The following is a 55,038-nucleotide window of genomic DNA, read 5'->3' as shown; positions in this document are numbered from 1 at the left end:
TCGTTTCTTCCACAGGAGTCCTTTGATGCGTCGACGCGTCGCCCCGATCCGGTTTCAACCGCGCAGCCTGCAACGGGCCGCGCTTGCCATGTGCGCGACTGCGCTGCTCACGGCGTCGCTGTGCATGGCGTCCGCGCAGCCGGCCCGCGCCGCGGACCTGCGCTGGCGCAACAAGCCGTTCACGATCGTCGCGAACGGCAAGAAGATCGGCGACTTCATTCGCGAACTAGCATCGTCGCAGGGCGTGACGGCGGTGGTCGACCCGAAGGTCGACGGCGTGATCAGCGGCCGTTTCTCGGGCACGCCGCAGCAGACCCTCGACACGATCTGCTCGACCTACGGGCTCACGTGGTACTACGACGGCTCGTTCCTGTACGTCGATCCGGCCGACCAGTCGCAGACGCAGATGATCCCGATCCCGCCGAACGCATCCGGCGAAATCGGCCGCGCGCTGCAGGCGATGCAGATTCCCGACAAGCGCTACACGCTCGTGATCAACGACCGCGCGAACAGCGTGTACGTGGCCGGCCCGCGCCGCTACGTCGAGCTCGTGCGGCAGGCGGTCGGCTCGGTCGGCGATCCGGCGGCGAACGGCGCGCATGCGGACATCCGCGCATTCCGGCTGAAGTACGGCTGGGCGTCGGATTTCACGATCAACCGCTCGGGCAAGGAAGTGACCGTGCCGGGCGTCGCGACGATTCTGAGCCGGCTGTTCGGCAAGGGCGGCGGCACGAACGCTCTGCCGTCGAGCACGTCGCTCGGGCAGGCCGCGCGCCAGGTCAAGCTCGGCTCGGGGCTGACGATCGCGGTGCCGCGCCTCGATTTCCCCGATATCTCCGGCGGCCCGCGTTCGGGCGGCTATTCCGGCGACGGCAGCGCGACCGGCGGGTTCTCGCCGTTCTCGAACGGCGGCGGCGGCGACACGCTGCCGCAGATCGTCGCCGATCCGGCGATCAACGCGGTGATCGTGCGCGACCTGCCGGAGAACATGTATCGCTACCAGTCGCTGATCAACCAGCTCGACGAGCGGCCGCGCATCGTCGAGATCAACGTGACGATCATCGACATCAACGAGGATTCGCTCGACAGCCTCGGGATCGACTGGCGCCTGCACACGACGCACGGCGACGTGCAGATCGGCAACGGCGCGAATCCGCTGAACGGCAACACGCAGTACAACGGCTCCGGCAATCCGCCGCTGACGTTCGGCGTCGGCACGTCGGAAACCGGGCAGACGGGCGCCTTCCTGCCGACGGGTATCGCGCTGACCGCATCGATCGGCGGCTCGCTGCGCAACTACCTGCTCACGCGCGTGAACGCGCTCGCGCAGAAGGGGCAGGCGCAGTTGCGTTCGAAACCGAAGGTGCTCGCGCTCGACAACACCGAGGCGATCCTCGAGAACCTCACGCAGTTCTACGTGCAGGTGCAGGGCTACCAGGATTCGTCGCTGTACAGCGTGACGACCGGCACGAGCATCAAGGTGACGCCGATGATCGTCGACGAGGCGATCCGCAACGCGGCCGCCGTATCCGGCAATCCGCAGAGCGTGATGATGTCGATCGACATCCAGGACGGCAACGTCGTGCAGGGGCAGGCCGTGTCGAACATTCCGGTGATCCAGCAGCGCAATATCGTCACCAAGTCGATGATCGACGAAGGCAAGAGCCTGCTGATCGCCGGTTTCAACGACGACGAGGTGAAGCTGAACAAGAGCGGCGTGCCCTGGCTGTCCGACATCCCGCTGATCGGCAACCTGTTCAAGTACACCGACAAGTCGGGCAACCACATGGAGCGGTTCTACCTGCTGACGCCGCGCGTGGTGACGACCGCGTCGATGTACGCGCCGGACGGCTCGCCCGTGAACCCGGGCGCCGACCGGCCGGCGAACCAGGAAGGCATGTCGATGTATCGGCCGCCGGATAACGACGTCGCGGTGCCGCTGACGCCGAAGCCGCTGCCCGGCACGAAGTTCGGCCCGCCCGCGCTGCCGCCGCCGTCGAAGGATGCGGCGTCGCAGCCGGCGGCGACGACCGCAGGAGCCACCCCCCATGTCGACGACCATCATTGACCCGCACGGCGACGGCGCATTGGCCGGCGGCGCGGGCGGCGCGGGGGCCGGCGCTGCCGCGCTCGCGTCGCCGTGGAACCTGTGCTTCCTGAGCGGGCCGATGTACGGCCGCACGATGTCGCTTGCGCGCGGCGCGAACTGGGTCGGCACGGCGGCCGATTGCGAAGTGATCCTGCCCGATCGCGAGATCGGCGCGAAACAGGTGTGCCTGCAGGTCGGCGCGCTCGCGGTGACCGTGCAGAACCACGGCGGCGACGCCGGTGCACCGGTGCTGTTCAACGACGAACCGCTCGGCAGCGGCCGCCGCTCGATGACGCCGTACGACGTCGTGACGGTCGGCTCGATCCGGCTCGGCATCGCACGGCACGCGCAGGCGAGCGTCGCGGTGCCCGACGAAACCGACGCGCCGGACGCCGCGCGCGAGGCCGCGTGGCTCGGCTGGCTTACCGGCGGGCTGCGCCGCCTCGGCAGCCGTCGGCTCGTGATCGCGCTGGTCGCGCTGTGGATCGGCGTGCTGCTCGGCGCGCTCGGCTATGGCTTCGTCGCGTGGTCGGGGCGCCTGCCGTGGCAGCACGAATCGGTGCTCGCACGCACGCATCGGCTGCAGCAACTGCTGCACGCGTATCCGGAGCTGGCCGTCGCGCCGCGCGACGACGGCGTGATCGTGTCCGGCTACGTGAGCGACCCGGCCGCGCGCGAACGCGTCGCGCAGATCGTCGCGGGCGTCGACAACGCGGCGCTGGGCAACATCTACGTGGTCAGCGATCTGGTGGCGACCGCGCAGACCTATTTCAGCGATACGGCGCTGACGGTCGCGTATCTCGGCCGTGGCCGGATCGAGCTGACGGGCGCGGCCGCGCGCGCGCAGATCGAGCCGCGCATCCGCAACTACATGAAGGACGCGCGCCCGGCGCTCGAGGTGGTCGATCACGTGCGCGATGCCGATCCGGCCGCGCCGCGCACGACGACGACGCTCGGCGGGATGGCCGGCATTCCGGAGATCACGACCGTGTTCGCCGGCGACGGCGACCAGCGCTACATCGAGACGGTCGACGGCAGCCGCTATTTCGAGGGCGCGCGGCTGAAGGACGGGCCGACCGTCGTGTCGATCGGCCCGGACGAAGTGGTGTTCGAACGCAACGGCCAGCGCATCACGATGCCGCTCGGCGGCGCGTCGGCGAACGCGCCCGAGCAGGCACCTGCGCCGCCCGTGGCGCCGCTCGCGAGCGGTGCGGCGGCTGGAGTCGCGCAGCCGGTGCCGGGGCCGACGCTGTTGCCGGACGCACCGCAAGCGGGTGCCAAGGCGGCCGGTGCTTCGACGAAGGAGGCGGCGCACTAGCGCCGCGACAGGTCTTGCGCATCGCGTAACAGGCGGTGCGCGCATTACGCGGGGCGTCGCATCGGTGCGGCGGCTCACGTCGCCGGCGGGGCATGGGGCCATCGCCGGAAGGTGGATGAAGTTCACGTTAAGGAGCGAAACATGGGTACCCAGGCCGCAGGTGGTGCAACCAACACGAACCAGGTCCAGCAGCAGGCCGACGACCTGACCAAGACGCAGCTCGAACTGACGAAGATCAACTTCCAGGTCCAGCAGTCGACTGCGACGTTCGAAACCAGCAACGCAGTGACCGCGCAGGAGGGGACGGCGAACGCCCAGGTTGCGCAACACCTGAGCTCGGCCGGCCGCGCATGACGCCGGTTGCCGGCCGCGCCGCGTGCCGACGCGCGCCGGGCCTGCCCGCGAAGGGCGCCCGGCCGCTGATGCGCGCGTGCCGGCCGGCCTGTTCCGGGCGGGCCCGACCGATCCGGTCCGGCGCCTGCCAACCAAGGAGGGCATGGATATGTCAGTGACAGGCGTAGGCGCGGCGCCGCCGGGCGCGGCCGCGCTCGCGGGTGCCGTGCAGCAGACGGGCTCGGCGTCCGATCCGGTGCAGGTGCGCCAGTTCGATGCGCTGATGCAGCCGGGCGCATCGCCGGCGGCGTCGTCTTCGTCGGGCGTCGCGATGTCGCACGCGCCGGCGGATGCGGCGCCGGCCGTGCAGATGACGCCCGCGCAGGCGAACCAGTCGTCGCTCGTCGAGCGGTTGCGCACCTACGGCAACGATCTCGACACGCGGTACGCGAACATCGACAAGCATCGCAGCGAAATGCTGACGTCGATGGCGGACAGCCGCAGCGATCCGATGATGACGATGGTGAAGGCGATGGACTTCCAGTGGACGGCGACCACCACGATTTCGGAATACCAGTTGAGCCTGTCGGTCGCGCAGGCGGCGAACGGCTTCACGCACACCGTGCTGAAGACGCAGGAGTGAAAGCGTGCGTGCAGGCCGGATTCGGCCTCACGCACCCTGAAGCGGACAAACGATGACGACGATCGATTCGACGCCGCGCGCGCATGCGTGGCGCAGCCGGGCGGCGCGCGCGCTGCTCGCGGGGCTGCTCGTGCTGTTGGCCGGGTGCCAGAAGGAGTTGTACTCGGGCCTGTCGGAGCGCGATGCGAACCAGATGGTCGCGGTGCTCGGCGACGCGGGCATCAGCGCGTCGAAGGACAACGACGCGCGCGACACGTCGGACCGCAACGCCTGGCTGGTCAGCGTCGCGGACGGCGACATGCAGTCGGCGCTCACGGTATTGCAGGCGAACGGGCTGCCGAAGCCGAGCTATGCGAGCCTCGGCGAGCTGTTCCAGAAGCAGGGCCTCGTGTCGACGCCGGCCGAGGAACGCGTGCGCTATCTGTACGGCGTGTCGCAGGACCTGTCGCGCACGCTGCAGGACATCGAGGGCGTGGTCGTCGCGCGCGTGCAGGTCGTGATTCCGGAGAACGATCCGCTCGCGGACAAGATCAAGCCGTCGTCGGCGGCCGTGTATATCCGCTATCGGTCGGGCGTCGACCTGCGCGCGATGGCGCCGATGGTCAAGGATCTCGTCGCGCACAGCATCGAAGGGCTGCAGTACGACAACGTGTCGCTGTTCCTGCAGCCGGCCGCCGCGCAAGCAACGCGCGTGGACGGGATCGGCAGCGCGGTGACCGATATCGTGCGGCTGCGCTCGCCGCTCGGCTGGCTCGTGTTCGCGCTGATCCTGCTGACCTGCGCGGTGATCGCGCTGTCGGCGGCGCGGCGCGGAATGTTCGGCGCACGGCTTGCCGGCCTGCTCGGCGCGCCGCGCGGGGCGAATGGCGGAGCGTCCGCGCAGCCGGCGTCCGGGCATCCGCCGTCCGCGCAGCCGGCCGGCGGCGGTCTGCGCACGCCGGACGGCGCGCGCGACGGCGCATGAGCGATTCGCATGCACCACCGGGTGACGCGGCCGCCCCGTCGTCCGATACGGCGCCGCTGCCGTGGCTGCAGCCGCTCGCGCCGCCGCCCGCCGCGCGCCGTGCCGCATTTCATGCGCTCGTCTGCGACTTCAACCTGCGGCCCGACCGTTATCTGCACGTGACGCGCGTGCCGGCCGACTGGCCCGCGCGCTACCGCTCGCCGGACGCGTTCGGCGCGGCCGGCCGCAAGCTGCTCGCGCGGCACCTGCTCGACGCGCACGGCGTGGCCGACCGGCACGACTTCGACGTCGCGAACCCGTGCGCGCGGCTCGCGCTGCTGCCGGGCGCGGCGCTCGAGCAACTGGCGTCGTATGCCGGGCTGCTGCTGCATCGCAACTGGCTGCGCGATGCGCTGACCGTGCGGCGCATCCGCGCGGAAGTCGCGGCCCGGCTCGGCGGCGACGCGCTGGAACTCGCGCTCGAACGCGCGCCGGAATTCGGCGCGCTCGCGGACACGCTCGAACCGTGGCGCGCGGATCCCGCCGCGCTGCCCGTCGTGATCCGCGCACGCGGCGGACGGCTGCTCGCGGATTTCATCGGCGTGGCGGGCGACGCGATCGCGCGGCGCGCGCGCCTGAAGTTCAACCGCGCGATCGACGACGAAGCGCCGTACTGGCTGAACCGCGCGCAGCGCGACCAGTTCGGCGAATTGCTGTTCCTGTTTCTGATTCCCGAGAGGCTTGCGTCATGGGACTGGCTTTTCTGATCACGAGCGACAACCTGCAACTGCTGTCGGAGCGCAAGGTGCTCAAGGAGCGCGAATACGCGGCGCTGCTCGACGCGTCCGCGGTGATCGCGACCGCGCACGACGAGGCCGCGCGCATCGTCGCCGACGCGCAGCGCGAATTCGACAAGCGGCAGGCGGCCGGCTACGACGAAGGGATGCGCCGCGCGCAGCGCGAGCAGGCCGCGCAGGCCTACACGCAGGCGCTCGCGGCCGCGCGCACGATGGAGACGATGAAGGACGCGATGGCCGACATCGTCGTGAAGGCCGTGCGCGCGATCGTCGGCGAGATGAGCACGCAGAAGCTGTACGAGGCCGCGCTGGCGCGGATCGCGCCGCTCGTGCGCGACGAGGCGTTCCTGGTCGTGCATGTCGCGCCTGGCCGCAAGGACGAAATGCGCGACGCGCTCGACGGTGCATTCGCGGGGCAATCGAACCGGCAGAAGATTCGCATCGTCGAGGATGCGCAACTCGAACGCCATGCGTGCACGGTCGAGACGCCGTCCGGGCGCATCGACGCGAGCCTCGACCTGCAGATCGACGCGCTGCGCCAGGCGATCCGCCGCGATGCGCTGAAGGGCGCCGCGCGATGAACGCGCCGCTCGACGATGCTCAGCCGTTCGGCAGCGGCGACGACGACGGCGCGCCGTTCGATCGCGGCCGCCTCGTCGGCGAACTCGACGCGGGGCTCGCGTTTTTCTCGCCGGTGTCGGTGCAGGGCCGCGTCAATCACGCGGTCGGGCAAATCCTGAACGCGACGGGCATCCGCGCGCGGCTCGGCGAGATCTGCGAACTTCGCACGCCGAACCAGCCGACGCTGCTCGCCGAAGTGGTCGGGTTTTCGCGGCAGACGACGCTGCTCACGCCGCTCGGCGACGTGGCCGGGCTGTCGCCGGAGACGACCGTCGTGCCGTCCGGGCGCGAACATGTGTTTCCGGTGGGCGAAGGGCTGTTCGGCCGCGTGCTCGACGGGCTCGGCCGGCCGCTCGACGATCGCGGGCCGGTGACGGGCGCCGCGTGGGTGTCGACGCAGCAGGACCCGCCGAACCCGCTCGCGCGCCAGATGATCGACACGCCGTTTCCGACCGGCGTGCGCGTGATCGATGGGCTGATGACGCTCGGCGTCGGGCAGCGCGTCGGCATCTTCGCGCCGTCGGGCGTCGGCAAGAGCACGCTGCTCGGGATGATCGCGCGCGGTGCGCAGGCCGACGTGAACGTGATCGCGCTGGTCGGCGAACGCGGCCGCGAGGTGCGCGAATTCATCGAACACAGCCTGTCGCCCGAGGTGCGCGCGCGTTCGATCGTCGTCGTGTCGACGTCCGATCGTCCCGCGATGGAGCGCGTGAAATCCGCACTCGTCGCGACCGCGATTGCCGAGCACTTCCGCGATGCGGGCAAGCGCGTGCTGCTGCTGGTCGATTCGCTGACGCGCTTCGCGCGCGCGCAGCGCGAGGTCGGCCTCGCGAGCGGCGAGCCGCCGACGCGGCGCAGCTTCCCGCCGTCGACGTTCGCGGTGCTGCCGCGCCTGCTCGAACGCGCGGGGCAGGGCGCGAACGGGTCGATCACCGCGCTCTACACGGTGCTCGTCGAAGGCGACGAGGAATCGGACCCGATCGCCGAGGAAGTGCGCTCGATCCTCGACGGCCATATCGTGCTGTCGCGCAAGATCGCGCTCGCGAACCGCTATCCGGCGATCGACGTGCTCGCGAGCCTGTCGCGCGTGATGCCGCTCGTCGCGAGCCGCGCGCACCAGCAGGCGGCCTCGCGCGTGCGCGAGCTGATCGCGAAGTACCAGGAGATCGAACTGCTGGTGCAGATCGGCGAATATCGCGAAGGCAGCGACCGGCTCGGCGATCTCGCGCTGCGCGCGCGCGACGCGATCGGCGCGTTCTGCGCGCAGGCGTCGCACGAGGACGTGCATTTCGACGCGCTGCTCGCGAAGCTGACGAAGCTGGCGAACGATCATGTCTGAAGCCGACGACCGCCTCGTGCTCGCCACGCTTGCGCGCCTGAAGCGCGTGCGCGAGATGCGCAGCCAGATCGCGCGCGTCGCGGCCGCGCGCCAGCAGGGCATCGCCGCGCAGAGCCGCCGCGCGCTCGACGCCGCGCACGCGCAGCTCGCGCAGCAGGTGGCCGCGAAGGCCGCGATCCAGACGCGTCTTGCCGACGACGTGCGCGAGGCGCGCGCGCTGCAGAACGCGGCGGCCGATACGCGCACGTTCGACCGGCACATCGGCACCGCGAACGCGTCGGTGAGCGAGGCCGCGCACGTGCATCGCGGCCACGAGGCGACGCTGGCCGACCTGCAGCGCGCCGCGCGCAAGGCGAAGGCCGCCGAGGACAAGCTCGACAAGGCCGGCGAGAAGGCGCTGCACGCGCGCGCCGCGCGGGTCGAGCGCGATGCCGACGAAGTCGCGGACGGCTACGCGGTGCGGCGCTTCGCGACGGCCGGAGTATGGTCAGGCGCGGCGGGCGACGTGGCCGGCCACGCGGCTGCGCAGCCGGAAGCGGCCGCCGCGTTCGACGCGGAGATGGCCGCCCGGCCGGCCGATGCGGAAGCCGGCTCGGTCGACGTGACCGACATGAGCGACGCAGCCGCTTCAACCGCCTTAACCACCCCGGCCGCCCCGGCCGACGACCCCGAGCCGCCCTCCGCCGCGGAGCGCCGATGCTAGACCAGGCCGCGGGTTTCAACGACGTCGCGGGCACGCTGCGGCCGCTGCTCTACGTGATGCCGCGCCTGTTGCCGATCATGTTCGTCGTGCCGGTGTTCAACGAGCAGATCATCACGGGGCTCGTGCGCAACGGGATCGCCGTCGTGATCGCCGCGTTCGTCGCGCCGGCGATCGACTCCGCGCAGGTGGCTGCGCTGCCGTTCCTGATGTGGTGCCTGCTCGTCGCGAAGGAGGCGGTGGTCGGCATGCTGCTCGCGGGCGCGTTCAGCGCGGTGCTGTTCGCGATCCAGGGCGTCGGCTACCTGATCGACTTCCAGACGGGCAGCGGCAGCGCCGCGTTCTTCGATCCGATGGGCGGCCACGAAGGCGGCCCGACCTCGGGCTTCCTCAATTTCGTCGCGATCGCGCTGTTCGTCACGGCCGGCGGCCTGCAGGTGCTCGTGCAACTGTTCGCGCAGTCGTATGCGTGGTGGCCGATCGGCTCGCTCGGCCCCGATTTCTCGTCGATGCTGCAGACCTTCGTCGTGCGGCAGACCGACACGATCTTCGAATGGATGGTGAAGCTCGCCGCGCCGGTGACGATCGTGCTGGTGCTCGTCGAGCTCGGCATCGGCCTCGTCGGGCGCGCGGTGCCGCAGCTCAACATCTTCGTGTTCTCGCAGCCGCTGAAGAGCGCGCTCGCGCTGCTGATGATGGTGCTGTTCCTGCCGGTGGTGTACGCGGCGCTGCATTCGCTGCTGAGCCCCGACAGCGGGCTGATGGCGCTGCTGCGCGCGCTGTTCGCCGCGCACGGCGGCGCCTGAGCGCGCGACGGAGCCGACATGGCCGAAAAGGACCAGAAGCCGACCGCGAAGCGCCTGCGCGAGGCGCGCGAGAAAGGCGATGTGCCGAAGAGCGCGGAAACGATTTCGTCGGCGTTCTTCGTCGGCGTATGCGTCGCGCTCGCGGTCGGAATCGGCGCGCTGTTCGCGCGGTTGCAGTCGCTGTTCCGGCTCGTGTTCGACGCGGTCGGCGCGGCCGACCCGTCCGCACGGATCGCGGTGCTGATCGACGGCGCCGCGCGCGACTGGGCGACGCTGTCCGCGCAGATCGTCGCGGCCGGGCTGCTGGCCGGGCTGCTCGCGGGCTTCGTGCAGGTTGGCGGCGTGATGGCGTGGAGCCGCCTCATGCCGCAGCTGTCGCGGCTCAATCCGGCCGAGGGGCTGAAGAACCTGTGGTCGATGCGCAACCTCGTCAATCTCGCGAAGATGCTGCTGAAGACGGTGCTGCTCGCCGCGACGCTCGGCTGGCTGATCGTCGAGTCGCTCGACCCGTCGGTGCAGTCGGGTTTCACGCGGCCGATATCGATCCTCGCGCTGATCGTGAAGCTGCTGATGCTGCTGTTCGGCTGGGCCGCGCTGATCTACATCGTGATGGCGCTGATCGACATCGTGCATCAGCGGCACGAGTTCAACCAGAAGATGAAGATGTCGATCGACGAAGTGCGACGCGAGCACAAGGAGGACGAGGGCGACCCGCACATCGAGGCGAAGCGCCGGCAGCTCGCGCGCGAAGCGCAGTTCGCGTCGCTGCCGGACCGGATCGGTTTCGCGTCGGTGGTCGTCTATTCGCCGCGCGTCGCGGTCGCGCTCTATTACGGCGGGATCGGCACGCTGCCGTGGGTGCTCGCGCGCGGCGAAGGCGAGGCGGCCGAGCGGATCGTGCGGCTCGCGCGCGACGCGCTGCGCCCGACGCTTGCGAACGTCGGGCTCGCGCAGGCGCTGTACGAGACGACACCCGAGAACGGCACGATCCAGCAGCAGCATTTCCGCGAGGTCGCGCAGTTGCTGAAATGGGCGACCGGCGCTGTCTGACGCACGCGGCGGCGGGCATATCCCCCTTTTTCCGGTCAGCGAACCGGCGTGGCCAATCGCTCCATTTCGATATGGCCCTTTGCGTGGTCATGCGCGCGCGGCGCTTGACTCCGTTTTTTTTCCGGCCGCAGCCCGAATTCACCAGTGAATTATTGCTGAATTATTTCTTCGTAATATGGCTCGACCGTCACGCCTGATGGCGGGCCGCGAGGTTGCGCCGCGCGTGACGGAACAAGTCAACAGGGGCAGACAAATCACATGTGTGGAATCGACGGCTTTCTGAATACCGTCGCCATCGATGAGGAGACAGCGCGCGGCACGCTCGCGCGGATGACGGCGAGCCTCGCGCATCGCGGGCCGGACGGGCAGGGGATCTGGGTCGATCCGGAAGCCGGCATCGCGCTCGGCCACCGGCGGCTGGCGATCGTCGACCTGTCGGTGCATGGCCGGCAGCCGATGGCGTCCGCGTGCGGCCGCTACGTCATGGTCTTCAACGGCGAAATCTACAACCATCGCGAACTGCGTGCCGAGCTCGAGCGCGCGGGTCGCGCGCCGGCGTGGCGCGGCCACTCCGACAGCGAGGTGCTGATCGCGGCGATCGTCGCGTGGGGTGTCGAGGCGACGCTGCGGCGCGCGACCGGCATGTTCGCGTTCGCGCTGTGGAATCGCGCATCGCGGGTGCTGACGCTCGCGCGCGACCGGATCGGCGAGAAGCCGCTCTACTACGGCCGGATCGGCGACGCGCTCGTGTTCGCGTCGGAGCTGAAGGCGCTGCGCGGCTATCCGGGCTTCGACGGCACGGTCGACCGCGACGCGCTGTGCCTGTATCTGCGCCAGTCGAGCGTGCCCGCGCCGTACACGATCTATCGCGGCATCCGCAAGCTGCCGCCCGGCACGTACATCCAGTTCGAGCATGCGCGCGACACGCCGCGCGTGCGCGCGTACTGGACGCTCGAACAGGCGATCGAGAGCGGCCGCGAGCAGCCGTTCGAGGGCAGTGCCGACGAGGCCGTCGGCCAGCTCGACGCGATCCTGCGCCAGGCCGTCGCGCGGCAGATGGAAGCCGACGTGCCGCTCGGCGCGTTCCTGTCGGGCGGCGTCGATTCGTCGGCGATCGTCGCGCTGATGCAGGCGCAATCGGCGACGCCGGTCGACACGTTTACGATCGGCTTTCATGAAGCCGGCTACGACGAAGCCGGTTACGCGAAGGCCGTCGCGCGCCATCTCGGCACGCGGCATACCGAGCTTTACGTGACGGCCGACCATGCGCTCGGCGTCGTGCCGAAGCTGCCGTCGATCTACGACGAGCCGTTCGCCGATGCATCGCAGATCCCGACCTTTCTCGTGTCGGAGCTGACGCGCCGGCATGTGAAGGTGAGCCTGTCCGGCGACGGCGGCGACGAGCTGTTCGGCGGCTATACGCGCTACTTCCTGACGCCGCGCCTGTGGCGCAAGCTGCATCGCGTGCCGGCCGCCGTGCGCGCGCGGATCGCCGCCGCGCTGCATGCGCTGCGGCCCGATCATGCGGACCAGCTCGCGGCCGTCGCGCAGGGCGCATGGGGCGGCGTGGAGGCGCGCGAATCGGCGGCGCGCATCGGCGACCGCCTGCACAAGCTCGGCCATGTGATGACGGCCGAGAGCCGCATCGGCCTGTACCGGCTGCTGATGTCGTCGGTGCATCATCCCGAGCGCATTGCGCTGTCGGGACAGGAGCCGCCGACGCCGCTCGACACGGTGTCCGCGTGGCCCGCGCACCTGAGCTTCGCCGAGCAGGCGATGGCGATCGATACGCTCACGTATTTGCCGACCGACATTCTCGCGAAGGTCGACCGCGCGGCGATGGCCGTGAGCCTCGAGACGCGCATGCCGTTCCTCGACCATCACGTCGTCGAATTCGCGTGGCGCGTGCCGGCGTCGGTGCGTTTGCCGGAAGGGCAGTCGAAGGCGCTGCTGCGCCGGCTGCTCGACCAGTACGTGCCGTCGGCGCTGATCGACCGGCCGAAGCAGGGCTTCTGTGCGCCCGTCGATCACTGGCTGCGCGGCTCGCTGCGCGACTGGGCCGAGGCGCTGCTGCGGCCGTCGCGGTTGCGCGAAGAGGGTTTCTTCGATGCGGCCGCGGTCGAGCGTTTGTGGCGGCAGCATCAGACGGGCCGGATGAACTGGCAGCATCAGTTGTGGACGGTGCTGATGTTCCAGGCGTGGCTGGAGGCGCAGCGGGCGGGGTGACGCGGCGTTCGACTTGCCGGCGACGGTCGGCGGGTTCGCCCGCGCCTCACCCGTTCACTGGTCGAGACACCGCACGCACAGCCGCTTCGCCTGGTTCGCCGGCAGCCCGCGGCACATCATCACCACCGGGCGCGCGTGACACGAAGGCGCATCGGCGGACGCGGCGGGCGACGCCAGCCGCCGCGCGCGTTCGGGCGGCGTGGTGGCGGCCGCGTCCATACGCCGGCGGCGCTCGGGCGGCGGCGTGTCGCTCACGACCGGAATCGGTTCGACGCCGCCTTCGCGCGCGTTGCGCTGCGCGCTCGCGACGACGCGGCTCACGTAGCCGCTCGAGAAACCGGTCGTGAAGTTGCCGCTGTAGTAGCACGACAGCGCCGCGCGCAATGCGGCCTGCGCGGCGCGGCCGGTGCCCGACGAGCGCGCGAAGCATTCGGTCAGGATCGCGCCGCCGGCCCGCAGGTTGCGGCACGGCTCGAACATCGTCGCTTCGTCGAGCCCGTATTTCGTGAAATTTCGTTCGTTCACCTGAGCGAGGCCGACGCTGTAGCTGAAGCCGCGCGACGCAAGCTCGCGCGCGGTCGCGCGCGCCTCGTCGAGCGACGCGGGCTGGCGCGCCAGGTGGCCGCCGACCACGCCGATCGCATACGGATTGAAGCCAGACTCGGTGCGCACGAGCGCGGCGAGCGTGTCGGGATCGACGTTCGGCGCACACGCGCGAGCGAGTTGCGCGAAGCCCGCGCCGCTGGCCGCATGCGCGATGTGCGGCTGCATTCCGGCGAATGCGGGCACGAGCAGCCCGACCAGCGCGCACAGGTGCGCGGCGGCGGTTCGCAGGCCGCGCGCATTCATCCCGCGCCCGCCACGCGGTACGACAGCACGAGCCCGTGCACGAGCAGCGACCAGCCGTCGAGTGCGACGAACAGCAGCAGCTTGAACGGCACCGAGATCGTCGTCGGCGAGATCATCTGCATCCCGAGCGCGAGCAGGATGTTCGCGACCAGCAGGTCGACGACGATGAACACGATATAGATCACGAAACCGATCTGGAATGCCTTCGTCAGTTCGGCGAGCGTGAAGCTCGGCACCAGCACGAGCAGGTCGTCGTCCTTGATGCCGTCCGCGCGGTTCTTCGGCCAGACCGACGTCGCGGTGCGCACGAAGAATTCGCGGTCGCGCTGCCGCGTATGCGACACGAGGAAATCCTTGATCGGCGGCAGCGCGGCATCGGCGAGCGCGCCGACGTCGGCGGTCGACAGCTGCCCCGATGCGTCGAAGTGGCGCGCCTGCAGCGCGTCGCGGATCGACATCCCGACGGGCGCCATGATGAACAGCGACAGGATCAGCGCGATGCCGTTCAGCACGAGGTTCGGCGGCACCTGCTGGATCCCGAGCGCGGAGCGCAAGAGGCCGAGCACGACCACGAGCTTCGTATAGCTCGTCACCATCAGCGCCGCGAACGGCGCGATGCCGAGCGCGGCGATCACCGCGATCAGCGCGACCGGATTCGGCAGGTTGCCCATCGCTCAGCGCTCGCGCGGCGCGGGTTGCGTCAGCGTGACGACACGCACGCCGAGTTTCTGGCCGACTGCAATCAGGTGGCCGGTGCCGATCAGCATCCCGTTCGCGACCAGATGGATCACGCTCTGGTTGATTCCTTGCTGCAGTTCGATCACGGCGCCCGGCTGCAGCGCGCTCAACTCGCCGAGCGGCATCGACGTGGGCGGCAGCTCGAAGCGCAGGTCGACCGCGAGGCCGTCGAGCGTGCGCGGCGCATCGGCGGGCGGCGCGTCGTGCGCCGTCGCGGGCGCGGTGTCGGTGCGGGTCGGTTCCAAAGGCATCTCCCTGATTCGTTCGACGGTCAGCCGGTTGCCCGACGGCCGTCCGGTGATCTCCCACGCTGGCGCGGCGGGCAACCGCGCGACGCACAGCAGGTTCTGCTCGTGCGCCTGCCAGCGCTCGATCGCGATGATGTCGCCGCCGACGACATCGGCCAGTTCGGCCGTCGTCAGCTCGGTGCGGCCGATCTCGAACACGAGCGGCACGGGCAGGTTCGCGTAGGCCGCGCGCGTGTCGGCGAGCGCGGCCGGCGCGGCCGCGAAGAACACGGCCAGCGCATCGGGCGCGTCGAACAGCAGTGCGCCGTGGCAGCGCCATGCGCCGTCGGCGCGCCGCAGCTCGAAGCGCAGCGCGGCCGGTGCTGCGCGCCAGGCGGGCGCGCTCGCGGGCGGCGGCAGCAGTTCCACGCGCTGCCGCGTCGCGGCCTGCAGCACGGCCGTGAGCGGCGCGCACAGGTCGGCGAGCAGCGCCGCGCGGATCACGGCCGGCACGGCCGGGTCGGCCGCGTCGCCGAGCCATTCCGTTTCCGCGACCGGATCGATCCATAGCGTGCCGGTGGCCGGGCCGACGACGAAGCGATAGGCGTGCGCATCCGCGGCCGGCTCGGCATCGATGCGCCAGCGCACCTCGTACGCATGCTCGCCGAGCGTGACCGGAACGGCGCCGGTCGCGCAGTATGCGTGCGACAGCCCGCGCGCGGCGGCGGCGGACAGGCGCGGCAGGTAGGGCGACGCGTCGAGCGCGACCGCGGCCGGCGCAGCGGCGGGCGGCACGGAAGCGGCGGGCATGGCCCGGTTCGCGGCGTCGCCGGCGTCGGCATTCGTCAGGAACTGCGCAGGCACGGCGGGATCGGGGCGGATTCGGCGTCGGTTCGACGGGTTGTTATGGGGCCGGTGGCGCGGACGGGCACGCGGCTGCTGCGTCGATTGTAGGGACGGCCATGGCTGCGTGCCGCGCCGGAATCCGTAGTCGCGTGCGTCGCGCGGCGGCGGGGAGCGCGGGGCGCTACGAAGCGTGACGCCGCGCGGTGGAATGCCGCGCAGCGCGATGCGCGGCGGCGGGCGGCCAAAAGCAACCGCCGCCCGGAGGCGGCGGTCGGGTCGCGACTGGCTGGCGGGCCGGGCGGCGTGCAGGCCGCATCCGGCTGGCGGGACGCGAAGCGCTGCAAACCAGCACAGCGCGGTGGGGGGAGTGTTGCTGGCGCGCCGCGAGCGGGCGGCGAGCGGGTGAATCGTCAGGCGTAGTCGGCGGCCATCACGGCCGGCGGCGCGGCACGCAGGATCGGCGCCGCATCGTGGCGCTCGACGTGCGTCATTGCCGCACCGAACAGCACGAGGCGATAGCCGACCGCATAGATCGGGATGATCCGCAGGTTCTTGTCGTGCTCGAGCTGCAGTTTCGAGCGGATCCGCGAGATATGGGTATCGAGCGTGCGCGACGACACGGCGAGCTCCCGGCCCCATACGGCTTCCTGGATTGCCTGCCGCGGCACGACCTTGTTCATGTTGTCGAGCAGGAATTCGACGACGTCGAATTCGCGCGGCGTAACGTCAATGACCTTGTTGTCGATTTCGATCGTGCGGCGCACGAAGTTGATTTTTATGTTGTCGATGTACAGGTATTTGCAATCCATGGTGGCCCTCGCATGTCCATAAAGGAGTGTTTTGCGGGTCATGTACTGCAACTTCCGGGCCAAGGGACGGAAGGTCAGGTGTCGACGGGGGCGTGCCGGGCGCAGGCGGTGTGGAGCCTTGAATTCAAAAGAATTTTTAACGCGGGGCGCGGGGCGGGTGCGGAAGCGGGCGGAGCAATTTTGAAGAATTGTTACGTAGCATCGAGGGGGCGACGTTACGGGCGTTACGTCTGACGTAACGTGTGGGGGAGGCGGTATTCGTGGCGGGCAGCACATGGTTTTTGCCGGACCGCGAACCCTACATCGAACCCTACCTGGTTTGATGAATAGGCTATTTAAATCAATTGGTTGTGAGTGTTTTTTGCCGACATCGAACCCTACATCGGCCACGCTTCGACAAAAGACGCCGGCCGAGAGACGTTTCCATCCCTCAGCCGGCGTTCCGGCCCATCAAGCCTTCGCGCTATCCGCCGAATCGAACGGCAGCACGTAATGCCGCTTGCCCGTCGCCGCGAAGATCGCGTTCGCGACTGCCGGCCCGATCGGCGCGACGCCCGGCTCGCCGACCCCGGTCGGCGCTTCGGCCGACGGCACGATATACACCTCGACCTTCGGCATCTCGGCCATCCGCAGCACGTTGTAGCCGTCGAAGTTGCGCTGTTCGACCTGGCCGTCCTTCAGCGTGATCGCGCTGTGCAGCGCCGCACCGAGCCCGAAGCCGATGCCGCCTTCCATCTGCGCGGCGACGATGTCGGGATTGATCGCGATCCCGCAATCCACCACGCACACCACACGCTCGACCTTCACCTTGCCGTCCGCGTCGACCGACACCTCGGCCACCTGCGCGACATAGCTCTTGAACGCCTCGGCGACCGCGATCCCGCGCCCGCGGCCCTTCGGCAGCGGCTTGGCCGGATCCCAGCCGGCCTTCTGCGCGGCCAGTTCCAGCACCGCGCGCATGCGCGGCTCCTTCGCGAGCAGGTCGCGGCGGAACGCGTACGGATCCTTGCCGGCGGTGTGCGCGGCTTCGTCGATGAACGCCTCGACCGCGTAGGCCGTGTGCGAGCTGCCAACCACGCGCCACCACAGCACGGGCACGCCCGTCTTCGCGGTGGTGAGCTCGACCGACACGTTCGGCACCGCGTACGGCAGGTTCGCCGCGCCCTCGACCGACGTCGCATCGATGCCGTTCTTGACCATGAACGCCTCGAACGGCGTGCCGGCGAGGATCGACTGGCCGACGATCCGGTGGCGCCAGCCGACCAGCTTGCCGTCCGCGGTCAGGCCCGCGTCGAGCTTGTGGAAGTACATCGGCCGATAGAGGCCGCCCTGGATGTCGTCCTCGCGCGTCCACTGCAGCTTGACGGGCTTGCCGTCCGCGCCGAGCGCCTTCGCGATCGACACGGCCTCGACCACATAGTCCGACCACGCGTTCGCGCGCCGGCCGAAGCTGCCGCCCGCGTACAGCGTATGGATCTTCACCTGCTCGGGCTTCAGGCCCGCGACCTTGGCGGCGTTCGCCTGGTCGATCGTCTGGAACTGGTCGCCGGCCCAGATCTCGCAGCCGTCGCGCGTCAGCTTGACGACCGCGTCGAGCGGCTCCATCGGCGCGTGCGCGAGATACGGGAATTCGTATGTCGCGCTGAGCTTGCGCGCGGCGCCGGCGATCGCCGCGTCGGCGTCGCCGTCCTTGCGCGCCGACGTGCCCGGTTTCTCCGCGAGCTGCCGGTATTCGCGCATGATCTCGGCCGAGCCGCGCTTTTCGGCGTTGCTTTCGTCCCATTCGACCTTCAGCGCGTCGCGGCCCTGCTTCGCGGCCCAGAAGCCCGTCGCGACGACCGCGACGCCGCGCGGCACCTGCACGACCGACACGACGCCCGGCACCGCCTTCGCGGCCGTCGCGTCGAACGACTTGACCGTCGCGCCGAAGCGCGGCGGGCGCTGCAGCAGCGCGACGCGCATGCCGGGGAAGGTCGTGTCGAGCGTGAAAGGCGCGGTGCCGTTCGATTTCGCCGATGCATCGACGCGCGGAATCCGCTGGCCGATCAGCTTGAAATCGGCCGGCTGCTTCAGCACGACCTTGTCCGGCACGGGCAGCTTCGATGCGTCGGCGACGAGCGTGCCGTAGGCGGCCGTCTTGCCGCTCTTCGCATGCGTGACGACGCCATTGGCCGTCGTCAGCTCGCCGGCCGGCACCTTCCAGCGGGCCGCGGCGGCCGACACGAGCATCGCGCGGGCCTTGCCGCCCGCTTCGCGCAGCTGCTGCCACGAGTTCGCCATCGCCGAGCTGCCGCCCGTGCCCTGCATCGTGCCGAACGCGAGGTTCGCATAGCGCTTCGCGTCGGCCGGTGCGCTTTCGACGCGCACGCTCGACCAGTCGGCGTCGAGTTCCTCGGCGACGATCGTCGCGATGCCCGTATACGCGCCCTGGCCCATTTCGACGTGCTTCGCGATGACCGTGACGGCGCCGTCGGGCGTGATGCGCAGGAACGCGTTCGGCGCGAAATCGGCGGCCGGCGCGGTCGCGGCGAGCGCGCGGCGGCCGAGGCCGGCCCATTCGAAGCCGATGGTCAGGCTGACGGCGGCCGCGGCGCCCGCGGCCTTCAGGAACGTGCGGCGCGACGGACGCACCGAATCGCGGTTGTCGAGTTCGATCGTCATGGTCAGGCTCCCAGCGTCGCGGCCGCGTCGTGGATCGCGGCCCGGATGCGGGCGTAGGTCGCACAGCGGCACAGGTTGCCGTTCATCGCGGCGTCGATGTCCGCGTCGGTCGGCTTCGGGTTCTGTTCGAGCAGTGCGGTGGCCGACATGATCTGGCCGGACTGGCAGTAGCCGCATTGCGGAACCTGCTGCTTGACCCACGCGGCCTGCACGGCCTGCGCGGGCTTGCTCCGCAGGCCTTCGATCGTCGTGACATGCTTGCCGGCGATACCGGCGAGCGGCAGCACGCACGAGCGGACGGCCTGGCCTTCGAGATGCACCGTGCACGCGCCGCACTGCGCCATGCCGCAGCCGAACTTCGTGCCGGTCAGTCCCGCGTGTTCGCGAATCGCCCAGAGGACGGGCATCGACGGATCGGCGTCGAGCGTGACGTTCTTGCCGTTGAGGACAAACGAGGTAGGCATTTTGGTTGTCTCCGTGGGGAAAACCCGGCATGCGCCCGGTTAGCCGGCAGTGTGCGCGAGCAGCCGGGTTTTGCGTCTACCCAATCCTGCAAATTTATTGAACAATCCTGCAAACCCCGGGCGCGGCGCGGGCGGTTTCGCTATGCTCCCGCGACATGGGGAAATCAATCGAGGATGCGTCATGGACATGACCGATATCGTCGCGTCGCGCGAATCCGGACGGCGCGAACTGGCGTCGCTGATCGGCCGTTTTGCACCGGCGGACGGCTCGCATTCGACGGCTGTGCCAGGCCTGATGCTGCATCGGCATACGCGTCCGGTCGATCTCGGCTGCGCCGTGTCGTGTGCCGCGCTGGTGATCGCGGGGCAGGGCGCGAAGCGCGTGATCGTGGCCGGCCACGCTTACGAATACGACACGCAGAATTGCCTGATTACGTCGATCGACTTGCCGATCCTGTCGCGCGTGACGCGCGCGTCGCCGGAGGAACCCTACCTGTGCCTGTCGCTGAGGCTCGATCCGCAGCGGATCGTGGAGCTCGCGGCCGAGATGCGGCTGCCCGAGCCCGACGCGGGCCCCGAAGGCGAAGGAATCGCGCTCGCCGAGCTGACGCCGCCGCTGCTCGACGCCGCGCTGCGGCTGTTGCGATTGCTCGATACGCCGGCCGACATTCCGGTCGTCGCGCCGCTGATCGAAAAGGAACTGCTGTACCGGCTGATGACGAGCGGGCAGGGCACGCGGCTGCGGCATATGGCGATCGCGGGCAGCCAGACGCACCGGATCGCGCGCGCGATCGAATGGATCCGCGATCACTACGCGGAGCCGATGCGCGTCGAGACGCTCGCGCAGGCGGTCAACATGAGCGTGTCGTCGCTGCACCACCATTTCAAGCACGTGACGACGCTAAGCCCGCTGCAGTACCAGAAGCAGTTGCGGCTGCACGAGGCGCGGCGGCTGTTGTTGCGGCAGGGCGGCGACGTCGGGTCGGTGGCTGCCGTGGTCGGCTACGAGAGCGCGTCGCAGTTCAGTCGCGAATACAGCCGGCTGTTCGGCGCGCCGCCGATGCGCGACGTCGTGCACCTGCGGAAGAAGGAACTGCTCGGCTGACGCGGCGGCGGCCAGCCCGAACGCGCGGCCGGTGCGCCGCCGGGCCATGGCCGCGGGTCGTCGCTCGGCGGCCATCGGCAATTTCGCGACGACCGGCGCTTGCAGGAACGTCGCTGCCGACGCGCGGTGTGCCGCGGTCGACGTTGCGCGTGACGCGAACGCCGATCGATCGGTGGTGATCTTCATCGCCTTTTCCCCGACACGTCGTTTGACGAGCGACCGCCATCCGTAATCCGTGTGCCGTGGCGTGCCGCTCGGTGAGAACCGGAAATCAGGTAGCCGGCATGCCGTGAACGACGCAATCCCGCTGTGCGCGGGCGAGGGCGCGAAATTGCCGCGCGATATGCGCGCTTTTGTTTCACGCGTGAATGATGGGGACAGGAAAATACCTCGGGCGATGGCCGGATCGATGTGGTTCGATACGAATAAAATTGCGATAAATCAGGCGTTTGTGGGATTTTTTGACATGAAATAAGGCGTTGAATCGGTGTGTTTCAACGATGAGAAAAGCGTAGGTGGCTGCTTGAAAAACGTTTCTTCGATGTATTGCCCGTCGGGTGGCCCAAGGTGTGAAGGGGGCGAATGAAAATGAAAAACTGCTGAGCCGGCTTCGGTCTGGATTGCGCGTTTTAATTTGTTTTGGTTGTTACGCCGGTAATGGTCTGGATGACAAAATTATGTCGCATGATCGCGTCGGTATTTTCAAAGTTGAATCGAAATCATTTCGCCGGTCGAGACGAATGCGTGTCGCAGGCACATCGGAGGCGGCCGCGCGGGCTTGCAGAACGGGGCGCCGCACGCTTCGATTCCCGTTCGTCCGGGCATTGGAGGCCGGCCGAACGTGTCGCGACGCACGGTTCGCAAGCGAAAAAACGGATGCAGCGGGCGATGCGTGACAGCGCGCTTCTCAAGTTTGAAACACTCGTTCACCTGGCCGTCCGGCGAGGGCCGGCGTGCCGGATTCGTCCGTCAAATCGTGATATTGCTTCGCGATGCGCAATGATCGGCGCGTGTGCCCGACCGTTGTCGCGATACATTCCTGAAACAAAAAGTTACGTTCCCGGCGATTCGAGCCGGCGCGCTGGCCGTTCGACGCGCGCAATGAGCGGTGGAATAACGCGTGGCACGCTGCTTGCGCTACTGGACGCACCGGCGAGCGGTCGACACGATGCAACAACGATGTGGGGGCGGCCAACTCGTCAATAAGCCAGTCGGGGAAACGGCAATGAAGACCATAAGCAGTGGCTTGATCGGCGCGTTCTTTGCGCACCATAGGGGGAGTCGGAAAGTTCGGGGTATCGCTTGCGACGCAGTGCCAGCGTCGCGGGTCGCGCCTTGCCGATTTCCCGCCCTCCGCACGCTCCGCGTGCTGGAGCGGTTGTCGCTCCGTGCGGCAGCCAGGCGACAGCGGTGCTCGCCTTCATTCAGTTCAACCGGATGGGTCAGCCTGTTCGTGCCGGACAGCGTGACGCCGATTCGTCTTCAACCGTGCAACGCAGTTTCGATCGCACCGGGTCAATACCGGTGCCGGCCGGATTAGATCGAACGCCTGTCGGCCGGATTATCCGGAAACCTTTCGTCGCTCCCTCAGGGAGCAGACATGCCGTCTGGCTGCAATGCAGGCCATTTTTCGCTCGGCTAAAGGGCGCATTTTTAGCGGCGCTGCATTTTGCGGTGGTAAATGTACTCGCGCATTTTCGATTTCGGAAGCGGGTGCCGGTGCCGGCATTGGTTTCCGACGGGGTGTCGAAAATCGCGGGCCGGAAATGCATGTTCATCATTCCGGTTCGTCGAATTAGAGTGTTTTCGTGAAATATTAAATATTCGTAAAAATAATTGAAAACACGCGATCATAAATTTCGGACAGCTTAAAACGCAAAATTAAACTTCGGCTGGCCAAAGAATCCAAAATACCTGGATTTAAAAGAAAGCAGGAATCTCGTAATTTGATAGTGATCCTTATTTTTTAGGATTGCTCAAGTCAGGAAGGTTGATGGCGTGCAATCTTCCCGGCTCATTTCGTCCACGCCGTTATGGAGTCGACCATGAAGAAGCTTCTCATTGCAGCAGCAGTTCTGGCCGTTTCGGGTGCAGCGTTCGCAGCCAGCGGCACGGTGTCGAGCAGCAACTCGACGAGCGGCGGTTCGACGATGGCCGGTGTTGCCGGGTTCGGTCATTTCACCGCGACCGATTCCGGCGCGGCACTCGGCGCAGCCGGTGCAGTTGCCGGCGGCCCGGGCAGCGGTTCGATCTCGTACACCAACCACACGCAATCGTCGTCGGTCAGCGGCTTCGGCTTCGGCGGCGCACAGGCTGGCGGCACGAGCGGCGCGAATGCCGGCTCGATCGGCTGGACGATTCACCACTAAGCCGCGGCGCGTAGCGTTCGTCATTGGCTGGCGGTACGGATGCCGGGTTTCGCTGTATGCGGGCAGGCCCGGCTCCGCCACCGCCGAACTTCCTCACAGCAAGGGATTGCTATGAAAGCCAACGTCATATTAGCGACAGCGCTCACCGTCATATCGTCGGTTGCATTGGCAGCCGGTTCGTCCACCACCAACCAGACGCAATCCGTTGCAGCGGGTGTTTCCGGTTCGGTGCTGGTCGGGTCCGGCAGCTATACCAGCAATTCGACTTCGACGGCGGGCGCGAATGCAGGCAGTACCGTCACACCCGCTGGTTCCGCCGGCACGGCATCCGCGTTTCACAACTCGACCTCGACGGCCAGCGGTTCGGGCACGAACGGGGGCGCGTTCGCGGCAGGCGGCGGTATCGGTGCCGCAGGCTCGTTCGGTGGAAACGGCAGCACGAACGAGAACGCGAATGCGCTGTCGGGAGGGGTGACCGCCACGATCGTACTCGGCGCGAACCACTACACGGCTACGGGTGCGAACGACCAGGGCATTGCCAACGCGGGTGCTGCCGGGCTGACGGGCAGTGGCGGGTCAGGCGCGATCGCGGGTTCGAATCACTACAACTCGTCGACCGTGTGGAGTACCGGTCCGGCCGGCTCGCCGTCCGCATCGGGCGGAAGCCTGGGCAGTTCCAGCGCGATCGGAAGCAGTCATTAGTCAGGTGTGGGGGGGACCAGTTTCCCAGCGACGCTGGTCTCTTTTTCCGCACTGTTGCCACGTAAGGAGTTGGCATGAAGCAGAAACTGATTGCCGCCGCTCTGATGCTCGCGTTTCTGACGGCGTATGGTGCTGACCGTGCTGCCGATGGTGTGCAATCGAATATGCAGACGTCAAACAACCCTGACCAGACAATCAAACCGTCAGAACGACAAACGCTTTCGTCGGGCAGTGCCATCGGCGGACCGGGCGCCCAGCAGTGGCAGGGTATGTCGGCCGGCTCGTGGTCCCAGCTGGGCAGCGGCTGGAAGCAGTTTGGGGAAGCAGCAAAGACTGAAGTCATTCAGGGGAATTAGTACGGTTGCCTGGGTGGGAGGTCAAACCTCGTCCGGAGAGTGAAATGAACAGCAACAGGATCAAGGTGGCATGTGCGGCGATGTTCGCGATGACCACGATCGGGGCCCAGGCGCAAACCGCCGATTCGACTTCGAGCGCGCAGTCCTCGACGTCGTCGACGGCGATCAGCCAGGGCGGCGGCTCGAGCATGAACACGAACACCACGAGCTCGCGCGGCGGCAATGCCGCCAGCAGCAGCGGGGTTCGCGGCAGCGGCAATTCGAGCGTGAATGTGAACGTGACGATGCCGTCCAGCACGAGCGGCGGCTCGAACGTGACGCCGCAGAGCGTGAGCTCGCTCCAGGCACCCGGCTCGCCCGGCACCAATCCGTACAACACCCAGATATCGGAAAACGTCAACTACTCGGGTACGCAGACGATCAAGACGAACCCGTCCATCCAGGCGCCCGGCCTCACGACCACGTTGTCCGACACCTGCATGGGGTCGGTGAGCGTCGGCGTGTCGTTCCCGGGGTTCGGTGCGACGGGCGGCACGACGCTGGTCGACCAGGCCTGCGTCCGTCGTCTCGATGCGCGCGAATTCCGCGCGATGGGCCTGACCGACGTGGCGCTCGCGCTGCTCTGCCAGAGCGACGCGAACCGGCGCGCGGTGGAAGCGACCGGGCACCTGTGCCCGGGCACGACCGCGCCGCTCGCACGTTCGAATGTCGCGCCCAGCGTCGAAGCGACCGTCGCCGACGACGTGAAGTATCACGATCCGATCGTGCGCAATCGCATGGGCCTGCCGCCGCTCGACGCAGCCGCGCCGGCGCAGGCGCGCCCGGTGGCGACGACCGCGGGGCAGGCGGCGCCGATTCCGGTCCCGGTGCCCCTGCCGGCGATCGCCGCGCCGACCGTCGCCAGCAAGGTGCCGGATGCCGCGCAGGCGGCTGCCGCGAAGGCGTCGCAAGCGGCGGCCGTCGTGCCCGCTGCTGCCGCACCGGTTGCCGCGACAGTGCCGGCGGTTGCCGCCGCGTCGGCTGTCGCCCCAGCTGTCGCACCGGCCGCTGCTGCGCCGGCCGCGATGAGTGCGGTGCCCGCCGCGGCCATCGTCGCTATGAAGGCCCCCGAGCCTGCGCCGGCTGTCGCCGACAAGGCCCCCGAGCCTGCACCGGCCGTCGCTGACAAGGCCCCCGAGCCCGCGCCGGCTGTCGCCGACAAGGCCCCCGAGCCTGCACCGGTCGTCGCCGACAAGGCCCCCGAGCCTGCGCCGGCTGTCGCCGACAAGGCCCCCGAGCCTGCACCGGCCGTCGCTGACAAGATCCCCGAGCCCGTGCAGCCCGTCGCCGACAAGGCGCCGGAGCCGATGCCGGCCGCGACCGACAACGCAGCGCAAGCCGCTGCCGCGCCGGCTGCTGCCGTCGTCGCGGCGCACGCAGTCGATGCGAAGGTGGCGGACAGCGCGCAAGCCGCACCGGCCGCGGTCGCCGCCGCGCCGCAGGCGGCGGATGCTGCGATGGCCGCACCGGCAGCCGACATGCCGGCCGCCGACGCGAAGGTGCCGGGCGCGGTCGAATCCGCGGCCGCACCGGCGCAGCCTGCCGACATGTCGGCGTTGACCGATCCGGCGAAGGCGTTGCCGCCGGCCCCGGTCGACCAGCAGGCTGCACCGGCTGCACCGGCCGCGCCGGCGGTCATCTCGACGAGCACGTCGTCGTAAGCACGCGGAACGGGCAGCCGTGCGACCGGAACGCCGGACGCACGGCTGCCGTTCCGACCCGATGCGCGACGGTCGTTCCCGGTTTGACGGGTGTTGGTCCGATCCCCGACGTCAACACCTCTTTTTGCGTGACGAGGATGCAAGGAGGCCTCAATCATGAGGATCTTTTTGGTCGCGTTGCTGCTGGTCAGCGTGCAAGCCGCTGCGCAGTCGGTTTTCCAGAATCCGGCGGTCTTCGTCATCCTGAACGAGCAGACTGCCGCGAACGCCGCGAGCGTCCAGCAGGCGCTGACGACGCTCGGCCGACCCGACAACACGGCATGCGTGCCGATGATGATGGTCGGCGACCCGCAGATGATTTACATGATGCCCGAGCAAGGCCACGCGCCATCGTGGCGATCGCCGGTGTACGGCCGCGGCGCGCCGTTCGAAGCGCAAAACGGGCCGACGCCGACGGGCAAGACGGTCGGCGCGATGCAGCACGCCGAGGACATGCAGACGCAGCCGTGGAGCGACGGCAGCGCGATCACGCAGAAGATCGCCGGCGAGTCGAGCATGTCGGCGGCAGGCAGGGTGAGCGAGTGGCAGCGCAACGGGCTCGACCGGATCGAGACGGCCCGCGCGACGGACGTGACGGTAAACGGCAAGACCTACCGCGCCTATCGCGACGATCTGAACCGGGCGGCGAAGCCGGTCGTCGAGCCGCAGATCTACATGCAGCGTGTCGTTTTCTGCCGGTAACGAAACACGAAACATCAATCCGAGGACAGGCCGGCGCCGCGCCGCGGGACTACGAGACCCCGTCACACGCGAACCGGCAACGGCCGTCCCGACATACAACCCTAAGCGGCGAGGCCATCGTGAACTATAGCTGCCAGATCAGGGTGTCAGGCCCGCAGGATGTCGAACGCGAGGCCGGCACGATGCCGTTCCTCGCGATCCGGTGCAACCATGTCGTGCCGTCGCGGCCGCTCGTCTACCTGTCGCAGCGGCACGATGCAGCGCTCGCCGACTGTCTCGCGTTGCGCGGCTGGGACGTGTGGCGCGCGAAAACCGTTGCGGACGCACTGAATCTCGTCAAGGCGAACCGCCCGCACGCGGGGATCGTCGATTTCGGCAGCTTCGCGTCGCCCGACGTCGCGTCGTTCGAGGCGCTGCTGCGCGACCCGCGCGTCGGCTGGGTTGCGCTCGCCGACAGCGAGCGGCTGCGCGACATTTCCTTCGCACGCCTGATCCGCCACTGCTGTTTCGACTACGTGCGCAACACGACGGCCTACACGACGATCGGCTATCTCGCCGGCCATGCGTACGGGATGCTGAAGCTTGCGGACGGCGACCCGGCCGCGGAGGCGCCGCCGCCCGACGGCACGATGATCGGTTCGTGCGACGCGATGCGCCGGCTGTTCGCGACGATCCGCAAGGTCGCGAACACGGATACCACCGTGTTCATCGCCGGCGAATCGGGCACCGGCAAGGAACTGACGGCGGCGGCGATCCACCGGCAGTCGGCGCGCGCCGCGGCGCCGTTCGTTGCCGTGAACTGCGCGGCCATTCCGTCGACGCTGCTGCAGGCCGAACTGTTCGGTCACGAGCGCGGCGCGTTCACGGGGGCGCACCAGCGCAAGGTCGGCCGCATCGAGGCCGCGCATGGCGGCACGCTGTTTCTCGACGAAATCGGCGACATGCCGTTCGAGAGCCAGGCGAGCCTGCTGCGGTTCCTGCAGGAAGGCAGGATCGAGCGGCTCGGCGGGCACGCGTCGATCCCGGTGGACGTGCGGATCGTGTCGGCGACCCACGTCGATCTCGAGGCCGCGATGCAGGCGGGGCGGTTCCGCGCCGACCTGTACTACCGTCTGTGCGTGCTGCGCATCGACGAGCCGCCGCTGCGCGTGCGCGGCCGCGACATCATGCTGCTCGCCGATGACATGCTGCGGCGCTATCGCGGCGACAGTGCGTACCGGATTCTCGGCTTCATGCCGTGCGCGGTCGAGGCGATCCACAACTATTCGTGGCCCGGGAACGTGCGCGAGCTGATCAACCGGATCCGGTTCGCGGTCGTGATGACGAACGGCCCGATGATCTCGGCCGCCGATCTCGAACTGCACCAGTACACGTCGCGGCAGCTGCCGACGCTCGCCGAAGTGCGCCGGCAGGCCGAGCGGAGCGCGATCGAGGAAACGCTGCTGCGCCACCGCCACCAGCAAGCGGACGTCGCGGCGGAACTGGGCATTTCGCGCGCGACGCTGTACCGCCTGATGACCGCGCACGGGCTGCACGGCTGACGCGCGGTGGCGCGCGTGAGCTCAAGACCGTGCGGCGGCGGCCGTTAAAACATGAAATGGCCCGTCCGGACCGCCGACGCATCGATGCGCGCGGCCGGCACGCGGCGTATCACGCTTATCCGGGGTTATCGTGGCAGAGTGCAGTCACTGCGGCAGGACGTTCCTGGTCGGCGGGCAGTCGATCGATGGCCGCCGCTATTGCAGTCCGGCGTGCGCGCACGCGCATCCGATCGTCGTCGAGGCCGAGCGGGTGCCCGACGCGAAGGTCCGGCAGTACGTCGACGACTGGCGGTACGGGCCGTGCCCGATTTGCCTGCGCGAAGGGCATCCGGTCGACGTCCACGCGTCGCATCGCGTCGTATCGCTGGTGTTCGTCACGCGCTGGGCGACGCGGCGCCACGTGTGCTGCCGCCGCTGCGGCCGCAAGAAGCAGGCGATCGCGCTGCTTGCATCGGTCACGCTCGGCTGGTGGGGACTGCCGTGGGGCATCGTGCTGACGCCGATCCAGCTCGCGCGCAACGCGCTCGGGCTGGCCGCGCGCGATCCGGAGGTCGCGACCCAGCAGTTCGAGCAGCTCGTGCGGCGCAAGCTGGCGGAGCGCCGGCTGCAGCGCGCGCGGCAGGGCGCCGGCGCCTGAGCGCGCACCGCCGCCCGGTCAGGCCGGCCGTTCGAAGCCCGACGCGACCCAGCGTTCGGCGCTGGCCTTGCTGAGCTTGAACCCGGCCGATACCTTCGCGTCGGCCAGCAGCTCGCCGTACGGATCGAACGCCTTGAGTTGCGCGTACGGCTCGAACTCGTCCGGCACGATGTCGAGCGTCACCGACACATCCTGCCCGTCCTCGCCCTGAACCGTCACTTCCTTGTGCAGCATCGCGCGCCGCTGCTGCTCGTGCCGCATCAGCACCTCGGTCGCGGTCTTCACGAGCGTGCGGAACGCGTTCGCGTCCATCGGCTTCGGGTTCTTCTTGTCGCGGCCCATGGTCCACGGCCCGACGAGCGCGGGTTCGGACTCGCCGTCCTTGATCATCTCGACGGCCCAGCCGTCGTCGTCTTCGTTCTTGATGATGCGGGCGGTCCAGCCGTTGTCGCGCCAGAGGCCGTCTTCGTGGATGGAGGTGTCGTCGGATTGCAGGTCGGATTCGGTCATGGGGAAAGCTGGGAGTACGGGCAGCCGGAGTATGGGCAGCCGGCAAAAGGGCAGTGGTGCGCGGCCGTCATCGGCGCGTCGCTCGCCGCCGGGTGCCCGGAGTGGCATGCAAACGCCGCAATTTTACCTGCTGGCCGGCCGCAAGGGCTCAATGCCGGCCGTCCGGCCGATGCCGGGCGCCTGAACCGACGCAAATATCAAACTCGTATTACGTCTCCGGCGGTCAATCCCGATGCCGTCCGATATCCCGCCCGCGCGCGGCTTCATAGAATCGATCTTCGGGATAAAAATATCCCGGACATCCTTTCAACGCCAAACCGGCCGCGCGCGTTCCGCGCCGCGCGGCCGGTGAACCACCTGGAACTGCGCATGAGGAAATTCAATGTTCGCATCGTTTTCGCGTATGACTGGCCGTTGACGCTGGCCGGCATCGAGCAGATCGCCGGCAGCGCCTGCGCTATCGAGCTCGTCGCGGTCTACCGGAGTGCGGCCGAACTGGTCGCGTCGCTCGGCGGCGTCGACTGCGACATCGTGCTGGTCGATTATTCGATCCGCGGCGACGAGCAGATGGACGGCCTCGCGCTGTTCGACTGGCTGCGGCGCACGCGCCCGAACGCCGGAATCGTCGCGCTGGTCGGCAACGAGAACCCGCTGATCTTCCGGTCGATCCTCGCGATCGGCGGCGTGAGCATCGTCAGCAAGTTCGACGAAGTCGGCCATATCGTCACGGCGATCCATTCGAGCTACAGCGGCGGGCGCTACCTGTCGCCGTGCGTCAGGCGCGCGGTCGATGCGATCGGCGAGCGCGGCGAGGCGTCAGTGAAGCTGTCGGCGCGCGAGATCGAGGTGATTCGCCTGTATCTGTCGGGCGTGCCGATCAAGACGATTGCGCAGCGCCTGAGCAAGGGCAAGCAGACGGTCAGCGCGCAGAAGATCAGCGCGATGAAGAAACTCGGCGCGAACAACGACGTCGAGCTGATCCAGCGGGCGGCGGGGCTGGGGCTCGGCACCGGGGCGGCCGCGCCGCGGGCCGGCGGCGCGGTGTGAGCGGGTGCGCCGGGCGGGTCATTCGGTCTGCGTGAAGCGCGCGTAGACCGCGTATAGCTCGACGCCGTGGAGGCGGCTTTCGGCCGCGTCCATGACGAGCGCACATTGACCGTGAACCTCAACACGAGATAGCTCGCTGAAGTTCACCGAATTGGATCGAGGTGGATGTACTTGCGGGCGGGCACCGACGATAACACGTGGTCAGTGCCGAGATTGCGGCGCATCGTCGCGCGTAGTTCGTGAACGTCGGCACTCGATTGATCGCCCATCCTTCCCGGTTTTGCGGAGAGTAACGGCATTTCAATTTAAGTCGGAGTGCGAGGAAAATAATACTCGTCCTATAGACAATGCAATTCTTGCCGGCGACCGTATATGGTTCATCCACGCATAAGGTATCCGAGCTTATGGCCCAGAAAGAACATGACTCCGATCGCCCACTCGCAAATGTCCGCTATCGAGTCGTTACCGACACGGGACAGACTTTTTCCGGCGCCACTGACGCAGCAGCGTCCTTGAAAATATATACGAAGGGGTTTTGAATAAATGAACGATTTTGACGTGAATGACGGTGGGGAATGGTTCCTTGTACATTCAGGTGCGGTTACCAATACCAACCCCGGCTCGACGGTTGAAGTAAGAATCAATACGGAGAGAATTTGTCAAAACATGACAAACAGTGAGTTTCGGGGAATGATTTTACATCAGCGCGATCGAGCCGTTTCCCTGGTTGAGCAGAGAATCCTGGAATTGCAGCGTTGGTCTAACGCTGACAAGGCGCGTGTGCTACAGTGGTTCGGCAAGGCAGACGAAGCGACCTGCATAACATTACTTGCGGGCCTGACGGCAATCGCACGGGTATTAAAGGGGATGTCGGCATTCAATTTTACCCGATGGGATAGCGATCGATTCAGGTATATCGGATGCGTTCCGAATCCAAATAAATCCGGTGTCGCTGCATCTGTTTGCGCACCGGATACGGCAACTCATACAATTGCCATACATCCTGATTTTTGCTCTATGCGTCATTTTTCGTGGGATAAGGACTCCGTGGTTTCCACATTGATTCATGAGGTCAGTCACTTTGATGATACGATGGCTACCAAGGATCATCGCTACTTTATCGCGGAATGTCTGACCTTCGGATCGGAGAGTCCGGATCAAGCCATCAATAATGCTGACAGTGTTGCTGGATACGTAATTTATAATGCATAAATTCATGATTGGTATATTGCTTGCTGCTTCCAATTCGGCATTTGCATGCATCGCGAGCGAGAATTTTGATATATATTTTGATAGGAATGATGCGACCATATCGAACTCGGAAGTCGTTCGCATCGCAAATTGGGTTGCCGACCAAAGGATTACTTACGCCAATCACACGACAAAAGAGGTAACGTTAATCAGTGGTCACGCTGAAGAAGATGAACTCGGAGCACAGGCACTTGCACAATCACGACTACAAGTCGGGCGTGCGTTGCTGGAGCAACTGGGTTTTCTACGCGGGACCATTCGGGCAAGCGCACGCGTCTATTCGCATGGCGACGTGGACAACGGGCGGCGCGTGGAAATTTCCTTCCTGCCCGATTGCCCTAACAAGTGCTGCACCGGGAAGTAACATGACGCGGGACCCACCGCGCAAGCATCGTTCGAAACAGCGCCCCATTCGCTTCCGAATGCTGGCCGGCGCTGCGCGGCGAGCAGGTGGATGTGTTCGACGCGCTACCGGTGGGCACAGGCATGAGGGCGTATGACGAAGCCAGGGGCGCGCGGGCGTGGCAGCGGCAAGCCGCGCCCGCACGCTCCCCCAGGATCAGGCCGGCAACGCAAATCGCGTGACGGCGTCGCGCAGCGCTTCGGCCTGATCGCGCAGCGAGTGCGCGGCGGCCGCCGCCTGTTCGACGAGCGCCGCGTTCTGCTGCGTGACCTGGTCCATCTCGCCCACCGCGCGATTGACCTGCTCGATCCCGGCGCTTTGCTCGCGCGACGCATGGCTGATTTCGTCGAGGATCTCGTTCACGCGCCGCACCGACTGCACGAGCTCGGCCATCGTCTCGCCCGCGTGCGTGACGAGCGCCGCGCCGTGCTCGACGGTCTCGTTCGACGACACGATCAGCGACTTGATCTCCTTGGCGGCCGTCGCCGAGCGTTGCGCGAGCGAGCGCACCTCGGCCGCGACCACCGCGAAGCCGCGGCCCTGTTCGCCCGCGCGCGCGGCTTCGACCGCCGCGTTCAGCGCAAGGATGTTGGTCTGGAACGCGATCCCGTCGATCACGCCGATGATGTCGCCGATCTTGTGCGAGCGGCCGGTGATCTCGTTCATCGTGCGCACGACGTCGTCGACCACCGCGCTGCCGCGCGTCGCGACTTGCGCGGCCTGGCCGGCGAGCGAGGCGGCCTGCGCGGCGCTGTCCGCGTTCTGCTTCACGTTCGCGGTCATCTGGTCCATGCTCGACGCGGTCTGCACGAGCGCGGCCGCCTGTTCCTCGGTGCGCTGCGACAGGTCGGTGTTGCCGGACGCGATCTCGCTCGCGCCGACGTTGATGTTCTCGGTGCCCATCCGCACGCGCGACACCATGTCGATCAGCCCGCCCTGCATCGTGTGCAGCGCATGCAGCAGGCTGCCGCGATCGTCCTGCTTCACGGCGACGCGCGCGGTCAGGTCGCCCTGCGCGATGCGCTGCGCGGCGTCGAGCGCAACCTCGAGTTCGCCGCCGAGGCTCGCGCGCACGCTTTTCAGCACCAGCACCATCACGGCGGTCGCGATCGCGCCGAGCACGGCCGTCATCGCGAGCCAGCGGCCGATGCTCGCGAGCACGGCCGAGTGCACGTCGTTCATGTACATGCCCGTCACCAGATACCAGTCCCACGGCGCGAAGCGCTGCACGGCGCTGGTTTTCTCCTGCGGCTTGTCGGCGCCCGGCTTCGGCCACAGATACTCGACGAAGCCCTTGCCGCCTTCCAGGTTGCCGGCCTTCACGATCTCGACGAACAGGTGCTTGCCGTCCGGATCGGTGAAATTCGACACGTCCTTGCCGTTGAGCTCGGCCTTGATCGGATGCATCACGATCACGGGCTTCGAGTCGTTGACGGAGATGTAGCCGTCGGCGCCGTGGCGCATCGCGGCGATCGCCTCGAGCGCCTTCTGCTTCGCGTCGGCTTCCGGCATCGCGTTCTGCTGCGACAGCTTGTAGTAATGGTCGGTCACGCTCGCGGCCTGCGCGACCAGCGCGGCAAGCTGGTCGCGGCGGTCTTCGATCATCGATGCGCGCGTCTGCCACGCGCCGAGCCCGGCGATCACGAGCAGGCCGAGCCACAGGATGACGATCATCGAGGCGAGTTTCTGATTCAGGGAAAGGTTGCGCATGGTATGTGGTCGGTCAGTCGAGGATGCTCACCGGAACGGCGTGACGGGGTAAGTGTCTTGACGGCAGGCGACGCGCGTCGCCGTAGGCGGGAAATCCCTTAGAAACGGTGCGGTCGCTTTTGCCTTCGACGTCGGCACGGGTATCTATGCATATGCATAACGGGCATCGCTATACTGTCGGAGCGATTGCGCGCGCCGGGCGCCCGGGCGGGCGGCGGCGCGGCGCCGAATGAAACCGAAAGGAGGCAACGATGCGAATTCTGGTGGTAGGGGCCGGCGCGGTCGGCGGATACTTCGGCGGCCGGCTGGCCGCAGCGGGGCGCGACGTGACGTTTCTGGTGCGCGACGGCCGCGCGGCCGCGCTGGCGCGCGACGGGCTGCTGATCCGCAGCCCGCGCGGCGACCTGACGCTCGCGAACGTGCAGACCGTGCGCGCGGGCGATGCCGGCGCCGGAGTTGCGCCGTTCGACCTCGTGCTGCTGAGCTGCAAGGCGTACAGCCTCGACGACGCGATCGCGTCGTTCGCGCCGTTCGTCGGCCCGCAAACGCTGATCCTGCCGATGCTCAACGGGATGCGTCACCTCGACGTGCTGCGCGACCGGTTCGGCGCCGCGCAGGTGCTCGGCGGGCTGTGCGTGATCGCGGCCACGCTCGATCGCGAGCAGCGCATCGTGCACCTGAACGACACGCATGGCGTGTCGTTCGGCGAACTCGCCGGCGGGGAATCGCCGCGCGTGCGCGCGGTGGCCGACGTGCTCGGCGGCGCGGGCTTCGACGCGACGCTCAGCGACGACATCGCCGCGCGGATGTGGGAAAAGTGGGTATTCCTCGCGACCCTCGCCGCGAGCACGTCGCTGTTCCGCGGCTCGGTCGGCGACATTCTCGCCGCGCCGGACGGCCGCCGCCTGCTCGAGACGATGCTCGGCGAATGCAGCGCGATCGCCGAATACAACGGTCACCGGCCCGACCCGGCGGCGATCGAGCGGATGCAGCGAATGGTGCTGACGCCGTCGCCGCTGACCGCGTCGATGCTGCGCGACGTCGAGAACCATGCGCGCGTCGAAGCCGATCACGTGATCGGCGATCTGCTCGCGCGCCGCGATCCGCAGGCGGCCGATGCGCTGTCGCTGCTGCGGATCGCATACAACCACCTGAAGGCGTACGAGGTGCGTACGGCGCGCGAGCACGCGGCCGCGTAAACCGTCGGCGGGCGCGCGCGCATCGCACCGACCCGGCGGCCGGCCGCCCGGTGCCGTTGCGCGCTGCACAAATTTGCTGTCCGGCGCCGTTTACGGCCGGAAAGTGCAAAAAAGTATCGGAAATCAGGCGTAAAGTTGGTGGAGCCGCGCGCGCGATCGACCTACATTGCTTCCCATGCGACCGGTCGCGTCGCCGCGCGAAACAAGCGAAACACGCGGCGCACGAGCGAACAGCCGAACAGGCCGGCCAGCGATACATGGGAATGGAGACGCCAACATGATGCATCCCGATCTCGAAGTGGTCGAAGTGCGACGCGACGAGTCGTTCAAGGTCTGGTCGCACGGTTACCCGTATCGCACGATCCGCTGGCATTTCCATCCTGAATTCGAACTGCACCTGATCGTCGCGACGCGCGGCAAGTATTTCGTCGGCGATCACATCGGCTCGTTCGGCCCCGGCCATCTCGTGCTGCTCGGCCCGAACCTGCCGCACAACTGGGTCAGCGACATGGCCGAAGGCGAAACCGTCGAGCGCCGCAACCTCGTGATCCAGTTCGCCCCGGCGTTCGTGCGCCGCTGCATGGATGCGTTTCCCGAATGCCGCGATGCGCAGGCGCTGCTCGACGACGCGCGGCGCGGCGTCGGCTTCGACGATGCGACCAGCGCCGCGATCGCACCGCTGTTCGACGAACTGCTGGCCGCGCGCGGCATGCGCCGCATCGCGCTGTTCATCACGATCCTCGAACGGCTTTGCGGCGCCGACGAGCGCACGCTGCTCGCGAGTCCCGCATACGACCAGGCGGACGTCACGCCGACGCGGCTCAGCCACGCGCTGTCGTATATCGGCAAGAACCTCGCATCCGAGCTGCGCGAGTCCGAACTCGCGCAACTGACCGGGCAGAGCGTCAGCGCATTCTCGCGCGCATTTCACCGCCACACGGGCATGCCGTTCGTCCAGTACGTGAACCGGCTGCGGATCGAATCCGCGTGCCAGATGCTGCTTGCCGACGACGCGAACATCACCGACATCTGCTTCCAGGCCGGCTTCAACAACGTATCGAACTTCAACCGCCAGTTCCGCTCGGTGAAGGGGATGGCACCGTCCGAATTTCGTGCGCTGCAGCGCCTGAACGCGCGCAGCCGCGAGCTTGCGCTGCACGCGGCGCCCACCGGCAACCCGATGCCGCCGCGCGTGCTGACGCCCGGCGCGCCCGAACTCGCGCCGCAGCCCGGATGATCGCCGGGCCGCCGCCCGCCTGAACTTTCCACACCGTTTCACCCGGCCGATCGCGTCGCTCACGTCGCGAGGGGCTCGTTCAACCTCGAAAAAGCCGCACATAAATGGAGACACCGTCATGACGCACGCATCGCCCGCTTCATCATTCAGCCGCGCCGCCCGGATGGCGGCCCTCGCCGCGTTCGCGGCCTTGCTGCCAGCCGCCGCCGCGCATGCCGCACCGCTGCGGATCGGCATGACGTTCCAGGAACTGAACAACCCGTATTTCGTGACGATGCAGAAGGCGCTGAACGATGCGGCCACGTCGATCGGCGCGCAGGTCGTCGTGACCGATGCGCATCACGACGTCAGCAAGCAGGTGAGCGACGTCGAGGACATGCTGCAGAAGAAGATCGACATCCTGCTCGTGAACCCGACCGATTCGACCGGCATCCAGTCGGCGATCACGCAGGCGAAGAAGGCCGGCGCGGTGGTCGTCGCCGTCGATGCGAATGCGAACGGGCCGGTCGATTCGTTCGTCGGTTCGAAGAACTACGACGCGGGCGTGATGTCGTGCGAATACCTCGCGAAGGCGATCGGCGGCAGCGGCGAGGTCGCGATCCTCGACGGCATTCCGGTCGTGCCGATCCTCGAACGCGTGCGCGGCTGCAAGGCCGGGCTCGCGAAATTCCCGAACGTGAAGCTCGTCGACACGCAGAACGGCAAGCAGGAGCGCGCGACCGCGCTGTCGGTCACCGAAAACATGATCTCCGCGCGTCCGAACCTGAAGGGCATCTTCAGCGTGAACGACGGCGGCTCGATGGGCGCGCTCGCGGCGATCGAGGGTTCCGGCAAGGACATCAAGCTGACGAGCGTCGACGGCGCGCCCGAGGCGATCGCCGCGATCCAGAAGCCGAACTCGAAGTTCATCGAGACGACCGCGCAGTTCCCGGCCGACCAGGTGCGCATCGCGCTCGGCATCGCGATCGCACGCAAGTGGGGCGCGACGGTGCCGAAGGCGATTCCGGTCGACGTGAAGGTCGTCGATCGCAGCAATGCGAAGGGCTTCAGCTGGTGAACGACGTGCGATGCGACGCGAAGGGCGGCGGCATGGCCGGCGCCCTTCGCACGGAGAAGCCGATGGAAACGATACTCAGGCTCAGCCACATCACGAAAAGCTTTCCGGGCGTGAAGGCGCTGTCCGACATTCACCTGGACATCGCGCGCGGCGAGATCCATGCGCTGCTCGGCGAGAACGGCGCGGGCAAGTCGACGCTGATGAAGATCCTGTGCGGCATCCATCAACCGGATGCCGGCACGATCGAAATCGACGGCACCGCACGTCATTTCTCGAACTATCACGAGGCGGTCGCGGCGGGCGTCGGCATCGTGTTCCAGGAATTCAGCCTGATCCCGCACCTGGACGCCGTCGACAACCTGTTCCTCGGCCGCGAGCTGCGCACGCGCTGGGGCGCGCGCGACCGCACGCGGATGCGCCGCGCGGCGGCCGGCATCTTCGCGCGGCTCGGCGTGTCGATCGATCTCGATGCGCCGATCCGTGCGCTGTCGGTCGCGCAGCAGCAGTTCGTCGAGATCGGCAAGGCGCTGTCGCTCGACGCGCGCATCCTGATCCTCGACGAACCGACCGCCACGCTCACGCCGGCCGAAGCCGAACACCTGTTCGCGATCATGCGCGAGCTGAAGCGGCAGGGCGTCGCGATGATCTTCATCTCGCATCACCTCGACGAGATCTTCGCGGTGTGCGACCGCATCACGGTGCTGCGCGACGGCCAGTACGTCGCGACGACCGACGTCGCACGCACGGACGTCGAGCAGCTCGTGCGGATGATGGTCGGCCGCCGGATCGAGAGCAGCTTTCCGCCGAAGCCCGCGCTGCCGGCCGACGCGCCGGCCGTGCTCGAAGTCGATGCGCTGCAGATCGAGCGCGACGGCCCGGTGAACCGCTTCGCGCTGCGGGCCGGCGAGATCCTCGGCTTCGCCGGGCTCGTCGGCTCGGGCCGCACGGAAACCGCGCTCGCGGTGATCGGCGCGACGCGAGCGCACCGCAAGGACGTGCGCGTGCGCGGCGCGGTGGCGAAGCTCGGCGATCCGGCCGACGCGCTGCGCGCGGGCATCGGCATCCTGCCGGAAAGCCGCAAGACGGAAGGGCTCGTCACGTCGTTCTCGATCCGCGACAACATCTCGCTGAACAACCTCGGCAAGTACCGGTCGATGCGCTGGCTGATCGACCGCCGCGGCGAGGCGCGCGCGACGCACGACGTGATGCGGCGCGTCGGCGTGAAGGCGCCGTCGATCCATACCGAGGTCGCGACGCTGTCCGGCGGCAACCAGCAGAAGGTCGTGATCGCGCGCTGGCTGAACCATCACACGTCGGTGCTGATCTTCGACGAGCCGACGCGCGGCATCGACGTCGGCGCGAAAGCGGAAATCTACGGGCTGATGCGCGAACTCACCGCGCGCGGCTACGCCATCATCATGATCTCGTCCGAGCTGCCGGAAATCGTCGGCATGTGCGATCGCGTCGCCGTGTTCCGGCAGGGCCGCATCGAGGCGACGCTCGAAGGCGACGAGATCGATCCCGACACGGTCATGACCCATGCCACGGCCGGCACGCGAGGAGCGACCCATGAACCTGCCTGATTCTTCTTCCACGCCTTCCACCACGCTCGCGGCCAACGCCGGAAACGGCGATGCGCCGCCGCCCCGCGCGATGTGGGCGCAATTGCGGCGTTCGACGCTGTTCTATCCGCTCGTCGGCCTCGTCGTCGTGTGCATCGCGATGATGATCGCGAGCCCGAGCTTCCTGTCCGCCGCGAACCTGGAAAACGTGCTGCGCCAGGTATCGATCAACGCGATCATCGCGGTCGGCATGACCTGCGTGATCCTGACGGGCGGGATCGACCTGTCGGTCGGTTCGGTGATGGCGCTGTCGGGCACGCTTGCGGCCGGGCTGATGGTCGCGGGCGTCAACGCGGTCGCCGCGCTCGCGATCGGCATTGCGGTCGGCTTCGGGTTCGGCTTCCTGAACGGCGTGTTCGTCGCGTTCGCAGGGATGCCGCCGATCATCGTCACGCTCGCGACGATGGGCATCGCGCGCGGCCTGGCACTGATCTACACGGGAGGTTATCCGATCGACGGGCTGCCCGACTGGGTCGCGTTCTTCGGCAGCGGCAAGGTGCTCGGCATCCAGGCGCCCGTGCTGATCATGCTGGTGGTCTACGCGATCGCGTGGCTGCTGCTCGATCGCATGCCGTTCGGCCGCTACGTGTATGCAATCGGCGGCAACGAGCAGGCGACGCGGCTCACCGGCGTGCGCGTCGCGCGCGTGAAGCTGATCGTCTACACGCTGGCCGGGCTCACGTCGGCGCTCGCCGCGATCGTGCTGACGGGCCGGCTGATGAGCGGGCAGCCGAACGCGGGCGTGGGTTTCGAACTCGACGCGATCGCGGCCGTCGTGATGGGCGGCACGTCGATCTCCGGCGGACGCGGCGCGATCCTCGGCACGCTGGTCGGTGCGCTGCTGCTCGGCGTGCTCAACAACGGGCTGAACATGATCGGCGTGAACCCGTATGTGCAGAACGTGATCAAGGGCGGAATCATCCTGCTCGCGATCTACATCAGCCGAGAACGATCGCGGTAATGCGTGATCGATCGGATATCCGAATCATCAACGAAAGAGACAACTCATGACGACACCCGAAGCCCAGCCGCGGATGACCGCGGTCGTCTGCCACGGCCCCGAGGACTATCGCGTCGAACAGGTCGAGAAGCCGCGCCCCGGCGCGAACGAACTCGTGATCCGCATCGCCGCGTGCGGGATTTGCGCGAGCGACTGCAAATGCTATACGGGCGCGAAGATGTTCTGGGGCGGCCCGAACCCGTGGGTGAAGGCGCCCGTGATTCCCGGCCATGAATTTTTCGGCTACGTCGAGGCGCTCGGCGACGGCGCGGCCGAGCATTTCGGCGTGGCATTGGGCGACCGCGTGATCGCCGAGCAGATCGTGCCGTGCGGCAAGTGCCGCTATTGCAAGTCGGGGCAGTACTGGATGTGCGAGGTGCACAACATCTTCGGCTTCCAGCGCGAGGTCGCCGACGGCGGGATGGCCGAATACATGCGCATTCCGCCGACCGCGATCGTCCACAGGATTCCGCTCGGCGTATCGCTCGAGGATGCCGCGATCATCGAGCCGCTGTCGTGCGCGATCCATACGGTGAACCGCGGCGACGTCCAGCTCGACGACGTCGTCGTGATCGCGGGAGCGGGCCCGCTCGGGCTGATGATGACGCAGGTCGCGCACCTGAAGACGCCGAAGAAGCTCGTCGTGATCGACCTGATCGACGAACGGCTCGAACTCGCGCGCGAGTACGGCGCCGACGTGACGATCAACCCGCAGCGCGACGATGCGCGCGAGATCGTCCGCGCGCTGACCGACGGCTACGGCTGCGACGTGTACATCGAAACGACCGGCGCGCCGGTCGGTGTGAACCAGGGGCTCGACCTGATCCGCAAGCTCGGCCGCTTCGTCGAATTCAGCGTGTTCGGCGAGGACGCGACCGTCGACTGGTCGATCATCGGCGATCGCAAGGAGCTCGACGTGCGCGGCGCGCACCTCGGGCCATACTGCTATCCGGTCGCGATCGACCTGCTCGCGCGCGGGCTCGTCACGTCGAAAGGCATCGTCACGCACGGTTTCGCGCTCGAGGACTGGGACGACGCGATCCGCGTCGCGAAATCGCCCGAATCGATCAAGGTGCTGCTGAAGCCGGCCCGCTGACGGCCGGCGCGCGCCTCACCGGAGACATCATGGAATACGTCATAGGCGTCGACATCGGCACGCAGAGCACCAAGGCGCTGCTCGTCGACCGGCACGGCACGATCGTCGCGCGGCGCTCGGCCGGCTACCAGCCCGATACGCCGCGCCCGCTGTGGGCCGAGCAGTGGCCGCAGGTGTGGTTCGACGCGGTGCTCGAATGTATCGCCGGCTGCGTGAGCGACGCGCGCGCGCAGGGCGTGCCGGCCGATGCGATCCGCGCGGTGTGCGTGAGCAGCCTGTACGGCGGCTCGGGCATTCCGGTCGACAGCGACATTCGGCCGCTCCATCCGTGCCTGATCTGGATGGACCGGCGCGCGACCGCGCAAGTCGACTGGGTCGGCGAGCACGTGAACGTCGAGCGGCTGCGCGTGATCACGGGCAACGGCGTCGACAGCTACTACGGCTTCACGAAGATGCTGTGGCTGCGCGACCAGCGGCCGGACGTGTGGGCGAACGTGCGTTATTTCCTGCCGCCGAACGCGTACGTGATCTACCTGCTGACCGGCGAGGTCGCGGTCGATCACAGCTCGGCCGGCAACATCGGCGGCGTGTACGACGTCGCGCGCCGCGAGTGGTCCGACGACGCGCTCGACATGCTCGGCATTCCGGCGACGATGATGCCCGAGCGGCTTGTCGATTCGACGGAGATCGTCGGCGGGCTGCTGTCGCAATGGACCGAACAGCTCGGGCTGCCGGCCGGCACGCCGGTCGTCGCGGGCGGCGTCGATGCGGCCGTCGCGACCTTCGCGGCCGGCGCGACGCGCACCGGGCAGCATGTCGCGATGATCGGCACCAGCATGTGCTGGGGCTACGTGAACCGGCACGTCGATGCGCGGCACGGGCTCGTCAGCATGCCGCACGTGTTCGACGGGCAGCGCGACCTGTATGTGTTCGGCGGTGCGATCACGGCCGGCGCATCGGTCGCGTGGTTTCGCGACCAGTTCTGTCATGCCGAAATCGATGCGGCACGCCTGCTGCCGCACGGCGATCCGCACGTGCTGCTCGAGGAAGCGGCCGAAAGTGTGCCGGCCGGTGCCGACGGCGTGCTGTTCCTGCCGTACCTGATGGGCGAGCGCAGCCCGGTGTGGGATGCGAAGGCGAGCGGCGCGTTCGTCGGGCTGAGTCTCGCGCATACGCGGGCACATCTTTATCGCGCGGTGCTCGAAGGCGTCGCGTTCGCGTTGCGGCACAACATCGAGGCCGGCCGCCGCGGCGCGGTGGTGCTGGACGACCGGCTGATCGTCGTCGGCGGTGCCGCGCATTCGGCGCTGTGGATGCAGATCATCGCGGACGTGACGGGCTTTCCGGTGTGGACGATCGAGCAGGACGTCGAAGCCGCGATGGGGGCGGCATTGCTCGCGGGTGTCGGGGCGGGGCTCGTGTCGCACGACGACGCGCAGGGCGGTTGGGTCACGCTCGTCGAGCGCGCGCGACCCGATGCCGAACGTGCGCGAGCGTATGCGGTGCGCTTCGGGCTTTACACGGCACTGTATCCGGCACTCAAGCCGATCATGCACGAACTGCACACGCCATCATGAAGACACGATTCGATTTCAGCGGCTCGCGGATGCTCGTCACGGGCGCATCGAGCGGCATCGGGCGCGCATGCGCGGTTGCGCTGGCGCAGGCAGGCGCGCGAGTCGTCGCGACAGCGCGCGACATGGCCGCGCTCGAGGCGCTCGCCGGCGAGACTGGGTGCGATACGTTGCGCATCGATGTCGGTGGCGACGAACACGCGATCGATGCCGCGCTCGCCGCGCACGATACGTTCGACGGCCTCGTCAATTGCGCGGGGATCGCGTCGCTCGAACCGGCGCTCGACGTCAGCGCCGGGCACTTCGACCGCGTGATGGCCGTCAATGCGCGCGGCGCGGCGCTCGTGGCGCGGGCGGTTGCACGGAAGATGATCGCGCGCGACGGGCGCGGTGCCGTGCATGCGCGGGGCAGCATCGTCAACGTATCGAGCCAGGCCGCGCTCGTCGGCTTGCCCGCGCATCTGAGCTATTGCGCGTCGAAGGCGGCGATGGACGCGATCACGCGCGTGCTGTGCATCGAGCTCGGCCCGCACGGCATTCGTGTGAACAGCGTGAACCCGACCGTCACGCTCACGCCGATGGCGCAGTTCGCGTGGAGCGAACCGGAGAAGCGCGCGCCGATGCTGGCGGCGATTCCGCTCGGGCGATTTGCGGAGCCGGACGAGGTCGTCGAGCCGATCCTGTTTTTGCTGAGCGACGCGGCGTCGATGATCAGCGGCGTGTCGCTGCCGATCGACGGCGGGTATACGGCGCGATAGGTCAAGTCATGCGGTGACGGGCGACGCGCGACGGGCGGCCGGCTGCCGTCGACCGCGCATGACGAGAAATAGGGGCGAATGCGCGGAGCGGCCGACGCGCAACTAGACTGGGTCTTTGCTCGGCGGTCCGTCCGGTTGCTGCGGGTTGTCGTGGTGATGACCCGGCGGCGACGACAGCGGATCGTCTTCCGGATCGCGGTTCGGGTCGGCCGGTGGCTCGGGCGTCGGGGTCGTGTGATCGGTCATGGAGAGCTCGCGCGATGCGTGATGGCGGCGGCGCGGTGGGCGCGCCTCGTCTTCGTTATAGGCAATCGGGCGAGCGTTTGCTGCGGGATTCTTGCGGCGGGTTGCCGATCGTCGGCGAAATCCGTGAATTCGCGATTGTCGATCGTCGGGCGGGATCTTGTACTGCAATGCATTGCGTGGCTGCGCGATCGCGGTCAGCGCAGATCCTGCGGCGTGTCGACATCGCGCAGGATGCCGGGATCGTCGACGTCGAGCAGTTTCACCGGCGCGCCGGCGAACAGCGCGCGCGCGCCCGTGTCGCCGTCGAGGGCGGCGAGCGCATCGAAGTGGTGCGCGGCGAAGCCGACCGGATGGCCGCGCATGCCGCGATGCGCAGGCGCGACGATCGACGCATCGTCGGCGTCGAGCGCGCGCGTGACGGCTTCATAGGTCGATGCCGCGATCCACGGCATGTCGCCGAGCGCGACGAGCCAGCCGTTCGAATCGGGCGTGGCGCGCACGCCGGCCGCGAGGCTTGCGCCCATGCCGCGCGACGCGTCGGGCGCATAGACGACCTGGCAGCCGGCTTCGTTCAGCAGGATCGCGAGTTTTTCGGCGCCGGGCCGCACGACGGCGATCACGTCGGCCGTGGCCGCCGCGAGATGGCGGGCGGCCGCGACCGCGACCGGCGTGCCGTCGGGAAGCAGCGCGAGCAGTTTGCTGTGCAGGCCGCTTGGGTCGAAGCGCTGACCGAGACCGCCGGCGAGCAGGACGCCGGTGGCGAGTGACGCATAGGACATCGGCGCGGGGGGAGTGAGACAGGTGCTGCGATTGTGCGGGAGCGGGCGGGGATCGGCAAGTGAGGATGTTACCGGGCCGTGCCCGTCAGATCGGAAAAACCGTCATCACGCACCTTCGTCGAGCATGTTTTCCTCGACGGGGCCGTAAATCGCGTGCGATTCCCGCTGCATGACGGCCCAATAGCGGTCGCCGAACGACCAATGCCACCATTCGGACGGGTAATTCGTGAAGCCGGCGCCGGTCAGCGCGGCGATCAGCACGTGGCGGTTTCGTGCAGCCGTTCGGCTGATGAATGCGTTGTGCGTGTAGCACGCGCCGGACGATTCCTGGTCGGTGGCGTCGAGTATGCAGCCCATGTCGAGCTCGACGCCGTCGGCGGACATGAACGTCAGGTCGACGGCAGCGCCGGTCGGGTGACCCGCGACCTCGGGTGGCGCGACGTAGTGGCTCGCGAGTTCGTACAGCGCGTCGTCGGACGGCGGCGGATTCAGCGTCGCACGCAATTGCGCGAGATGGCCGGTGAAGTATTCGCGCTGAAGCGAGAGCGGACGATAGCCTTCCTTGACGTAAAGGCGCAGGCCGTCGGGGAGCGCGTGCGCGGCGGCAACCAGCCGTTCGGCGACACCACTGCGTACCTTCAGGAAATGCGGGCTCGGGTTCGAAACGACACTGCGCGAGAGGTCGACGGCGATGCGTTCATCGAACGTGGCGAGATCGACGAACCCTTCGTGCGACTCCATCAGGGCGATCGACCGGACAAGGGGATCGGAGAGCGGTATCACGATGGCGGGTGAGGTGGCGCGATGACGGTTGCGGGCCGTGAGCGGGCCGCCCGGGACGCGTGCTTCGTCGCAGGTGGCCGATCCTGGTCGTTTTGGTCAGACGAATCGCCAATATGCCAGAGTCCGGCGGAGGATGCGCTGCGGTTTGACTTGTGGGCGGCGACGCTTACCAGAGCGTCTTCACGTGCGCGTAAGCGCGGATTTTTTCGTCGCGGGTGACGAGCGGTGCACCGAGCCGCCGCGCGGTAGCGACGATCATCCGGTCGGCCGGATCCTTGTGGAACGTGCCGGGCAGGGCGGTGGACTTCGCGGCGATGTCGGCGTCGACGGGCACGAAGCGCATGCCGTCGATCTGCGCGACGGTGGCGAGCCACGCGTCGACATCCATCGTCAGTGCGAGGCGGTCGTTGCGCACCAGCATCGCAATCTCCCACGCGGAGATCGCGGATGCCGCGAGTGCGCCTTCGCCCCGCGCGCGGTCGATCGCACTTCGCGCTTTCTTGCTGAGCGAAGGATCGCCCGCCACCCACCACACCAATGCATGCGTATCCAGCACGATCACCGCGACGCCTCCCAATCATCTTCCGCAATCGGATCGACAGGATTGTCGTAGCGCATGACCGAGCCGCGCAATATGTCCAACGGCTGAGCCTCGCGGGCGTGATACGGCCGGATCTCGAGCGTCGGCTTGCCGTGATCGGTGACGATCAGGCTTTCGCCCGACGACTCGACGAGCCGGAAGTATTCGAGTGCGCGAGCCTTGAATTCGGATTTCGAAACGGGAGCGTGCGGCATCATGATATGAGCATGGTCATTTGACGATGGTCATTTTATGGCGCCCCCGAGCCTGACGCAAGCGGGTGAGTGTATGCCGGACGTGTCTGGCAGCACGAGCACCGCACGACCGGATCACGCTACGTGTCCGCCCGCTTCCTCGACAGGTGGCGATCAATCCGCGTCTTGCTTGCGCCGTGCTTCGAAAGCCTGATTAGCTAGAACGTGCAGCGTTGATCTTGCTGTCCCGATAGTCTCTGGGCGAGCATTTCATGATGCGCTTGAAGGCATTGCTGAAAGCGCTGTCGGATTCGTAACCGACGGCCTGAGCGATCGAGGAAATCGTGAGGTGCTGGTTTCTCAGGGACCGGGTCGCCAGTTGTATGCGCCAACGCAGGACGTATTCCAGCGGCGAAAAGCCCGCTATCTGCTTGAAACGCAACGCCAGCGTCGAGCGCGAGACGCCCGCCACTTCGGCCAGGGCCTCGACCGTCCAGCGTCTGGCCGGGCTGGTGTGAATCGCTTGAATGGCGGCGCCGATGCGCGGCTCGGACAGCGCCGAGAGCCAACCCGGTGTAGTGGCGCCTTCCTGCGCCAGATAAATGCGCAGCACCTGCACCAGCATGATCTGGCCCAGATGCTGGACCATCAGTGCGCCGCCCGGAGACGGGGCGGCGAGTTCGTGCGCCAACCGCTGCAACGCCCAGCGCAATACGGAGGCCTGATCCGACTCGCTCTTGATCACCGCTACCGGCGGCAGGCTGTCGAACAGAAGCCCGGCTTCGTCGCCGAAGGCGAAGCGCCCGCCGACCAGAAAGCAGTCGTCGTTGCTGCCGCAGTGCGCCACGCCGTTCACGGCATGACGATAGAGTTCATCGGCATCGAGCGCCGGCAGCGAAAGATCGCTGCCGATCAAGACGGGGCGCGCGCGGGAGAGCAGGAAACAGTCGCCTGCCTCCAACTGTAGCGGTTCCTGTTCTCCTTCCACGGCCAGCCAGCATGTTCCCCGTACAAGCACGTTGAACTTGACGCCTTCCGGCGCTGGAAAGCGCACGGCCCAGTCGCCACCTGCCTGCAATCCACCGAAAAAGGAGCTTTGGTTACTCAGCAAGGAAAGGACTTCCGATAGTGGGTCGATGTTCATTTTCGGATGATCTCGATAGAAATTAGGATGTCCTTGCATTCACAATTTTCAGTATACCCACGACAATTCCGATCGAGTGCTGCAGTTGTGTGCTGCCGGCAAGGACTCGAACCATCGGAGACGTGGCCACATGGGAGAACATTTTGATGTACTTATCATTGGTGCGGGAATCTCGGGCATAGATGCGGCCTATCACTTGTGCCAACGGTGTCCGGGGCGGAGTTTTCTGATACTGGATGCCATGGACGGATTCGGCGGCACGTGGCGGACGCATCGCTACCCGGGGGCGCGATCCGATAGCGATCTGTTCACCTACGGATATTCGTTCAAACCCTGGCGGGGGTCGTCCATTGCGACTGCCGACGAGATCCGCAATTACCTCGGGGAGGTCATCGAGGAAAACGATCTTGGTCGACATATCCGTTATGGGCATCGGGTGGCGACGGCGAGCTGGTCGACCGACGACAGCCGTTGGACCGTCGAGGCGATCCGCCTGGACACCGGCGAGACATTGCGATTGACGGCCGGTTTTCTGTGGCAATGCCAAGGCTACTACCGTCATCGGCAAGGGCATGTGCCGGACTGGTCGGGGCTGGAGAACTTCCGAGGGACAGTCGTTCACCCGCAGAACTGGCCTGACGATCTGGACTGGAAGGGGAAACGAATCGTCGTGATCGGTTCGGGCGCCACGGCGGCGACGCTGATTCCGGCGTTGGCGGAGGCAGCGCAACACGTCACGCTGTTGCAGCGATCGCCCACGTTTTTTGTCGTCGAGCCGGCGGAACACGCGTTGGCCGCGCCGCTGCGTGCGCTGGATATTCCCGAAGCGTGGACGTACGAGATCCTGCGTAGGGCCTATATCGCCCAGAATCTCGAACTCAACAGAATGTCGCTGGAGCAACCCGAGGATTTGCGCAAGCAATTGCTGGATGCGATCCGCGCGCACCTTCCCGACGATTTCGACGTCGAGAAGCACTTCAGTCCTCGCTACAAGCCGCAGCAGCAGCGGCTGGCCTTCGTTCCCGGCGGGGATTTCTTCGTGCCCGTGCGCGACGGCAAGGCTTCCGTCGTGACGGACACGATCGAGTGCTTCGACGAAATGGGCATCGTGCTGTCCTCGGGGGAATGTCTCGAGGCCGATATCGTGGTGACGGCGACGGGTTTCGATCTGTGTCTGTTCGGCGACGTGTCCTTCAGCCTCGACGGAAAACCGGTGGACTTCACCGGGCACGTCACCTACCGGGGATTGATGATCAATGACGTACCGAACATGGCGTACACCCTCGGCTATCTGCGCACGAGCTGGACCATGCGCGCGGACATGGTGAGCGCGTTTGTCTGTCGGTTGCTCGGGTACATGGACGAGCGGGGGGCGAAGACGGTTGTTCCGGTGCTGCGACCCCAGGAACGGCGCATGCCCCGTCTGCCGTTCTGCAATCCTGACAATTTCAATCCGGGTTACATCATGCGCGCCCAGCACATCATGTATCGGCAAGGTGACCACGCGCCCTGGCAGAGTCTGCGCGAATACGCCGAAGAGCGCCACGAGCTTCCTGCGGCGACGCTGGACGACGGCATTCTGGTTTATCGCTGAATCGGGTATCGGGAGATCAAATGCTTGTCGATCCACCTATCGCTGCCTTCCTGGATGCACTGGAGAAGTCCGGCGAAAAGAAACTGCACGAAGGTACGCCCGAAGAAGCGCGGGCCAGCTACCGTACCCTGGCGGCCGGCCTGCATCCGCCGGGGACGACGATTTCCGTCGGCAGCGTCGAAAACATCGTCGTTGACGGTGCCTTGGGGGAATTGCCTGCCCGCGTCTACCGTCCCGATGGGAACGGACCATGTCCCACCGCCGCGTTTTTTCATGGCGGTGGCTGGGTGATCGGCGATCTGGATACGCACGACAACGTCTGCCGGGCGATCTGTCGGGAGAGCCGGGTCGTCGTCGTTTCGGTGGCATATCGACTCGCACCCGAGCATCCGTTTCCGGCCGCGGTCGACGACGCTGTCGCCGCGACGCAGTGGGTCGTCGACCATGCACCCGATCTCGGCGGCAACGCGCTCGTGGCAGTCGCAGGAGACAGCGCGGGAGGCAATCTGTCGGCGGTGGTCGCTCACGCTTTCCGTGCGGATGGAGTCGAATTGGCCGGCCAGCTCTTGATCTATCCCGCTACGGATCTACCGGGCACACGGCATCTTTCCTGGCAGCAGAATGCGACGGGATACCTTCTCGACAGGCCGTTGATCGAATGGTTTCTTCACCACTATTCGGGCGGAAGACAGCGCCTCGAGGACCCTCGCATCACGCCCATTCATGCCGGCACTTTCTCCGGACTACCTCCGGCCGTCATCGTGACCGCGCAATTCGATCCGTTGCGAGACGTCGGTCTGGCCTATGCAGAGGCGTTGAGTGCCGGGCGCGTGCCGGTCCATGTCGAGCCGGGCCAGGGATTGATACATGGCTTTTTCGAGATGGGGCAGTTGTCGCCGGCAGCCCAAGACGCGATCGAACGGAGTTGCAGGCGATTCGGCGAAGTGATTCGGGCAGCGCGGTGAACCGGTATGTGCAATCGATTGGAAGGGTCTCGACAGACGATCGGACACGCTTGCATTCGCAACGAATCGTCTCCCCGATCCGACAGGGTGTTCCTATACGTGAGGGTGTTTGATGGAAACGATACAAAAACCGATCTATTCGGGTTTCGGTGCAGCCTCGACGGCAGCGGAGGTGCTCAACGGGCTCGATCTGTCCGGCGTTACCGCCCTCGTGACGGGCGGGCATTCCGGGCTCGGCCTGGAAACGACGCGGGCCCTGGCCGGCGCCGGTGCGCGGGTGATCGTTGCGGCACGCGATCCGCGCGCGGCCGAGAACGCGGTGGCCGACATCGGGAGGAATGTCGAAATCTGGGCACTGGATCTCGGGGACCTCGCGAGCGTTCGACACTTTACGGAAGGTTTTCTTTCAACCGGCAGGCACCTGGACATCCTGATCGGCAACGCCGGCGTGATGGCTTGCCCGGAAACCCGCGTGGGTCCGGGCTGGGAAGCGCAGTTCGCAATCAACCATCTGGGACACTACGTGTTGGTGAACTTGCTGTTGCCGGTGCTGGAAGGGGGCGCGCGGGTCGTCATGGTGTCCTCGCTGGGCCATCACGCTTCGGGTATTCGCTGGGACGACGTGCAGTTTACGCGTGGATACGACAAATGGCTGGCCTACGGTCAATCGAAAACCGCTGCCGCGCTATTTGCTGTCCACCTGGACAAGCTGGGCCGGCAGAACGGAGTGCGGGCATTCTCGCTTCATCCCGGCATGATCCCCACCCCGCTGCAGCGCCATGTTTCGAGGGCGGAGATGATTGCGCTGGGATGGATGGATAACGAAGGCAATCCAGCCCATCCGGAAGCACTCAAGACGCCTGGGCAGGGTGCCGCGACTCAGGTATGGGCCGCGACCTCTCCCATGCTGGCAGGGTATGGCGGCGTGTACTGTGAAGACTGTGATATCGCGCGCCTCTGGACGAGCGTGATCAAGGAGCAGTCCGCGGGAGTGAAGCCGTATGCGATTGATCCGGGGGAAGCCAAACGCCTTTGGGCACTATCGGCGAAGCTTACGGGTATCGATGCGTTCGCTGGAAGGTCGTAACGAGGTTCGATCGGACGCGCCCCCTGCATGCATGGTTTCCGGCTTAGGGTCGATCCCGACTCGACGACGGATAAGACAGATCCAAGATCAGGTGAAAGTCATGAGCAATCGTCAAATCCTGCTAGCCGAGATTCCCCGGGAAAGGCTCGGTCCCGAGCACTTCGCTATCCGGGAGGCAGACAGACCGCGTCCGGCAGACGGGGAAGTGCTGCTCCGCACGCTGTACATATCGCTCGATGCGGCCAGCAGGGCATGGATGCAAGGTGCGACTTATCGTGCCGGCCTTCAAGCCGGCGACGTCATGGCCGGCATGGCACTGGCCGAGGTCGTGGAATCGCGATCCGCGCAACTTGCGGTCGGCGACCTGGTGTTCGCCGAAACAGGGTGGCAAGTCCTGGCAGCGGTACCCGCCCGGAATCTCACCCGATTACCCAGAATCGAACCGCTTACGCATTTGGTGAGCGTCTATGGTGTCCCTGGATTGACGGCTTATTTCGGCATGCAGGAATGCGGTCGACTGGAAGCCGGTCAAACGGTCGTGATTTCGGCCGCGGCCGGAGCGGTCGGGTCCATCGCAGGGCAAATCGCCGGAATCAAAGGGTGTCGAACGGTAGGCATCGCGGGTGGTGCCGTCAAGTGCGATCTGGTGACTCGCGAATTCGGTTTCGATGCGTCGCTCGACTATAAGGCGGGCAATATCGCCGATCGCCTGCGCACGGCATGTCCGGACGGCATCGATGTGTACTTCGACAACACCGGAGGCGACATCCTGGAAGCATGCTTGTTCAACATGGCGCGCTACGGTCGCATCGTGTGTTGCGGCGCCGTTTCGCATTACGACGGGAGTGCACCCGGCGCCGGTCCGCAAGGGGTGCCCGGGCTGGTGATCATCAAGAGTTTGACGTTGCAGGGGTTCCTCTTGGCGGATTACCTCGATCGGCACACGCAGGCAATCGCTGAACTCCAGGGCTGGGTCGAATCCGGCCAGCTCGTGATACGCGAGGATGTGCTCGATGGTTTCGAGCGCCTGCCGGAGGCGCTGGTCGGTTTGCTGAGGGGCGAGAACGTCGGCAAGCGGATGGTCAAGGTCGCATGACCGAATGGCGCCTTGCTCGCGCGCTTGCTGTGACCTAGATTTTTTCTATCGGGGTTCTCAGGCGGGAGGGACTGCCATGGAACTGAGCGTAGAACGTGTCGATGTCTGGTCGGCGACCATCGACGACAAGCCGGGCGGCCTCGCGACAGTATTAAGCGCGCTGCGGACTGCCGGCGCAGACTTGCAGTTCATCGTTGCACGCCGCACATCGGAGACGCCGGGCAAGGGCGTCGTGTTTGTCGCGCCACTGCAGGGAGACGCGGTGATTCGCGCGGCCACGCAGGTGGGGTTCAGCGTCACCCCGAGCGTTCACTCCGTCCGCGTAATGGGTTTGGATCAAATGGGCATCATCGGGCAACTGGCCCAGATGCTCGCGGACGGCGCGATCAATCTCCGTGGCGTCTCGGCCGCCGTGCTGGGTTCCCAGTTCATTGCCTATTTCGCGGTCGATTCGGCGGACGATGCAGACAAGGCGATCGATATCCTGCAGCGGGCATAAGGCGGCTGCGTTGGACGGTGGACTGGCAGCGGCCGGAAGGGGGCGCGCGTTTCAGGACGTTGCGGGCCCCCGTCACATGGCTCAGGTATCCGCCCACCGTCTCAGCAGGTTGTGATAGATCCCGGTGAGCGCGATCACGCCCGGGTCGTGCGCACCTTTGTCCGCAGAAAGCTGCTGGATCTGCGTATCGAGCTGGAACAGCAGCGTGCGATCGGCATCGTCGCGCACCATGCTCTGGATCCAGAAGAACGACGCAACGCGCTCGCCGCGCGTAACGGGCGTCACGTGATGCAGGCTCGACGCCGGGTACAGCACGAGATCGCCCGCCGGCAGCTTGGCGCGATGCACGCCGTAGGTATCCTCGACACATAGCTCGCCGCCGTCGTACGCATCGGGCTCGGCGAGAAACAGCGTCGCCGACAGATCGCTGCGCACGCGGAAATCGGTGCCGCGCAGCAGCCGGATCGCGTTGTCGACGTGCGTGCCGAACGTCTCGCCGCCTTCATACCGGTTGAACAGCGGCGGAAACACCTTGAGCGGCAGCGCCGCCGAAAAGAACAGCGGATGGCGTGCGAGCGCATCCTGGATCGCGTCGCCGACCGCGCGCGCAGCCGGCGAGCCTTCCGGCAATTGCCGGTTGCGTTTGGCAAGCGCCGACTGCGCGCCGGACGTCGCGTTGCCGTCGACCCATTCGGCCGCATCGATCAGGTCGCGGCATTGCGCGACCTGCGTCTTGGTCAATACGCCGGGGATATGAAGCATCATGATGCGGATTCCATTGCATGCGGCGGCAGTTGCAGCGCCGCCGCGCGAAACGCGTCGAGCGGCGACGATGCGAGATAGGCGCGCATCTTCGCGATGAACGCGGGCGTCGCGGTGGCCGGCACGCGCGCGAGCCAGACGAGCGCTTCGTCTATGCGCCCGCGCTCGGCGAGCAGCCGCGCAAAGTTGAACTGGCCGCGGAAGTCGCCGGCAACGGCTGCGCGGCGATAGTGGTCGAACGCGGCATCGGTGTCGACGGATACGACCCAGCCGTCCTCGTAGAAGCCGCCGATCAGGTTGATCGATTTCGCGTGCCCGAGCGCGGCCGCGCGGCGGAACCAGTCGAGCGCGTCGGCGCGGTTCTCGTCGACGCCGTTGCCGAGCGCGAGCGCCGTCGCGTAGTTGTACATGCCCCAGTCGAGCCCCGCCTGCGCGGCGAGCCGGTACCAGTACACGGCGACCGGCGCGCACGCGGCCGTGCCCCAGCCGAACTCGTAGCAGCGGCCGAGCATGTTCATCGCCATCGGGTGGCCGGCCCGCGCGGCGTGCCGGAACCAGCCGAACGCGGCAGCCGGATCGCGCGCGACGCCATGGCCGTCGAGCAGGTACTGCCCGTAGACGGCCTGCGCATCGACGATGCCGTTGTCGGCCGCCGCCGCGACCCACGCGGCGGCGCGCTCGGGCGGCCCGGCCAGGATGTCGGCGAACTCACGCGGCGATACCGACGCGAGCGCCTTCAGCGATACGGCCTCCATCGATCAGTAGCGCGCGTTCAGCGTGACGAACGCCGAGCGGCCCGGTGCGATCGACGCGTAGTGCGCCGGATACGCCTGGTCGAAGTACGTACGGTTGAACAGGTTGTTCACGTTCAACTGCAGGTCGAGCTTCTTGTTGATCCGGTACTGAGCCATCGCATCGAAGCGCCAGTACGACGGCACGGCGCGCAGGTTCGCGGGATCGCCGAATACTTCCGACATGTAGAACGCGCCGCCGCCGACCGTGAACTTCGGCGTCACGTCGTAGTTCGACCACATCGTGAGGCTGTGCTTCGGCGTGTTCGGGAAGCGGTTGCCGTTGTTCGCCGCATCCTTGCCGTTGTCGCGCAGCGCGCTCTTCATGTACGTATAGCCGCCGAACACCTGCCACTGCTTCGTGATCTGCCCTGCGACGCCGAGCTCGAGACCCTGCACGCGCTTGTTGCCGACCATCGCGTACTGGTTGTTCGGCAGCGTCACGCGCGCGTTCGTCGTGTCGATCTGGAACAGCGCGGCGGTCAGCGCGAGCTTGTCGTTCAGCACGTTCCACTTGGTGCCGAGCTCGATGCTGCGGTTCTTTTCCGGCGCCATCTGGTCGGCGTTCGGGCCGACGCCGCCGCGACCCGGCGTGAGCGACTGCGTTTCGCTGCCTTCGCCGAGCAGCATGCCGGCCGGCGTCGATGACGTCGCATACGACGCGTAGATGCTGCCGTTCTGCGCGGGCTTGAACACGAGGCCGGCCTGCCAGTTCACGAGCGTATCGTCGCGCGTATAGGTTTTGCTGCCGTTGGCCTTGGTGTCGGTGAAGCGGGTCGAGTAGTCGTCGACGCGCACGCCGGCATTGACCTGCCAGCGCGGCGTGATCTCGATCGTGTCGAAGCCGTAGATCGATTTCGTCGTGGTGCGCGCATGCGCGTAGTCGTTGTTGCGCGTGATCGAGCCGGCCCACGGATCGTTCGGGTTCGGCGACCACAGGCTCGTGCAGTTGTAGCCCGACGCCGCGCCGATGCCTTTCTGGCAGATCTTGCCGGTGTCGGTCGCGACCTTGTACGTGTCGCGCTTGCCCCATTCGCGTGTCAGCTCGATGCCGGTCGTGAAGCTGTGCTTGAACGGGCCGGTGCGGAATTCGCCGAACAGCTCGGTCAGGTTCGCGATGCTGTTGATCGAGCTGTTGCGGTTGTTGTTGCGGCGCCAGACCTTGCCGTTCACCACGTTGCCCTGGCTGTCGTCGGGCTGCGTCCAGATGTAGTCCTGCGTCGATTCCGTGTAACGCGTGGTGTTGCGGATCGTCAGCGACGACGTGATGTCGTGCTCGATCTTGATCGTGCTGATGTCCGACGTGGTCTTGCGGAAGTCGCGGTCGATCAGCCCGTAGAAGTTGTGGCGGTCGACGTTTGCCGGGCCGTCGGTGACGCCCTTCGGGATGTTGAAGCCGTAGACGTACGGAATGCCGCCGTCCGGCATGTCGTCGGTCGACAGG

Annotated in this window: 58 protein-coding genes (2 of these 58 running past the window's edge); 39 read left to right on the top strand and 19 right to left on the bottom strand. The window is 67.0% G+C overall.

Annotated features, from left to right (window positions below; all coding sequences use genetic code 11):
• The 13 genes from sctS to asnB all read left to right on the top strand — a co-directional run.
• A protein-coding gene (gene sctS, locus AC3WLY_RS05170) for a type III secretion system export apparatus subunit SctS (RefSeq protein ID WP_006480854.1) crosses the window boundary here: on the top strand, positions 1-26 show its 3' end. It extends 253 nt beyond the left edge of the window; the window shows 26 of its 279 coding nt (coding positions 254-279); its start codon lies off the left edge, out of view; the stop codon is at positions 24-26.
• Positions 26-2,068, top strand: coding sequence for a type III secretion system outer membrane ring subunit SctC (gene sctC, locus AC3WLY_RS05165; protein ID WP_492308157.1), 2,043 nt, complete (start codon positions 26-28; stop codon positions 2,066-2,068). The genes sctS and sctC overlap by 1 nt, the downstream gene beginning before the upstream one ends.
• Entirely contained in the window at positions 2,049-3,407 is a 1,359-nt protein-coding gene (gene sctD / locus AC3WLY_RS05160) for a type III secretion system inner membrane ring subunit SctD (protein WP_175959572.1), read from the top strand. Before sctC ends, sctD begins: the two co-directional genes overlap by 20 nt.
• A gap of 141 nt (positions 3,408-3,548) precedes the next feature.
• On the top strand, positions 3,549-3,761 hold the full coding sequence (locus AC3WLY_RS05155; RefSeq protein WP_034180511.1) for a hypothetical protein: 213 nt from the start codon (positions 3,549-3,551) through the stop codon (positions 3,759-3,761).
• 148 nt (positions 3,762-3,909) lie between these two features.
• Entirely contained in the window at positions 3,910-4,383 is a 474-nt protein-coding gene (locus tag AC3WLY_RS05150) for a hypothetical protein (protein ID WP_492308158.1), read from the top strand.
• Positions 4,384-4,435: 52 nt separating this feature from the next.
• Positions 4,436-5,347: a type III secretion system inner membrane ring lipoprotein SctJ gene (gene sctJ / locus AC3WLY_RS05145; protein WP_492308159.1), complete on the top strand. Its 912-nt coding sequence runs from the start codon at positions 4,436-4,438 to the stop codon at positions 5,345-5,347.
• The gene (locus tag AC3WLY_RS05140; RefSeq protein ID WP_425133367.1) at positions 5,344-6,093 is read left to right on the top strand and encodes a SctK family type III secretion system sorting platform protein; all 750 of its coding nucleotides are present in this window, start codon (positions 5,344-5,346) and stop codon (positions 6,091-6,093) included. Before sctJ ends, AC3WLY_RS05140 begins: the two co-directional genes overlap by 4 nt.
• Positions 6,075-6,704 carry a type III secretion system stator protein SctL gene (gene sctL / locus AC3WLY_RS05135; protein ID WP_034180508.1) on the top strand — a complete coding sequence of 210 codons (630 nt, stop codon included), beginning with the start codon at positions 6,075-6,077 and terminating at the stop codon, positions 6,702-6,704. The genes AC3WLY_RS05140 and sctL overlap by 19 nt, the downstream gene beginning before the upstream one ends.
• Positions 6,701-8,083 carry a type III secretion system ATPase SctN gene (sctN, locus tag AC3WLY_RS05130; RefSeq protein ID WP_492308160.1) on the top strand — a complete coding sequence of 461 codons (1,383 nt, stop codon included), beginning with the start codon at positions 6,701-6,703 and terminating at the stop codon, positions 8,081-8,083. The genes sctL and sctN overlap by 4 nt, the downstream gene beginning before the upstream one ends.
• Positions 8,076-8,786, top strand: a complete 711-nt coding sequence (locus AC3WLY_RS05125; protein ID WP_175959567.1) for a hypothetical protein — start codon at positions 8,076-8,078, stop codon at positions 8,784-8,786. The genes sctN and AC3WLY_RS05125 overlap by 8 nt, the downstream gene beginning before the upstream one ends.
• Positions 8,780-9,589, top strand: coding sequence for a type III secretion system export apparatus subunit SctT (gene sctT / locus AC3WLY_RS05120; RefSeq protein ID WP_310132838.1), 810 nt, complete (start codon positions 8,780-8,782; stop codon positions 9,587-9,589). Before AC3WLY_RS05125 ends, sctT begins: the two co-directional genes overlap by 7 nt.
• 18 nt (positions 9,590-9,607) lie before the next feature.
• Positions 9,608-10,639, top strand: a complete 1,032-nt coding sequence (locus tag AC3WLY_RS05115; RefSeq protein WP_310132841.1) for an EscU/YscU/HrcU family type III secretion system export apparatus switch protein — start codon at positions 9,608-9,610, stop codon at positions 10,637-10,639.
• 258 nt (positions 10,640-10,897) lie between these two features.
• Positions 10,898-12,865, top strand: a complete 1,968-nt coding sequence (gene asnB, locus AC3WLY_RS05110) for an asparagine synthase (glutamine-hydrolyzing) (RefSeq protein WP_310132844.1) — start codon at positions 10,898-10,900, stop codon at positions 12,863-12,865.
• A gap of 54 nt (positions 12,866-12,919) precedes the next feature.
• Here the strand turns inward: asnB and AC3WLY_RS05105 are convergent, their stop codons facing one another.
• The 6 genes from AC3WLY_RS05105 to AC3WLY_RS05080 form a co-directional block, all read right to left on the bottom strand.
• Positions 12,920-13,714 carry a lytic transglycosylase domain-containing protein gene (locus tag AC3WLY_RS05105; RefSeq protein WP_425133366.1) on the bottom strand — a complete coding sequence of 265 codons (795 nt, stop codon included), beginning with the start codon at positions 13,712-13,714 and terminating at the stop codon, positions 12,920-12,922.
• A complete protein-coding gene (sctR, locus tag AC3WLY_RS05100; RefSeq protein WP_034180501.1) occupies positions 13,711-14,385 on the bottom strand; it encodes a type III secretion system export apparatus subunit SctR in 675 nt (224 codons plus the stop codon). Before sctR ends, AC3WLY_RS05105 begins: the two co-directional genes overlap by 4 nt.
• 3 nt (positions 14,386-14,388) lie before the next feature.
• Complete coding sequence (gene sctQ, locus AC3WLY_RS05095) at positions 14,389-15,543, bottom strand: type III secretion system cytoplasmic ring protein SctQ (RefSeq protein WP_492308161.1); 1,155 nt, start codon at positions 15,541-15,543, stop codon at positions 14,389-14,391.
• A 392-nt stretch (positions 15,544-15,935) separates the two neighbouring features.
• Entirely contained in the window at positions 15,936-16,334 is a 399-nt protein-coding gene (locus AC3WLY_RS05090) for a winged helix-turn-helix domain-containing protein (protein WP_175959562.1), read from the bottom strand.
• Between the two features lie 450 nt (positions 16,335-16,784).
• Complete coding sequence (locus tag AC3WLY_RS05085) at positions 16,785-18,995, bottom strand: xanthine dehydrogenase family protein molybdopterin-binding subunit (RefSeq protein WP_492308162.1); 2,211 nt, start codon at positions 18,993-18,995, stop codon at positions 16,785-16,787.
• Positions 18,996-18,997: 2 nt separating this feature from the next.
• Entirely contained in the window at positions 18,998-19,459 is a 462-nt protein-coding gene (locus tag AC3WLY_RS05080; RefSeq protein ID WP_111018576.1) for a (2Fe-2S)-binding protein, read from the bottom strand.
• Positions 19,460-19,640: 181 nt separating this feature from the next.
• On the opposite strand from AC3WLY_RS05080, the gene AC3WLY_RS05075 reads away from it, so the two are divergent.
• Positions 19,641-20,564 carry an AraC family transcriptional regulator gene (locus tag AC3WLY_RS05075; RefSeq protein WP_175959559.1) on the top strand — a complete coding sequence of 308 codons (924 nt, stop codon included), beginning with the start codon at positions 19,641-19,643 and terminating at the stop codon, positions 20,562-20,564.
• A 289-nt stretch (positions 20,565-20,853) separates the two neighbouring features.
• On the top strand, positions 20,854-21,039 hold the full coding sequence (locus tag AC3WLY_RS05070) for a hypothetical protein (protein ID WP_492308163.1): 186 nt from the start codon (positions 20,854-20,856) through the stop codon (positions 21,037-21,039).
• A 432-nt stretch (positions 21,040-21,471) separates the two neighbouring features.
• On the opposite strand, the gene AC3WLY_RS05065 is transcribed toward AC3WLY_RS05070, so the two are convergent.
• Complete coding sequence (locus tag AC3WLY_RS05065) at positions 21,472-21,837, bottom strand: hypothetical protein (RefSeq protein WP_310132868.1); 366 nt, start codon at positions 21,835-21,837, stop codon at positions 21,472-21,474.
• A gap of 137 nt (positions 21,838-21,974) precedes the next feature.
• Here AC3WLY_RS05065 and AC3WLY_RS05060 point away from each other — a divergent pair, with 137 nt between their 5' ends.
• From AC3WLY_RS05060 to AC3WLY_RS05045, 4 genes are all read left to right on the top strand, one after another.
• Positions 21,975-22,376 (top strand): hypothetical protein, encoded by a 402-nt coding sequence (locus tag AC3WLY_RS05060; protein ID WP_310132870.1) that lies wholly within the window; start codon positions 21,975-21,977, stop codon positions 22,374-22,376.
• A 233-nt stretch (positions 22,377-22,609) separates the two neighbouring features.
• Positions 22,610-22,933, top strand: coding sequence for a hypothetical protein (locus AC3WLY_RS05055; protein ID WP_175959557.1), 324 nt, complete (start codon positions 22,610-22,612; stop codon positions 22,931-22,933).
• Between the two features lie 111 nt (positions 22,934-23,044).
• Entirely contained in the window at positions 23,045-23,635 is a 591-nt protein-coding gene (locus AC3WLY_RS05050; RefSeq protein WP_492308164.1) for a hypothetical protein, read from the top strand.
• Positions 23,636-23,709: 74 nt separating this feature from the next.
• Entirely contained in the window at positions 23,710-23,991 is a 282-nt protein-coding gene (locus AC3WLY_RS05045) for a hypothetical protein (RefSeq protein WP_425133242.1), read from the top strand.
• Here the strand turns inward: AC3WLY_RS05045 and AC3WLY_RS05040 are convergent.
• Positions 23,975-24,289 carry a hypothetical protein gene (locus AC3WLY_RS05040; protein ID WP_244137231.1) on the bottom strand — a complete coding sequence of 105 codons (315 nt, stop codon included), beginning with the start codon at positions 24,287-24,289 and terminating at the stop codon, positions 23,975-23,977. The genes AC3WLY_RS05045 and AC3WLY_RS05040 overlap by 17 nt on opposite strands.
• On the opposite strand from AC3WLY_RS05040, the gene AC3WLY_RS05035 reads away from it, so the two are divergent.
• The 4 genes from AC3WLY_RS05035 to AC3WLY_RS05020 all read left to right on the top strand — a co-directional run bounded on the left by AC3WLY_RS05035 (position 24,276) and on the right by AC3WLY_RS05020 (position 28,610).
• On the top strand, positions 24,276-25,691 hold the full coding sequence (locus AC3WLY_RS05035) for a chemotaxis protein CheA (protein WP_492308227.1): 1,416 nt from the start codon (positions 24,276-24,278) through the stop codon (positions 25,689-25,691). The genes AC3WLY_RS05040 and AC3WLY_RS05035 overlap by 14 nt on opposite strands.
• Positions 25,692-25,847: 156 nt before the next feature.
• Positions 25,848-26,432 carry a hypothetical protein gene (locus AC3WLY_RS05030; protein WP_175959554.1) on the top strand — a complete coding sequence of 195 codons (585 nt, stop codon included), beginning with the start codon at positions 25,848-25,850 and terminating at the stop codon, positions 26,430-26,432.
• Between the two features lie 182 nt (positions 26,433-26,614).
• Entirely contained in the window at positions 26,615-27,973 is a 1,359-nt protein-coding gene (locus AC3WLY_RS05025) for a sigma-54 dependent transcriptional regulator (RefSeq protein ID WP_492308228.1), read from the top strand.
• A gap of 130 nt (positions 27,974-28,103) precedes the next feature.
• Positions 28,104-28,610 (top strand): hypothetical protein, encoded by a 507-nt coding sequence (locus tag AC3WLY_RS05020; protein ID WP_204421482.1) that lies wholly within the window; start codon positions 28,104-28,106, stop codon positions 28,608-28,610.
• Positions 28,611-28,628: 18 nt separating this feature from the next.
• Here AC3WLY_RS05020 and AC3WLY_RS05015 read toward each other — a convergent pair whose 3' ends face one another.
• Complete coding sequence (locus tag AC3WLY_RS05015; protein WP_072442345.1) at positions 28,629-29,120, bottom strand: hypothetical protein; 492 nt, start codon at positions 29,118-29,120, stop codon at positions 28,629-28,631.
• A 369-nt stretch (positions 29,121-29,489) separates the two neighbouring features.
• Here AC3WLY_RS05015 and AC3WLY_RS05010 point away from each other — a divergent pair, with 369 nt between their 5' ends.
• The 3 genes from AC3WLY_RS05010 to AC3WLY_RS05000 all read left to right on the top strand — a co-directional run bounded on the left by AC3WLY_RS05010 (position 29,490) and on the right by AC3WLY_RS05000 (position 31,782).
• Positions 29,490-30,167, top strand: a complete 678-nt coding sequence (locus tag AC3WLY_RS05010) for a LuxR C-terminal-related transcriptional regulator (RefSeq protein ID WP_492308229.1) — start codon at positions 29,490-29,492, stop codon at positions 30,165-30,167.
• Between the two features lie 543 nt (positions 30,168-30,710).
• A complete protein-coding gene (locus tag AC3WLY_RS05005) occupies positions 30,711-31,379 on the top strand; it encodes a M35 family metallo-endopeptidase (protein ID WP_310132883.1) in 669 nt (222 codons plus the stop codon).
• On the top strand, positions 31,372-31,782 hold the full coding sequence (locus AC3WLY_RS05000; protein ID WP_492308165.1) for a hypothetical protein: 411 nt from the start codon (positions 31,372-31,374) through the stop codon (positions 31,780-31,782). The genes AC3WLY_RS05005 and AC3WLY_RS05000 overlap by 8 nt, the downstream gene beginning before the upstream one ends.
• 195 nt (positions 31,783-31,977) lie before the next feature.
• Here the strand turns inward: AC3WLY_RS05000 and AC3WLY_RS04995 are convergent, their stop codons facing one another.
• On the bottom strand, positions 31,978-33,531 hold the full coding sequence (locus AC3WLY_RS04995) for a methyl-accepting chemotaxis protein (protein WP_492308166.1): 1,554 nt from the start codon (positions 33,529-33,531) through the stop codon (positions 31,978-31,980).
• 251 nt (positions 33,532-33,782) lie between these two features.
• On the opposite strand from AC3WLY_RS04995, the gene panE reads away from it, so the two are divergent.
• The 8 genes from panE (at position 33,783) to AC3WLY_RS04955 (ending at position 43,074) form a co-directional block, all read left to right on the top strand.
• Positions 33,783-34,730, top strand: a complete 948-nt coding sequence (gene panE, locus AC3WLY_RS04990) for a 2-dehydropantoate 2-reductase (RefSeq protein WP_175959549.1) — start codon at positions 33,783-33,785, stop codon at positions 34,728-34,730.
• A 277-nt stretch (positions 34,731-35,007) separates the two neighbouring features.
• Entirely contained in the window at positions 35,008-35,967 is a 960-nt protein-coding gene (locus AC3WLY_RS04985) for an AraC family transcriptional regulator (RefSeq protein ID WP_072442351.1), read from the top strand.
• Positions 35,968-36,085: 118 nt separating this feature from the next.
• Positions 36,086-37,024 carry a substrate-binding domain-containing protein gene (locus AC3WLY_RS04980; protein WP_072442353.1) on the top strand — a complete coding sequence of 313 codons (939 nt, stop codon included), beginning with the start codon at positions 36,086-36,088 and terminating at the stop codon, positions 37,022-37,024.
• Positions 37,025-37,086: 62 nt separating this feature from the next.
• Complete coding sequence (locus tag AC3WLY_RS04975; RefSeq protein ID WP_310132897.1) at positions 37,087-38,607, top strand: sugar ABC transporter ATP-binding protein; 1,521 nt, start codon at positions 37,087-37,089, stop codon at positions 38,605-38,607.
• Positions 38,594-39,607 carry an ABC transporter permease gene (locus AC3WLY_RS04970; RefSeq protein WP_027789502.1) on the top strand — a complete coding sequence of 338 codons (1,014 nt, stop codon included), beginning with the start codon at positions 38,594-38,596 and terminating at the stop codon, positions 39,605-39,607. Before AC3WLY_RS04975 ends, AC3WLY_RS04970 begins: the two co-directional genes overlap by 14 nt.
• Before the next feature lie 46 nt (positions 39,608-39,653).
• A complete protein-coding gene (locus AC3WLY_RS04965; protein ID WP_175959547.1) occupies positions 39,654-40,742 on the top strand; it encodes an alcohol dehydrogenase catalytic domain-containing protein in 1,089 nt (362 codons plus the stop codon).
• 29 nt (positions 40,743-40,771) lie between these two features.
• A complete protein-coding gene (locus AC3WLY_RS04960; protein WP_492308167.1) occupies positions 40,772-42,319 on the top strand; it encodes an FGGY-family carbohydrate kinase in 1,548 nt (515 codons plus the stop codon).
• Entirely contained in the window at positions 42,316-43,074 is a 759-nt protein-coding gene (locus AC3WLY_RS04955; protein ID WP_175959545.1) for an SDR family oxidoreductase, read from the top strand. Before AC3WLY_RS04960 ends, AC3WLY_RS04955 begins: the two co-directional genes overlap by 4 nt.
• A gap of 102 nt (positions 43,075-43,176) precedes the next feature.
• Here the strand turns inward: AC3WLY_RS04955 and AC3WLY_RS04950 are convergent, their stop codons facing one another.
• The 6 genes from AC3WLY_RS04950 to AC3WLY_RS04925 all read right to left on the bottom strand — a co-directional run bounded on the left by AC3WLY_RS04950 (position 43,177) and on the right by AC3WLY_RS04925 (position 46,800).
• Positions 43,177-43,488, bottom strand: coding sequence for a hypothetical protein (locus AC3WLY_RS04950; protein ID WP_175959225.1), 312 nt, complete (start codon positions 43,486-43,488; stop codon positions 43,177-43,179).
• Between the two features lie 26 nt (positions 43,489-43,514).
• Positions 43,515-44,099: a nucleotidyltransferase family protein gene (locus tag AC3WLY_RS04945; protein WP_492332647.1), complete on the bottom strand. Its 585-nt coding sequence runs from the start codon at positions 44,097-44,099 to the stop codon at positions 43,515-43,517.
• Between the two features lie 105 nt (positions 44,100-44,204).
• Entirely contained in the window at positions 44,205-44,840 is a 636-nt protein-coding gene (locus AC3WLY_RS04940; protein WP_492308169.1) for a M15 family metallopeptidase, read from the bottom strand.
• Positions 44,841-45,048: 208 nt separating this feature from the next.
• Entirely contained in the window at positions 45,049-45,444 is a 396-nt protein-coding gene (locus AC3WLY_RS04935) for a type II toxin-antitoxin system VapC family toxin (RefSeq protein WP_175747764.1), read from the bottom strand.
• Positions 45,441-45,680, bottom strand: a complete 240-nt coding sequence (locus AC3WLY_RS04930; RefSeq protein WP_034180481.1) for a type II toxin-antitoxin system Phd/YefM family antitoxin — start codon at positions 45,678-45,680, stop codon at positions 45,441-45,443. The genes AC3WLY_RS04935 and AC3WLY_RS04930 overlap by 4 nt, the downstream gene beginning before the upstream one ends.
• Positions 45,681-45,870: 190 nt before the next feature.
• Positions 45,871-46,800: an AraC family transcriptional regulator gene (locus tag AC3WLY_RS04925; RefSeq protein ID WP_244137230.1), complete on the bottom strand. Its 930-nt coding sequence runs from the start codon at positions 46,798-46,800 to the stop codon at positions 45,871-45,873.
• A 130-nt stretch (positions 46,801-46,930) separates the two neighbouring features.
• Between AC3WLY_RS04925 and AC3WLY_RS04920 the strand changes: the two genes are divergently transcribed.
• The 5 genes from AC3WLY_RS04920 (at position 46,931) to AC3WLY_RS04900 (ending at position 52,041) form a co-directional block, all read left to right on the top strand.
• Positions 46,931-48,394: a flavin-containing monooxygenase gene (locus AC3WLY_RS04920; RefSeq protein ID WP_492308170.1), complete on the top strand. Its 1,464-nt coding sequence runs from the start codon at positions 46,931-46,933 to the stop codon at positions 48,392-48,394.
• Between the two features lie 20 nt (positions 48,395-48,414).
• A complete protein-coding gene (locus AC3WLY_RS04915) occupies positions 48,415-49,359 on the top strand; it encodes an alpha/beta hydrolase (protein ID WP_310132918.1) in 945 nt (314 codons plus the stop codon).
• 112 nt (positions 49,360-49,471) lie between these two features.
• Complete coding sequence (locus AC3WLY_RS04910; protein ID WP_425132913.1) at positions 49,472-50,446, top strand: SDR family NAD(P)-dependent oxidoreductase; 975 nt, start codon at positions 49,472-49,474, stop codon at positions 50,444-50,446.
• A 100-nt stretch (positions 50,447-50,546) separates the two neighbouring features.
• Positions 50,547-51,542 (top strand): NADP-dependent oxidoreductase, encoded by a 996-nt coding sequence (locus AC3WLY_RS04905; RefSeq protein WP_175959539.1) that lies wholly within the window; start codon positions 50,547-50,549, stop codon positions 51,540-51,542.
• A gap of 76 nt (positions 51,543-51,618) precedes the next feature.
• Entirely contained in the window at positions 51,619-52,041 is a 423-nt protein-coding gene (locus tag AC3WLY_RS04900; protein WP_310132924.1) for an ACT domain-containing protein, read from the top strand.
• A gap of 81 nt (positions 52,042-52,122) precedes the next feature.
• Here the strand turns inward: AC3WLY_RS04900 and AC3WLY_RS04895 are convergent, their stop codons facing one another.
• The 3 genes in view from AC3WLY_RS04895 to AC3WLY_RS04885 are tightly spaced (at most 3 nt apart) and all read right to left on the bottom strand, a layout consistent with a single transcriptional unit that may run on beyond the window.
• Positions 52,123-52,806, bottom strand: a complete 684-nt coding sequence (locus AC3WLY_RS04895) for a Fe2+-dependent dioxygenase (protein WP_175959537.1) — start codon at positions 52,804-52,806, stop codon at positions 52,123-52,125.
• The gene (locus AC3WLY_RS04890) at positions 52,803-53,558 is read right to left on the bottom strand and encodes a tetratricopeptide repeat protein (protein ID WP_175959536.1); all 756 of its coding nucleotides are present in this window, start codon (positions 53,556-53,558) and stop codon (positions 52,803-52,805) included. The genes AC3WLY_RS04895 and AC3WLY_RS04890 overlap by 4 nt, the downstream gene beginning before the upstream one ends.
• Before the next feature lie 3 nt (positions 53,559-53,561).
• On the bottom strand, positions 53,562-55,038 hold the 3' portion of the coding sequence (locus AC3WLY_RS04885) for a TonB-dependent siderophore receptor (protein WP_310132930.1). The gene runs 761 nt beyond the window's last position; the window shows 1,477 of its 2,238 coding nt (coding positions 762-2,238); its start codon lies off the right edge, out of view; its stop codon occupies positions 53,562-53,564.

Source organism: Burkholderia sp. FW306-1C-G01B, assembly GCF_058781685.1.
The sequence above is the reverse complement of the archived record's forward strand: the minus strand, read 5'-3'. Positions and strand labels throughout refer to the sequence as shown.

Bases quoted from the DNA above. Each gene is read 5' to 3' on its own strand.
- sctC (WP_492308157.1), top strand. From the start codon at position 26: ATGCGTCGACGCGTCGCCCCGATCCGGTTTCAACCGCGCAGCCTGCAA.
- sctD (WP_175959572.1), top strand. From the start codon at position 2,049: ATGTCGACGACCATCATTGACCCGCACGGCGACGGCGCATTGGCCGGC.
- AC3WLY_RS05155 (WP_034180511.1), top strand. From the start codon at position 3,549: ATGGGTACCCAGGCCGCAGGTGGTGCAACCAACACGAACCAGGTCCAG.
- AC3WLY_RS05150 (WP_492308158.1), top strand. From the start codon at position 3,910: ATGTCAGTGACAGGCGTAGGCGCGGCGCCGCCGGGCGCGGCCGCGCTC.
- sctJ (WP_492308159.1), top strand. From the start codon at position 4,436: ATGACGACGATCGATTCGACGCCGCGCGCGCATGCGTGGCGCAGCCGG.
- AC3WLY_RS05140 (WP_425133367.1), top strand. From the start codon at position 5,344: ATGAGCGATTCGCATGCACCACCGGGTGACGCGGCCGCCCCGTCGTCC.
- sctL (WP_034180508.1), top strand. From the start codon at position 6,075: ATGGGACTGGCTTTTCTGATCACGAGCGACAACCTGCAACTGCTGTCG.
- sctN (WP_492308160.1), top strand. From the start codon at position 6,701: ATGAACGCGCCGCTCGACGATGCTCAGCCGTTCGGCAGCGGCGACGAC.
- AC3WLY_RS05125 (WP_175959567.1), top strand. From the start codon at position 8,076: ATGTCTGAAGCCGACGACCGCCTCGTGCTCGCCACGCTTGCGCGCCTG.
- sctT (WP_310132838.1), top strand. From the start codon at position 8,780: ATGCTAGACCAGGCCGCGGGTTTCAACGACGTCGCGGGCACGCTGCGG.
- AC3WLY_RS05115 (WP_310132841.1), top strand. From the start codon at position 9,608: ATGGCCGAAAAGGACCAGAAGCCGACCGCGAAGCGCCTGCGCGAGGCG.
- asnB (WP_310132844.1), top strand. From the start codon at position 10,898: ATGTGTGGAATCGACGGCTTTCTGAATACCGTCGCCATCGATGAGGAG.
- AC3WLY_RS05105 (WP_425133366.1), bottom strand. From the start codon at position 13,714: ATGAATGCGCGCGGCCTGCGAACCGCCGCCGCGCACCTGTGCGCGCTG.
- sctR (WP_034180501.1), bottom strand. From the start codon at position 14,385: ATGGGCAACCTGCCGAATCCGGTCGCGCTGATCGCGGTGATCGCCGCG.
- AC3WLY_RS05090 (WP_175959562.1), bottom strand. From the start codon at position 16,334: ATGGATTGCAAATACCTGTACATCGACAACATAAAAATCAACTTCGTG.
- AC3WLY_RS05085 (WP_492308162.1), bottom strand. From the start codon at position 18,995: ATGACGATCGAACTCGACAACCGCGATTCGGTGCGTCCGTCGCGCCGC.
- AC3WLY_RS05080 (WP_111018576.1), bottom strand. From the start codon at position 19,459: ATGCCTACCTCGTTTGTCCTCAACGGCAAGAACGTCACGCTCGACGCC.
- AC3WLY_RS05075 (WP_175959559.1), top strand. From the start codon at position 19,641: ATGGACATGACCGATATCGTCGCGTCGCGCGAATCCGGACGGCGCGAA.
- AC3WLY_RS05065 (WP_310132868.1), bottom strand. From the start codon at position 21,837: ATGGTGCGCAAAGAACGCGCCGATCAAGCCACTGCTTATGGTCTTCAT.
- AC3WLY_RS05055 (WP_175959557.1), top strand. From the start codon at position 22,610: ATGAAGAAGCTTCTCATTGCAGCAGCAGTTCTGGCCGTTTCGGGTGCA.
- AC3WLY_RS05050 (WP_492308164.1), top strand. From the start codon at position 23,045: ATGAAAGCCAACGTCATATTAGCGACAGCGCTCACCGTCATATCGTCG.
- AC3WLY_RS05045 (WP_425133242.1), top strand. From the start codon at position 23,710: ATGAAGCAGAAACTGATTGCCGCCGCTCTGATGCTCGCGTTTCTGACG.
- AC3WLY_RS05035 (WP_492308227.1), top strand. From the start codon at position 24,276: ATGCCGTCCAGCACGAGCGGCGGCTCGAACGTGACGCCGCAGAGCGTG.
- AC3WLY_RS05030 (WP_175959554.1), top strand. From the start codon at position 25,848: ATGAGGATCTTTTTGGTCGCGTTGCTGCTGGTCAGCGTGCAAGCCGCT.
- AC3WLY_RS05025 (WP_492308228.1), top strand. From the start codon at position 26,615: ATGCCGTTCCTCGCGATCCGGTGCAACCATGTCGTGCCGTCGCGGCCG.
- AC3WLY_RS05015 (WP_072442345.1), bottom strand. From the start codon at position 29,120: ATGACCGAATCCGACCTGCAATCCGACGACACCTCCATCCACGAAGAC.
- AC3WLY_RS05010 (WP_492308229.1), top strand. From the start codon at position 29,490: ATGAGGAAATTCAATGTTCGCATCGTTTTCGCGTATGACTGGCCGTTG.
- AC3WLY_RS05005 (WP_310132883.1), top strand. From the start codon at position 30,711: ATGAACGATTTTGACGTGAATGACGGTGGGGAATGGTTCCTTGTACAT.
- AC3WLY_RS05000 (WP_492308165.1), top strand. From the start codon at position 31,372: ATGCATAAATTCATGATTGGTATATTGCTTGCTGCTTCCAATTCGGCA.
- AC3WLY_RS04995 (WP_492308166.1), bottom strand. From the start codon at position 33,531: ATGCGCAACCTTTCCCTGAATCAGAAACTCGCCTCGATGATCGTCATC.
- panE (WP_175959549.1), top strand. From the start codon at position 33,783: ATGCGAATTCTGGTGGTAGGGGCCGGCGCGGTCGGCGGATACTTCGGC.
- AC3WLY_RS04985 (WP_072442351.1), top strand. From the start codon at position 35,008: ATGATGCATCCCGATCTCGAAGTGGTCGAAGTGCGACGCGACGAGTCG.
- AC3WLY_RS04980 (WP_072442353.1), top strand. From the start codon at position 36,086: ATGACGCACGCATCGCCCGCTTCATCATTCAGCCGCGCCGCCCGGATG.
- AC3WLY_RS04975 (WP_310132897.1), top strand. From the start codon at position 37,087: ATGGAAACGATACTCAGGCTCAGCCACATCACGAAAAGCTTTCCGGGC.
- AC3WLY_RS04970 (WP_027789502.1), top strand. From the start codon at position 38,594: ATGAACCTGCCTGATTCTTCTTCCACGCCTTCCACCACGCTCGCGGCC.
- AC3WLY_RS04965 (WP_175959547.1), top strand. From the start codon at position 39,654: ATGACGACACCCGAAGCCCAGCCGCGGATGACCGCGGTCGTCTGCCAC.
- AC3WLY_RS04960 (WP_492308167.1), top strand. From the start codon at position 40,772: ATGGAATACGTCATAGGCGTCGACATCGGCACGCAGAGCACCAAGGCG.
- AC3WLY_RS04955 (WP_175959545.1), top strand. From the start codon at position 42,316: ATGAAGACACGATTCGATTTCAGCGGCTCGCGGATGCTCGTCACGGGC.
- AC3WLY_RS04945 (WP_492332647.1), bottom strand. From the start codon at position 44,099: ATGTCCTATGCGTCACTCGCCACCGGCGTCCTGCTCGCCGGCGGTCTC.
- AC3WLY_RS04940 (WP_492308169.1), bottom strand. From the start codon at position 44,840: ATGGAGTCGCACGAAGGGTTCGTCGATCTCGCCACGTTCGATGAACGC.
- AC3WLY_RS04930 (WP_034180481.1), bottom strand. From the start codon at position 45,680: ATGATGCCGCACGCTCCCGTTTCGAAATCCGAATTCAAGGCTCGCGCA.
- AC3WLY_RS04925 (WP_244137230.1), bottom strand. From the start codon at position 46,800: ATGAACATCGACCCACTATCGGAAGTCCTTTCCTTGCTGAGTAACCAA.
- AC3WLY_RS04920 (WP_492308170.1), top strand. From the start codon at position 46,931: ATGGGAGAACATTTTGATGTACTTATCATTGGTGCGGGAATCTCGGGC.
- AC3WLY_RS04915 (WP_310132918.1), top strand. From the start codon at position 48,415: ATGCTTGTCGATCCACCTATCGCTGCCTTCCTGGATGCACTGGAGAAG.
- AC3WLY_RS04910 (WP_425132913.1), top strand. From the start codon at position 49,472: ATGGAAACGATACAAAAACCGATCTATTCGGGTTTCGGTGCAGCCTCG.
- AC3WLY_RS04905 (WP_175959539.1), top strand. From the start codon at position 50,547: ATGAGCAATCGTCAAATCCTGCTAGCCGAGATTCCCCGGGAAAGGCTC.
- AC3WLY_RS04900 (WP_310132924.1), top strand. From the start codon at position 51,619: ATGGAACTGAGCGTAGAACGTGTCGATGTCTGGTCGGCGACCATCGAC.
- AC3WLY_RS04895 (WP_175959537.1), bottom strand. From the start codon at position 52,806: ATGATGCTTCATATCCCCGGCGTATTGACCAAGACGCAGGTCGCGCAA.
- AC3WLY_RS04890 (WP_175959536.1), bottom strand. From the start codon at position 53,558: ATGGAGGCCGTATCGCTGAAGGCGCTCGCGTCGGTATCGCCGCGTGAG.